This window comes from Blastococcus sp. TF02-8 (assembly GCF_003319175.1).
GTDB lineage: Bacteria > Actinomycetota > Actinomycetes > Mycobacteriales > Geodermatophilaceae > Blastococcus.
Genome location: NZ_QOHK01000002.1, coordinates 172684 through 228198 on the forward strand (window position 1 = coordinate 172684; position 55515 = coordinate 228198).

Genomic DNA, 55515 nt, shown 5'->3' on the forward strand with positions numbered 1-55515 from the left:
AGCGGCTCGCGGCACACGGCGCCCCCGATGCCCTCGCCGTCGCCACCTACGACGGCGTCCGCGGCCATCCGGTGCTGATCGGCCGCCAGCACTGGGCAGGTGTGGTCGAGACCCTCACCGGCGACGAGGGCGCCCGCCGCTACCTGGCCGCGCACGACGCGACCGAGGTCGACTGCACCGGCCTGGCCGATCCGGCCGACCTGGACGTGCCGCCGCCGGGGGTACCTTCGGCGCCGTGATCGCACAGGTCGTGGACACGCCGCTGTCCGTCGCCGAGCACGAGGACGCCGTCGCCGACAAGGCCGCGGGCGCCGTCGTCTCGTTCGCCGGCGTCGTCCGCGACCACGACGGCGGCCGGTCGGTCACCGAGCTGGAGTACGTCGGCCACCCCACCGCCGACGACGTGATCGCCGAGCTGGCCGCGGAGTTCGCCGCCCGTCCGGGCATCCACGCGGTCGCCGTCAGCCATCGCATCGGGCTGCTCGGCATCGGCGACGTCGCCCTGGCCTGCGCGGTCAGCGCCTCCCACCGCGGCGAGGCGTTCACCACCTGCGCCGACCTCGTCGACGAGGTGAAGAAGCGGCTGCCCATCTGGAAGCGGCAGGTCTTCACCGACGGCGAGGAAGAGTGGGTCGCCTGCCCCTGACCGGGTGCCTCAACCGGCGAACTCCCGCACGGGCAGGCCGCGCACGCCGGCGTCCACCCGGAACAGCGCGCCGGCCACCGGGTCCTCGCCCGGCTCCATGCCCTGCCGCGAGGTCGTGACGAACAGCTGGTCCAGGTCGGGGCCGCCGAACGTGCAGGCGGTGACCTGGGGGGTCGGCACCTCGACCACCGCGTCCAGCCGGCCGGCGGCGTCGTACCTGTGCACCACGCCGCTCCCGAAGAGGGCCACCCAGACGCCTCCCTCCGCGTCCACCGTCAGGCCGTCGGGGTTCTGCTCGTCGGACATCGTCACGAACGGACGGCGACCGGTCGGCCCGGCACCCGGATCGGAGTCGAAGACGTCCACCCGGTGCGTCGCCGTGTCGGCGTAGTACGCCGACGTCCCGTCGGAGCTCCACTCCAGGCCGTTGGACACGGTGAGCCCGCTGAACACCTCCCGGACGCTGCCGTCGGGGTCCAGCCGGTACATGGAGGCCGCGCCGGGCGCCTGGTCGTAGGCCATCGACCCGCACCAGAAGCGCCCCTGCGGGTCGCAGCCGCCCTCGTTCATCCGGATCCCCGGGTCGGTCCAGAGCGGGGGCAGGGTGCTGAGCGACCCGTCGGCGTCCTCGAGGGCGAAGCCCCGCTCCACCGCGACCACGGCTCCGCCGCCTCGTCGCGGGCGCAGGGCCGCCGCGACGTCGCCGACGTGGACGCGCCGCACGCTCCCGTCGTCGGACAGGGCGAGGACGTCGCCGGCGAGCATGTCGACGAAGCGCAGCCCGCCCCAGCCCGGCCACCAGACCGGACCCTCGCCGTGGTGGGCGACCCGCCCGGTCACCTGCTCCGCCCGCATGCGCCCTCCCGCTACCGCTCGGCGCCATCCTCCCGCAGGTTCCTCAGTCGGGGGGCGGGGGAGACGGCGGCTCCAGGCCGGTCGCCATCAGCGTGCTCAGCGTGCGGGCGGCCGCCTCCACGACCGACAGCTCGCGGGCGGCGCTGCGTGGCTTCGCCCGGAACGCGACCCCGCACAGGGTGCCGAAGAGCTCCAGGTCGGGCGTGACCAGCGGGATGCCGACGTAGGCGGCGACGGCGCCGACGGGCTGGTCGGCGTGCGCGGCGTAGGCGGGGACGGCGGCGGTGACCGTGGCCAGCCTCGGGCCGTTGCCCTCCACCATCTGCCGGCAGAGGCTGCGCTCCCACGGCACCTCGGCACCGGGACGGACGCCGCGCTGCGGCCAGGCACGGAGGACCACCTGCCGGTCACCGACGACCCGGGTCACCATCCACAGGTCCCACCCCACGTGCTCGTGGAGGAAGCGCAGCGCATCGTCCGCGGCGGATGTCCAGTCCCGCCACGGTGCGACGTCGGCGACGCGCGCCGGAACCATGCCGTCCATTATCGCCCTCGGTCGCGCGCTCGCACGGCGTCGTCACGGTCCCCGGCAACGCGTGTGACGTAGGCTTCCAGCGCTCCCGGCGAGGGGCTGGACCGCCGCGCCCGCGGACGGCAGGAAGGGGAGCCCGGCGGTGCCACTCCCCCTCGACCCCCTCCTCCAGGCGATGCCCGTCGGCTTCATGGCCATCGACCGTTCCTGGCGGATCACGCACGTCAACCCCTCGGGGGAGGCGGTCCTCGGCAAGGTGCGCGCGGACCTGGTCGGCGCCGACTTCTGGGAGACGTTCCCCGACAACCTCGACAACGAGTTCGGCCGCATCTACCGCGAGGTGATGGAGACCGGGCGGCCGCAGCGGGTCGAGGCGTTCTACCCCGAGCCGCTCAACGCGTGGTTCGAGGCGCACGCCGTGGCGGTGGAGACCGGTCTCGCCCTCTACTTCACCGACACCACCGCCCGCCGCACCGCCCAGAACCGGCTCGCGATGCTCGCGCGCGTCGGGGCCCAGATCACCGGGACCCTCGACGTCGCCGACGCCATCCGTCGCATCCCGAGACTGCTCACCCCGGAGCTGGGCGACGGATGCCTGCTCACGGTGATCGACGACAGCGGGCGACCGCGGGACGCCGGCAGCTGGCACGTGGACCCCGACCGGCGCGACCTGCTCGCCGGCTACGCCGAACGCCGGCTCGCCGCCCTGCCGGCGAAGGCTCCGGTGCTCCGCTCGCTGCTGGGCGAGACCGTCGTGTCCTCGGGCGAGGAGACCCTGGGGGCGCTCACCGACCCGGCGGCCCGCGAGATCTTCCGCCGGCTCGGGCCGCCGTCGGTCGCGACCATCCCGCTCCTCGGCAACGCGCGGGTGGTCGGTGCGCTCACCCTGCTCGCGCAGAGCGGGCGCATCCCGTCGGAGGAGGACCTCCTCACCGCCCGGGAGGTCGCCGACCGGGTGGGCCTCGCCCTGCACAACGCGTGGCTGTTCGACCAGCACAAGCAGCTGGCCGAGGGTCTGCAGCGCCGGCTGCTCAGCGCCCCGGTCGAGCCGGACGACGCCGAGGTCGTGGTCCGCTACACCCCGGCCGCCGAGGCGGCGCGGGTCGGCGGCGACTGGCACGACTCCTTCCGGCAGCCGTGCGGGGCGACGGTGCTGGTCATCGGCGACGTCGTCGGGCACGACACCGAGGCCGCCGCGGCCATGGGGCAGATCCGGTCGCTGCTGCGCGGCATCGCGGCCTACAGCGACGCCGGGCCGGCCGAGGTGCTGCGCGGCGTCGACGCCGCGATGACCCAGCTGGAGGTGGGCACCTACGCCACGGCGGCGGTGGCCCGCTTCGAGCGCTGCGAGGACGGCGGCACGCGGATGCGGTGGTCGAACGCCGGGCACCTGCCACCGCTCGTGGTGCAGCCCTCGGGCGAGGTGGTGCAGGCCGGGAGCTGGCAGGGCGAGCGGTTGCTCGGGTCCGGAACGGACGCCCCCCGGACTGAGTCGGTGCTGGACCTGGTCCCCGGGAGCACCGTGCTGCTGGTCACCGACGGGCTGATCGAGCGGCGGGACAGCGACCTGGACGCCGGCATGGCGCAGCTGACCGCCGCCGTCGCCGAGCTGGCGGCCCTGCCGCTGGCCGATCTCTGCGACGAGGTCATCGACCGGCTGGTGAGCGGGCGTCCGGAGGACGACGTCGCCGTCGTCGCGATCCGGCTGGCCGCGGGCTAGCTGGCGGCCGGGGCCTCGTCGCCCCCGGAGCGCCGCTCGCGCTCCTCCTCGGCCTCCGCCTCCAGCACGTGCGCCTCGCCGGCCACCGTGGCCGCGGCGTCGCCGTGGGACTCGCCGTAGAGCTCCTCGGCGCGACCCAGCAGCTCCTCGGCCTTGGCCTTGGCCTTCTCGAAGATGCTCATGCGCCCATCCTGGCCGCCCGCTCAGCCACCGGCAAAGGGCGGGAGCACGTCGACCACCGAACCCGGTGACAGCGGCGTCGCCCGGTCGCGGGTCGTGGTGCCGTCGATCAGGAACGAGCAGGCGGTCAGCACCCGTTCCAGCCGCTCGCCGTGGTCGGCCACGATCTGCCCGACCAGCTGGTCGAGGCTGGCCGCCTCCCGCGCCTCGGTGTCGACGCCGACGGCGGCGCGGGCGCCGGCGAAGTACCGCACGGTGACGCTCACCTCAGCCGCCGATCGCCGACATCGGGCGCGACGGCTGCAGGAAGCTCGGGTCGTCGATCCCGTGCCCGGGCAGCTTGCCGAGGGTGGCGATCCGCCAGCGGTCGGCCAGCTCCTGGTCGGTCGCGCCCTCCCGCATCGCGGTGCGCAGGTCGGACTCCTCGCGGGCGAACAGGCAGTTGCGGATCTGCCCGTCGGCGGTGAGCCGGGTGCGGTCGCAGGCGCCGCAGAAGGAGCGCGTCACGGACGCGATGACGCCGACCGTCGCCGGTCCGCCGTCGACCAGCCAGCGCTCGGCCGGTGCGGAACCGCGGGCCTCGGTGTCGGGCGTGAGCGTGTGCGCCGCCGAGAGCCGCGCCAGGATGTCCTCGGCGGTCACCATCTCGCCGCGGGTCCAGGCGTGGTGGGCGTCCAGCGGCATCTGCTCGATGAAGCGCAGCTGGTACCCGTGCTCCAGGCAGAAGTCGAGCAGCGGGACGGCGTCCTCCTCGTTCATGCCCCGCATGAGGACGGCGTTCACCTTGACCGGGGTGAGCCCGGCTCGCTGGGCGGCGGCCAGGCCGGCGAGGACGTCGTCGAGCCGGTCGCGGTGGGTGAGCTGCTGGAACCGGTCGCGGTCGAGGGTGTCGAGGCTGACGTTGATGCGGTCCAGCCCCGCCTCGGCGAGCGCGGGGGCGACGCGGGCGAGCCCGATCGCGTTGGTGGTCAGGCTGACCTCGGGCCGGGGGCGCAGCGCGGTCGTGGCGGCGACGATGCCCACCAGCCCGGGCCGGAGCAGCGGCTCGCCGCCGGTGAAGCGGACCTCGCGGATGCCCAGGTGCTCCACCCCGATGCGCACCAGCCGGGCGATCTCGTCGTCGGTCAGCACCTCGACCTTGGGCAGCCACTGCAGCCCCTCGGGTGGCATGCAGTACGTGCAGCGCAGGTTGCAGCGGTCGGTCAGCGAGACCCGGAGGTCGGTGGCGACCCGGCCGTAGCGGTCGACCAGCCCGCCGCTGCCCGGGGCGGGGGCCTCGGCGCGGCGCACCCGTGGGTCGGGGAGCGGGCTGCTGGTCACGGCCCGAATGTAGCCGCGTGGCGGCCGGGATGCGCCGGAGTCCGCCCGGGGGCCGCCGCTAGGCTCGGCAGGCCACCCGAGAGACCGGCGGACGAATCACCCGCACTCGCCCGTGGCCAGGAAGCGCGAGACGAATCCGTGTCACCCCGCACCCTCTTGGGTCCCTACCTCCGCCTGTTCGCCGTACCGGGCGCGGCGTCGTTCTCCCTGGCGGGCTGGATCGGCCGGTTCCCGGCGCCCATGCTCGGGCTCGGTGCGGTCCTCCTCGTGGAGGCGGAGACGGGCAGCTACGGGGTCGCCGGTGCGGTGTCCGGAACCCTGGCGCTCTCCTACGCGGTGGCCGGCCCGGTCTGGGCGCGGGTCATGGACCGGCGCGGGCAGGGGCCAGTCCTGCGGCTGGCACTCGTCGCGACGCTGGTGACCGGCATCGCGTTCGTGGCCGCCGTCGTCGCGGACGCCCCACGGTGGAGCTGGTTCCTGCTCGCCGCGGCCACGGGCGCCAGCGGCCCGAACATCGGTTCGATGGTGCGGGCGCGGTGGTCGGCGCTGCTCGACCCCGACGGCCGGCAGACGGCGTTCGCGTTCGAGGCGGTCGCCGACGAGGTCGTCTTCGTGCTCGGGCCGCCGCTGGTCACGCTGCTGGCGACGTTGATCGCCCCGCCGGTCGGCTTCCTCACCGGCATCGCCTTCGGCGTGGTCGGCGGGTTCTGGCTGGCCGCCCAGCACGCCACCGAGCCGCCGCTGCACGCGGCGGAGCCGGGTGCCCCGGCGCGGTGGCGGTCGGTGCTCACCCCGACGCTGCTGGTCGTCGTCGTCACCTACCTGGCGGTCGGCACGGTGTTCGGCGCCATCGACGTCGTCGTCGTCGGGTTCGCGGAGGAGGAGGGCGCCCAGGCACTGTCCGGGGCAGCGATCGCCGTCTTCGCCCTGGGCAGCCTGGTGGCGGGGCTGGTGTACGGCCTGGCGAAGCTGCCCGGAACGCTGGCGGCGCGCTTCGTCGGGACCGCCGTCTTCTTCGGTCTGGCCGCGCAGGCGCTGTGGGCCGTGGGCTCGCTGCCGGTGCTCATCGGCTGCGGCTTCCTGGCCGGGCTCGCCATCGCACCGGTGCTGGTCTCGGGCACCTCGCTGGTCGAGTCGCGGGTCGCGCCCGGGGTCCTCACCGAGTCGCTGGCCTGGACGATCACCGGCCTGACCCTCGGCGTCACCGCCGGGTCGGCCCTCTCCGGGGCCGCGGTGGACGCGTGGGGGGCGGAGGCCGCCTTCGCCGTCCCGGCCGGCGCGGCCGCGCTGGCCGCGGTGCTCGCGGTCGGCGGGTCCGCGCTCATCAGGGACCGGGCCGTCGGCCCGGAATTGGTTGAGGACCGCACCACCGGGTAGCCGGACGGAAGGTCGATCGCGCACGACCGATTCGTGCGGCCCGCGACCTCCCCCGAACGGAAGGATCAGCCCTGTGGCTTCAGCAGTGCCCTCCATCGACCTGAACAACGGCGTGCAGATCCCGCAGCTGGGCTTCGGCGTCTACCAGGTCCCGCCCGAGAAGACGGCCGATGCCGTGGCGACCGCGCTCGAGGTGGGCTACCGGCACATCGACACCGCGGAGATGTACGGCAACGAGAAGGGCGTCGGCGAGGCCGTCGCGCGCTCGGGCATCGACCGTGGCGAGATCTTCGTGACCAGCAAGCTGAACAACGGCTACCACCGCCGCGACGACGCGCTGCGCGCCTTCGACACGACCCTCGCCGACCTGGGCTTCGACTACCTCGACCTGTTCCTCATCCACTGGCCGCTGCCGGGGATCGACGTGGACTACGTCGAGACCTGGAAGGCGCTGGAGGAGGTCTACGCCTCCGGCCGGGTCAAGGCCATCGGCGTCTCCAACTTCCAGGCCCACCACCTGCGCCGGCTGTTCGAGGAGACCGAGATCAAGCCGGCGGTGAACCAGATCGAGGTGCACCCGTTCCTCGCCCAGGACGAGCTGCGCGCCTTCAACGCCGAGCACGAGATCGTGACCGAGGCGTGGTCGCCGATCGCCCAGGGGAAGGTGCTCGACGACCCGGCCATCGTCGCGATCGCCGAGCGGTTGGGCCGGACGCCCGCGCAGATCGTGCTGCGCTGGCACATCGAGCGGGGCGACGTCGTCTTCCCGAAGTCCTCCTCCCGCGAGCGGATGGCGGAGAACTTCGCGCTGTTCGACTTCGAGCTGGAGACCGGCGACCTGGCCACGCTCACCGGGCTCGACCGCGGGGAGCGGACCGGCCCCGACCCGGACACGTTCAACTACATCCCCGGCTGAGCCGCGCCCCGGCGCCGTCCTCCCTCACCGTTCTGGGTCCTCCCTCACCGTCGACCGTGAGGGAGGACCCATGACGATCAGGTCACCTGATCATCAGGGAGCTGACCGCGTGTCGGAACCGGAAGGTCTCGACGCATGGATACGGCGTATGCATACTCCGTATCCATGTCCATCCGACACGGTCTCCTGGCGCTCCTGGAGCGCGGTCCCCGCCACGGCTACCAGTTGCGCGCCGAGTTCGACGCCGCGACCGGGGAGACCTGGCCGCTGAACGTCGGGCAGGTCTACTCGACCCTCGACCGGCTCGAGCGCGACGGCCTCGTCCTCCAGGACGGCGACCCGGACGCCGACGGTCGCATCGCCTACCGGATCACCGACGTCGGTCAGGCGGAGCTGCGCGGCTGGTTCGGCACTCCGGTCAGCGCGAAGGCGGCCCCTCGCGACGAGCTGGCCATCAAGCTGGCCCTGGCGGTGACCACGCCCGGAGTCGACGTGCTGCGCGTGGTGCAGCTGCAGCGCACCGCCACGATGTCCGGGCTGCAGGAGCTGACCCGGCTGAAGTCCCGGGCCACCGACGCCGAGGCGGACCTCGCCTGGTCACTGGTCCTCGACTCGCTCCTGTTCCGCGCGGAGGCCGAGATCCGCTGGCTGGACCACTGCGAGGCGCGGGTCGCCCGCGCAGCCGCGCGCCGCCCGCAGAACAGCGTCGCCGCTCCCGCGACCGACCAGGCGTCCCGGCGATGAGCGCCCCGGTCCTCCTCCTGTCCGACGTCACTCGCGAGCACCGCCAGGGCGACACCGTCGTGCACGCCCTGCGCGGGATCGACCTCGCCGTGCACGCCGGCGAGCTCGTGGCGGTCATGGGCCCCTCGGGCTCGGGCAAGTCCACGCTGCTGCACATCGCGGGTGGCCTCGACACACCCACGTCCGGGCGCGTCCTCGTGGAGGACCGGGACCTGGCGACCCTCAGCGCCACGCAGGTCGCCGCGGTCCGGCGGCGCAGCGTCGGCTACGTCTTCCAGGACCTGAACCTGCTGCCCTCGCTCTCGGCGGTCGAGAACGTTGCCCTCCCGCTGGAGCTGGACGGCGTCCGTGGCGGCATGGCTCGGCGCGCGGCCCGGGCAGCCCTGGACGAGGTGGGCGTCGGCGCGCTGGCGGGCCGGTTCCCCGACGACATGTCCGGTGGCCAGCAGCAACGGGTGGCCATCGCCCGCGCGCTGGTCGGTCCGCGCCGGCTGCTGCTCGCCGACGAGCCGACCGGCGCCCTGGACTCGCAGACCGGCGAGGAGGTGCTGCGGGTGCTCCGTGCGCGCTGCGAGGCGGGCGCCGCTGGAGTGCTCGTCACCCACGAGGCCCGGCACGCCGCGTGGGCCGACCGCGTGGTGTTCCTGCGAGACGGCGTCGTCGTCGACCAGAGCGGGCCCGCGCTGGCGGCCGAGTCCCTGCTGCCCGCCGGCGGCGCGGGGTGAGCGGTGCGCTGCCCCGATGGCGACCGGCCCTGCGCATCGCCCGCCGCGACGCGCTGCGGCACAAGGGCCGCACCCTGCTGGTCGTCGCCATGGTGGGGCTGCCGGTGGCGGCGATCTCCGGCGGGGACACGCTCTACCGGACCGCCGACGTCACCGACGCCGAGGCGCTGTCGTCGGACATGGGGCAGGCCGACGTCCGGCTCTGGGGTGCCGGGCGCGAGCGGGTCTACCCCGACCCGGTCGACGGGGAGCTGTACGAGAGCCCGACGCAGGGGTTGTCGTCGCCGAGCACCGGCGAGTCGTGGTCCCTCCGCGAGGTCGAGGCGGCGCTGCCCGAGGGCTCCCGCGTGGTGCGGATCGAGGAGGGCCGGCTCGGCTACCGCAGCGACGCCGGCTACGCGGACGTCAGGGGCTTCGCCGAGGACTCCGAGGACCCGATGCTGGACGGGCGGTTCGAGGTGGTCGAGGGCCGGTTGCCGACCGGGGACGGCGAGGTGGCGATCAGCCGCGACGTCGGTCGGCGCGGGTACGAGGTGGGGGAGGACCTCGCCCTCACCCGCGACGAGGTACCGGCCCGGATCGTGGGGGTGGTCCAGTCCAAGCCGGTCGGGGCTCCCTTCCTCGTGCTCCCGCCGGGTGACGCCGACCTGCTCTACAACAACCGGGACCGGTTCCTCGCGACCGTGCCCGGGGGTTTGGACTGGCCGGCGGTGCAGGAGCTGAACGAGCAGGGGCTGATCGCGCTGTCGCGGGAGGTCGTCGTCGATCCCCCCGGGCAGGCGGAGTGGCTCCCGCCGGGGCACGAGCCCTGGGAGGAGGGCCTCGAGCCGGCCGTCGTGGCCGTGCTGGCCCTGGTCGTCGCGTCGCTGGTGCTGGAGGTGGTGCTGCTCGCCGGGCCGGCGTTCGCCGTCGGCGTGCGTCGGCAGCGCCGGGACCTCGCGCTCATCGCCGTGGCCGGGGGCTCCGCCGGCGACCTGCGCCGCGTGGTCCTGGGCAACGGGATCGTGCTCGGTGGTGGTGCGGCCGTGCTCGGTGCCGTGCTGGGCGTCGGCGCCGCAGCCGCCGCCGTCCCGCTGGTCGAGAGCCGGTCCGACATCGTGTTCGGCCCGTTCGACGTGCCGGTCGCGCACATCCTCGGCGTCGTCGCCGTCGGGGTCGTGGCCGGTCTGGCCGCCTCGTGGTTCCCCGCGCGCCAGGCCGCTCGCACCGACATCGTCGACGCCCTCGCCGGACGGCGCGGTCAGCTGCGTACCTCGTGGCGCTCGCCGGTCCTGGGGCTGGTGGTGGCGGGCGCCGGACTGGCGCTGGTCGTCCTGGGCGCCCGGGGCACGGAGCTCGCCGTCGCCGGCGGCGCGGTCCTGCTCATCCTGGGTGTGGTCGCGGCATCGCCCTGGCTGGTGGGGCTGCTCGCCCCGCTGGCCGAGAGACTGCCGACGGCGCCCCGCCTCGCGGTCCGGGACGCCACCCGCAACCGCAGCCGGACGGCGCCCGCACTCGCGGCGGTGGTCGCCACCGTCGCCGGGATGACCGCGATGGCGATCGGCAGCTCGAGCGACAGCGCCCGGTCCGAGCGCGACTACCTGCCGTCGGTCCCGATCGGGGCGGGCCAGGTGGGCGGCACCGGGGCCGGCATGACCGAGAGCGAGTGGAACTCCGTCGTCGCCCTGCTGGAGCGGGAGGTGCCGGATCGCCCGATGGCACGCCTCCGCGGCAATGCCTGGACCCCCACCGGGAACCAGGACGAGTTCGCCGTCCTCGCGGAGGGCTGCACCGGCGACGTCGTCAACTGCCGCTGGTACCCGGGGAACGTGCTGGCCCGGCACGGCGAGCTGGTGGTGGCCGACCCGGCCGACCTCCGGGTCCTGGGCGATGACCTGGTGCCGCCCGGTGTCGTGGAAGCGCTCGACTCCGGGCGGGCCGCCGTCCTCGGCGCCGGCGCGGTCGGCGACGCGGGGGCCGTGACCGTCGTCGGGCTGGAGTACGGCGCCGGAGGCGTTCCGGCGGTGGCGGGCACGGTGCAGTTGCCGGCGGTCGAGGTGGAGCTGCCGCGCCCGACCTCCGGGCCGGTGCAGGTGGCGGCCAGGCCGGTGGTCCCTCCCGCACTGGCCGGTGGCTTGCCACTCCCGGTCGAGACCACCTCCGTGGTGGTCGGCGGACCGGACACCCCGGTGACGACGGCGGAGGAGCGGCGCATCGACGAGGCCCTGTCGCTCGCCGGGCTGAGCGGGGAGGACGGCATCACGGTCGAGCGCGGATGGCAGGACGACCAGGCGCTGGCGCGACTGCTCCTGGTGCTGGTCGGCGGGGCGCTGGTGCTGATCGCCACGCTCACCGCCACCGGGCTGGCGCTCACCGATGCCCGGCCGGACTTCGCCACGCTGGCCGCGGTGGGGGCCGCGCCGCGCACCCGGAGGTTCGTGGCGATGAGCTCGGCCGCGGTCATCGGCGGGCTCGGCGCGGCCCTCGGCGTGCTGGTGGGCCTCGCGCCGGGGATCGCGGTCGCCTACCCGCTGACCGCCGAGGACTACGGCTCGGCCACCGGGGCGGCCGTGGTGATCCCGTGGGAGCTGCTCGGCGCGGTCGCGATCGCGGTGCCGCTGCTCGCCGTCGTCGTCACCGGGCTGTTCGTGCAGTCCCGGCTGCCGATGGTCCGCCGGATCGGCGCCTGAGGCGCGCCGGCGCCGTCCTCCCTCACCGTTCTGGGTCCTCCCTCACCGTCGACCGTGAGGGAGGACCCATGACGATCAGGTGACCTGATCATCAGGGGAGGCGTCAGTCGGTGGTCACGAAGTCGATGAGCTCCTCGACCCGGCCGATGAGCGTGGGCTCCAGGTCGGTCCAGGTGCGCACCCGCGCCAGGATGCGCTGCGCCCACACGTAGCCGGTGTCGTCCTCCCAGCCCAGCCGCTTGCAGACGCCGGTCTTCCAGTCCTCGCCCTTGGGCACGGTGGGCCAGGCCTTGATGCCGACGACCGAGGGCTTGACCGCCTGCCAGATGTCGATGAACGGGTGGCCGACGACCAGCGCGTGCTCGCCGGTGATCTGGTCGGCGATCCGCGACTCCTTGGACCCCTTCACCAGGTGGTCGACCAGCACGCCGAGGCGCCGTCCCGAGGCCGGCCGGAAGTCGCGCACGATCGCCGGCAGGTCGTCGACGCCGTGCAGCGGCTCCACGACGACGCCCTCGATGCGCAGGTCGTGCCCCCATACCTTCTCCACGAGCTCGGCGTCGTGCTTGCCCTCGACGTAGATGCGCCCCTCGCGCGCGACCCGGGCCCGGGCGTTGGCGACGTACGTGGAGCCCGAGGCGCTGCGCGTGGGTGCCGAGGCGACCGCGTGCTTGGGGCGCACCAGCACGACCGGCCGCCCGTCGACCCAGAAGCCGGGGCCCAGCGGGTAGCCGCGGACCTTGCCGAAGCGGTCCTCGAGGTGGACGACGTCCTTCTCGCACCGGACCACGGCCCCGACGAAGCCCGAGCTCGGGTCCTCGACGACGAGGTCCTTCTCGGCCTCGACCTGGGGCACCGGCTTCTTCACGGTGCGGGGGTGGACGAGGTTGTCGTACGGCGAACGGGGAGGCACCTGTCCATGCTGCGACGGGGGTCCGGCCTGGGAGAGGCGACGCGCCGAACGATGGACGGGACCGATCCGTGACGCGACTCGCCCGCGTCGAGCGGAACTACGGAACGTCACCGCATGTACGACGGTTTCCGCACCCAACGGGCGATCCGGTCGCGCACCATCCACTCCCCCGTGACCTGCACCGATGGCCGGATCGGAAGATCATCTCCGAGTGTGACGATGACCGTTACGACGAGTCACGGCATTCAGCGGGACATTCGCCCCCGACCGGTTCGTTTCGCGGCGATCTTCCCGGTCACCCAGACGTGTGACGGATTCATCCCAGCTCAGAATGGAGCGATACCGAATGATCGGCACCGACACCATCAGCCGCGTGATCGGCCAGGACGTCTACGACGAGGCCGGTGAGAAGATCGGCTCCGCGTCCGAGGTCTACCTGGACGACGAGACGGGCCAGCCGGAGTGGGTCACGGTGCGCACCGGCCTGTTCGGCACCAAGGAGTCCTTCGTCCCCATCCGTGACGCCGACCTGACCAACGACGGCGTCCGCGTACCGGTGAGCAAGGCCCGCGTGAAGGACGCCCCCAAGATCGACACCGACGGGCACCTCTCGCCGCAGGAGGAGCAGGAGCTCTACCGGTACTACGGCCTGGGCGGGACCACCGACACCACCCGCACGACCCAGACCGAGACCACCGGCATGGCCGGCATGCAGACCGGGACGACCGACACCACCAACACCCACGGCACCGTCGGGCACGACACCTCCGGCCCGACGACGGACAACGCCATGACCCGCTCGGAGGAGCAGCTGCACGTCGGCACCCGCTCCGAGGAGGTCGGCCGCGCCCGTCTGCGCAAGTACGTGGTCAGCGAGAACGTGACCGAGACCGTCCCGGTGACGCGTGAGGAGGTCCGCCTCGAGCGCGAGCCCATCACCGACGCCAACATCGGCAACGCGATGGACGGGCCGGCCATCTCCGAGGAGGAGCACGAGGTCACGCTGCACGCCGAGCGTCCCGTGGTCGAGAAGGAGGCCGTGCCGGTCGAGCGCATCCGCCTCGACAAGCAGACGGTCACCGAGGAGGCCCAGGTGAACGAGACCCTCCGCAAGGAAGAGGTCGAGATCGAGGGCGCCGCGGACGACGACCGGCGCATCTGACCGACCCCCGCTCACGCGGGGAGTGACGAACGGCGGCCCGTCGAGGACTTCCTCGACGGGCCGCCCGTCGTCGTCGCTGCTCTCAGTCCGCGAAGCAGGCCGTGAGCGCGCCGACCACGAGCGGGACGTCGAGCGCCGAGGCCAGCTCCCGGCAGGAGTGCATGGCCAGCATCGGAGCGCCGACGTCGACCGTCGTGATCCCCAGCCGGGTGGCCGTCAGCGGGCCGATCGTGCTCCCGCAGGGCAGGTCGGCGCGGGTGACGAAGGCCTGCAGCGGCACACCCGCCTCGTCGCAGCGCTCGCGGAACCAGCCGCCGCTGGTCGCGTCGGTGGCATAGGCCTGGTTGGCGTTCACCTTGAGCACGGGGCCGCCACCCAGGACCGGCCGGTGCGCCGGCTCGTGCCGCTCGGGCCGCGTCGGGTGGACGGCGTGCGCCATGTCGGCCGAGACCAGTACCGACCGGGCGAGCGCACGCGGCGCCGCCTGCGGGTCGCCCGGGTCGAGCGCGGTGACCAGCCGCCGGAGCACGTCCTCGAGGAAGCTGCCGCGCGCTCCGGACATCGAGCCGCTGCCCACCTCCTCGTGGTCGCTGGCCACGAACACCTGGGTGCGCTCGCCGGCCGGGGCGGCCAGGAGCGCGTGCAGGCCGGAGTGGCAGCAGCCCAGGTTGTCCAGGCGGGGCGCGGCGACCCAGGTGCCGTCGGCGCCGGTGCGGGCGGCGGGCTGGGTGTCGGCGAGGACCAGGTCGTGCCCGACGACGTCGCCCGCCGCGACATCCGCCGCGGCCGCGAGCGCCTCGACCAACCCCGGCTCGCTGCCCAGGTCGCGGTCCCACACCGGCACCAGGTGCTGCTGGGGGTCGAGGGTCAGCCCTTCGCGCACGCCCCGGTCGAGGTGGATCGCCAGCGAGGGGAGCCGCAGCGGCGCCCCGGGCAGCCGGACCAGCGCCGTCGCCCCGCCCCGCAGGGCCAGGCGGCCGGCGACGGTGAGCTCGCGGTCCAGCCAGGTGTGCCAGAGGCCACCGCCGTAGGGCTCGACGCCGACCAGCCGGTAGCCGGCCTGCCGGACGTCTCCGTTCGGGCGCACCTTGAACGTGGGGGAGTCGGTGTGCGCGCCGACGATCCGCAGCCCGGTCTCCGCGGGCGAACCCGCGCCCACCCGGAACGCGATCAGGCTGCCGTGCCGGACGACGAAGTGCTCGCCGCCGGGAGCCGGTGACCACGCGTCGGCCTCGGCGAGTTCGGTGAAGCCTGCGGCCGTGAGCCGGCGGGCCAGCTCGGCCACGGCGTGCGACGGCGAGGGGGAGGCATCGACGAAGGCCCGCAGGTCGTCGCCGAGGGCGAGCGCGTCGGTGTCGGCGGTCGGCATGCGCCCATCGTCTCCCGCGGGGGTCCCGGGCCGCCCGCCCGGGTGGGATGCTGCCCGGTGTGAGCGAGCCCACGGTCCCGGGGAGCCCCGCCGAGCTCGGCGCTGCGCTCGAGGCGACCGGATACCTCCCGGACGACGGGCTGGCCACGGCCGCGTACCTGGCGCTCGTCATGCACCGGCCGCTCTTCCTGGAGGGCGAGGCCGGGGTGGGCAAGACGGCGCTGGCGCACGCGCTGGCGCAGGTCACCGGCCGGCCGCTGCACCGGCTGCAGTGCTACGAGGGGCTCGAGGCCAGCCAGGCGCTCTACGACTGGGACTTCGGGCGCCAGCTGCTGCACCTGCGCGCCGCCGAGGCGGCGCACGCGAACGCCGACACCGCCGCGCTGGAGGCCTCGCTCTACGACCGCCGCTTCCTGCTCGCCCGTCCGCTGCTGCGGGCGCTCGAGGACTCGCCCAGCGTGCTGCTGATCGACGAGGTCGACCGGGCCGACGACGAGTTCGAGGCCTTCCTGCTGGAGATCCTGTCGGACTTCACCATCTCGATCCCGGAGCTGGGAACGGTGCGGGCGCGGACCCCGCCACTGGTCGTCCTCACGTCCAACCGCACCCGCGAGGTGCACGACGCGCTCAAGCGCCGCTGCCTCTACCACTGGCTGGAGCATCCCGACTTCGACCGCGAGGTCGCGATCCTGCGCCGTCGGCTGCCCGAGGTCACCGAGTCGCTGGCCCGCCAGGTCGCCCGGGCCACCGCGACGCTGCGCACCCTCGACCTGCTCAAGCCCCCCGGGATCGCGGAGGCGATGGACTGGGCCACGGCGCTGCACACCCTCGGTGCCCGCGACATGGATCCGGAGCTGGCCGCCCGCACGCTGGGCGCGGTGCTGAAGTACCGCGAGGACACCGAACGGGTGCAGGCGCTCGGTGCGGGGGTGCTGGCCGTTGACTGAGCGGGACGTGGTGGACACGGTGCTCGCCTTCGCGCGGACGCTGCGGCACGCGGGCGTCCCGGCCTCGCCGGACCGGGTGGAGGCCATGCTGGCGGCGGTGGCGCACCTGCGGGTCCTGGACGCCACGGACGTCTACTGGGCCGGGCGGCTGACGCTGTGCGGCGGGCCCGACGACCTCGACCGGTACGACGCCGCGTTCGCGGCGTTCTTCTCCGGCGAGCGGCCGCGGGTCGTGCGGACCACCGTGACGGTGCCCCCCCGCGTCGCCGCCTACGCCCCGCTGGACGCCGGCGAGGGGGAGGGCGACGACGGGGAGGCCCTCGACCTCGCCGCCCGCGCGAGCGCCGACGAGCTCCTCCGCCACCGCGACGTCGCCGCGCTCACCGCGGTCGAGCGGGAGCACCTGCGGCGGTTGTTCGCGCTGCTGGTGCCCGCCGCCCCGCTGCGCCCGGCCCGACGGCGCACCCCGGCCGCCCGCGGGGCCGTGCACCCGGCACGGACCGTGCGCCGGGCGCTGCGTGACGGCGGCGAGGTCAGCCGGCTGATGCGCCGTCGTACCCGCCGGCGGCCGCGGCGGGTGGTGCTGCTGGTCGACGTGTCCGGCTCGATGGCCCCCTACGCGGACGCGCTGCTGCGGTTCGCGCACGCCGCCGTGCGGGCACGGCCCGCCACGACGGAGGTCTTCACCGTGGGCACGCGGCTCACCCGGCTGACCCGGGAGCTGCGCCGGCGTGACGCCGAGCAGGCGTTGGCCGCCGGGGCGCGGGCGATCCCCGACTGGTCCGGGGGCACGCGACTCGGCGAGGTGCTCAAGGCGTTCCTCGACCGCTGGGGCCAGCGCGGCACCGCGCGGGGAGCCGTGGTCGTCGTGTGCAGCGACGGCTGGGAACGGGGCGACGCCGCGCTGCTCGGCGAGCAGATGGCCCGGCTGCGCCGGCTCGCGCACGCCGTCGTCTGGGTCAACCCGCACAAGGGACGCGTCGGCTACGAGCCGCTCGCCGGTGGCATGCGCGCGGCGCTGCCGTCGGTCGACCACTTCGTGGCCGGGCACAGCATGGCGGCCTTCGAGGAGTTGTCCCGGGTGATCGCCCATGCCTAGGGGGAGGAGCTGCGATGCGTGACGTCCTGGACGAGCTCGTGGGCTGGTGGCAGGCGGGGGAGACCGTCGGCATGGGCACGGTCGTCGGCACCTGGCGGTCCGCGCCGCGCCCGGCCGGTGCCGCGATGCTCGTCGGACCGGACGGCAGCGCAGTCGGCAGCGTCTCCGGCGGCTGCGTCGAGGGGGCGGTCTACGCGGAGGCCCAGGACGTCGTCGACACCGGCGTCCCGACGCTGGAGCGCTACGGGGTGAGCGACGACGACGCCTTCGCGGTGGGGCTGACCTGCGGCGGCATCCTGGATGTCTTCGTGGAGCCGGTCTCCCGGGAGTCGTTCCCCGAGCTCGGCGAGGTCGCCGCGTCGGTGGGCCGGCACGAGCCGGTCGCCGTCGTCACCGTCGTCGCCGGGCCGGCCGACCGGCTGGGCCGCCGCCTGGTCCTCTGGCCCGACCGGGCCTCCGGAACGCTGGGCTCCCAGCGGTTGGACGACGCCGTCACCGACGACGCCCGCGGGATGCTGGTCGCGGGCCGCACCGCCCTGCTGCACGTCGGCCACGACGGGGAGCGCCGCGGCGACGACCTGACGCTGTTCGTGAACTCCTTCGCCCCGCCGGCCCGCATGGTCGTCTTCGGCGCGATCGACTTCGCCGCCGCCGTGGCCCGCGTCGGCGCCTTCCTCGGCTACCGGGTCACCGTCTGCGACGCCCGCCCGGTCTTCGCGACGTCCAAGCGCTTCCCGGAGGCCCACGAGGTGGTCGTCGAGTGGCCGCACCGGTACCTGCGGGCCGAGCTGGACGCCGGCCGGATCGACGACCGCACGGTGCTGTGCGTGCTCACCCACGACCCGAAGTTCGACGTCCCCCTGCTGGAGGTCGCGCTGCGCGCGCCGGTGGCCTACGTCGGCGCGATGGGTTCGCGGCGGACGCACGACGAGCGGCTGGAGCGGCTGCGCGGGGCCGGGCTGAGCGAGGAGGAGATCGGGCGGCTCGCGTCGCCCATCGGGCTCGACCTCGGTGCGCGCACACCCGAGGAGACCGCCGTGTCCATCGCCGCGGAGATCATCGCCGGGCGATGGGGTGGCAGCGGGGAGCGGCTGGCCGGCACCGGCGGTCCGATCCACCGGACGGCGGAGCGCTGAACCGCTACGAGGTCGAGATCGTCGGGCTGCTCGCCTCGCCGGCGCACCGGTACGCCGGCCGACCCGGGGGAGAGGTGCCGGAGCAGGAGGCCGACCGGCGGCTGCGGCTGGAGGTCCGCGCCGGTCACGGCGTCGTCGGTGACCGCTACGCCGGTCGGGCCGCGCACCGGGACGCCCAGGTCACCGTGCTCGCGGCCGAGTCCGTCGAGTCGCTCGCCGCCGAGCTGGGCACCGGGCCGCTCGACCCGCTCCTCGCCCGCCGCACGGTGGTGCTGCGCGGGGCGGAGGTCGAGGCGCTGCGCGGGCAGGAGTTCGCCCTGGACTGCGGGGAGGGGGTGGTCCTGCTGCGCGGTGGCCGGCCGGCGAACCCCTGCGCCTGGATGGACGCGGTGCTGGCGCCCGGGGCGCACCGCGGGCTGCGCGGACGTGCGGGCATCCGCTGCGCCGCGCTCTCCGACGGCGTCCTCCGTCTCGGCCCTGCCGTCCTGACCAGCAGTGTTGCGCTCGACCCCGCGTCGGCGGGAGCGGTGCACCCGCTCACGGCGCACCGGAGGTGAGCACGGGGTCGATGTGACGGGTGCGAGCCGACACGCCACCCCGCTGGGCGACATGCGCGGTTGCCGGGAGAGGATCGGGCCGACCGGACCGCCACGTTCTGGTGGTCGGCACCACGACGGACGGAGATCCATGCGTATTCGACGACTCGCCCTGATCCCGGCGGCGGCTCTGCTGCTCGCCGGCTGCGGCGGCTCCGACGAGTCCGACAAGGGCGCGGCGAGCAGCTCGTCGAGCGAGAGCGGCAGCGAGCTGAGCCAGAAGAAGGCCTCGGAGGTGGTCGACGCCTCGTTCACCGCGCTCGAGAACGCCGGCGCCGTGCACGTCAGCGGCTCGGTCGAGGAGGGCGGCGTTGTCCAGGAGCTGGACATGCAGTTCCAGGGCGAGGACGCCAGCGGCTCGATCACCATGGGCGGCGTCGCCGTCCAGCTGGTGCTGGTCGGCGGCCAGGCCTACGTGCAGGCGCCGGCCGAGTTCTGGACCAGCTCCGGTGTGCCCGAGGAGTTCAGCGCCCAGCTCGACGGCCAGTGGGTCCTCATGCCCCCGGAGGCGGCCCAGGAGTTCGGCAGCCTGACCCTGTCCGGCCTGGTCGACACCCTGCGCTCCTCCGGTGGCGACTCGGTGCGCGGCAAGGTCACCTCCGACGAGGTGGACGGCGAGAAGGTCGTCGTCGTCACCCAGGCCGACGGCAGCTCGCTGACCGCCCTGGACGACGAGGAGAACCCGTACCCGGTGCGGATCGAGGACAAGGGCGACGAGCCGGCCACGGTCGAGTTCAGCGGCTTCGGGGAGACGACCCAGATCGTCGCCCCGCCGAACCCGCTGGACCTCAACACCCTCGGCGGCTGATCCCCGCGCGGCGGATCCGGCCGGGCTCCCGGGCCCGGCCGGATCCGCCGCACGCCTTCCGCACCGGCCCGTGACCGGGCAGACTCGGCGACGTCGTCCGCACGAGAGGAGCCCGGTGAGCGTCGGTCCTGCGCTGCCCGGCGCCGTGATCGGTCTCCAGCGCGAGCGCGAGGTGCTCACCGTCGCCCTGCGGACCAACCGGCACGTCGTCCTCGAAGGGCCGCCCGGTACGGGCAAGTCCACCCTCCTGCGTGCCGTCGCCGCCGAGACCGGGCACGACGTCGTCTTCGTCGAGGGCAACGCCGAGCTGACCCCCGCCCGGCTGGTCGGCTCCTACGACCCGGCCGCGGTGATGACCGAGGGGTACGTCGCCGGCAGCTTCGTCGACGGCCCGCTGCTCACCGCGATGCGCGGCTCGGGCCTGCTGTACCTCGAGGAGCTCAACCGCATCCCCGAGGAGACGCTGAACGTCCTCATCACCGTGCTGACCGAGGGGGAGATCGCCGTACCCCGGCTGGGCACCGTCACGGCGACGGCGGGGTTCCGGCTCATCGCGGCGATGAACCCCTTCGACGCGATCGGCACGGCCCGCGTGGGTCAGGCGATCGCCGACCGCATGTGCCGGGTGGTGCTCGGCTACCAGACCGAGGGCGCGGAGCGCGAGATCGTCGCCGCGGTCACCGGCGGGAGCCCGCGGCCGGTCGCCCTGGCGGTGACGCTGGTGCGGGCGACCCGCGAGCACCGCGACCTGCGCACCGGCTCGTCCGTGCGCGGCGCCATCGACCTCGTCCTGCTGCTCGACGGCCTGCTGCGGCTGCGCGGGGTGCGCGGGCTGGACGACCCGGGCGCGCGCGAGGCGGCGAGGGACGCGCTGCACGCCGCCCTGTCCGGTCGGGTCCGGGTGACCGAGGGCGTGGAGCGGACGCCGGAGAGCGTGCTCGACGAGCTGCTCGACGCCGCCTGGCCGCCCGAGGCCCTGCCCGACGAGCACGCCGCGACCGACGAGGCGGGGGCGCCTGCTCCGCAGCCCGCCGGGGACGGCCCGGGAAAAGCCGGGGGCCTGCCGCCTGAGGCGGCAGGCCCGGAGAGCGCCGGCGCCCGCCAGGGGCGGTCCGGGCGGCGGGGACCGCGGCAGACCGCGCGCCGCGAGCTGCAGCTGCGTCACCCGTCCTTCGACGAGGTGAGCCCGGAGGTGGGCGCGCTCGACGAGGAGGCGTTCGCGGCGCTCATGGGCGCCGACCCCGACGCGGCCGCGGCGCTGCTGGCCGACCTCGCCCTGGCCACCGACCGGGAGCTGCGCTCGGCGGCCCGCCGGCTGGCGGCCCGCGTGTTCGTGCAGGTGGGCCGGGTAGGGGCGGCGCGAGCCCGCGGGACCCGGCGGCTGGCGCCGGCCCGCGGCGCGGACGGGGACCTCGACCTGGAGCGGACGCTGGACCGCTGGAGCGGCCCCTGGCCACCGGCACCCGAGGACGTGGTGGCCCGGCGCTGGACCGGTTCGCGGCGGGCGGTGTGCCTGGTGGTGGACCGGTCGGGTTCGATGAGCGGGCTGGGCGTGGCGATCGCCGCGGTGGCCGCCGCGGGGGTCGTCCTGGCCGCCGGTGAGCGCCTGGAGACCAGCGTGCTCGCCTTCGCCGACCGGGTGGAGGTGCTCCAGCAGCACGGCCGGCACCGGTCGCCGGAGGACCTGGTCCTCGCGCTGGTGGGGCTGCGCGGTCACGGCCGCACGGACGTCGCGGCCGCGCTGCGGGCCGCGTCGGGCCAGCTGGGCAGCGCGGCGCACGCCGACGAGCGGATCGTCGTCCTGCTGTCGGACTGTCTCCCCACGGCGGGCGATCCCGCGCGGGAGGCGCTGGCCGGCATCGACCGGCTCGACGTGCTGTGCCCGCTGCCGGCGGGTGCGGAGGAGGGGGAGGCGCTCACCGCGTCCCGGGCCCTGGCCGCCGCCGGCGGTGGCACGATGGCCGCCGTTCGTTCCCTACGAGATCTGGGCCCGGCGCTGACCAGACTGCTCAGCTGAGCCGGTGCCCGACGAGGGCGGGGCCGGAGGCTCCCCCGAGGAGTGGCTGGATGGGCTCCACTCCCCGGGGGCCGGCTCGTGGCCGCGGCGTCGTCCGGCGGACGACGGTGTTCTAGCGGTCGGCGTCGGTGTAGACGATCATCCCGCGGATGTTCTTGCCGTCGCGCATGTCCTGGTAGCCCTGGTTCACGTCCTCCAGCTTGTAGCGGGTGGTCACCAGCTCGTCCAGCTTGAGCTGCCCCTCCTGGTAGAGGGAGAGCAGCTCGGGGATGGCGTTGCGCGGGGCGAGGCCGCCGAAGATCGCGCCCTGCAGGTCCTTCTGCAGCAGGGTGAGCTCGAAGAGGCTGAGCTTCACGTCGACGTTGGCGTAGTTGCCCATACCGGTGACGACGGCGCGTCCGCCCTTGCCGGTCACGCTCAGCGCCGCGGCGATGTCCTCGCCCTGGATGTCGCCGACGGTGATGATCGTCTTCTCCGCCATCCGGCCCCAGGTGAGCTCGTTGATGGCTGGCGCCGCCTCCTCCATGCTGGCGAAGGTGTGCGTGGCGCCGAGGTCCATGGCCCACTCGCGCTTGGCGGCGACCGGGTCGATGACCATGACGCGCTTCGCGCCGGCCGCGGCCGCGCCCTGGACGGCGTTCATGCCCACACCGCCGGCGCCCATGACGACCACGTTCTCGCCCGGGCGCACGTCGGCGACCTTGGTGGCCGAGCCCCAGCCGGTGGTGACGCCGCAGCCCACGAGCGCGGCGACCTCCAGCGGGATGTCGGGCTCGATGCGCACGACCGATGCCTGGTTGACGGTGATGTAGGGGGAGAAGGTGCCCAGCAGGCACATCGGGACGACGTCCTTGCCGCCGGCCTGGATCCGGTAGGTGCCGTCGCTGATGGCCTGGCCGGTGAGCAGGTTCGCGCCCAGGTCGCAGAGGTTCTGCATCCCGCGCGAACAGGGCGGGCACTGCCCGCAGGCGGGGATGAAGGCGGTGACGACGTGGTCGCCCTCCTTGAGCCCGGTCACGCCCGGACCGACCTTGGTGACGATCCCGGAGCCCTCGTGCCCGCCGATGACCGGGTAGGAGGCGACCGGCGTGCCGCCGGTGACCAGGTGCTCGTCGCTGTGGCACAGCCCGGAGGCGGCGAGCTGCACCTGGACCTCACCCGCGCGCGGGTCGCCCAGCTCGATCTCCTCGATCTTCCATTCCTCGCCCACGCCCCACAGGATCGCGCCCTTGGTCTTCACGCAGTTCCCTCTCCCTAGGCCCGCCATCGCGGGTGCAGGGCACGCCTCTGTGCCCTGCCTCACACACTGCTGAACGGTCGTCGGCCCGTCAAGATCCCTTCTCGGCTGGTGGCCGCGCGGGCGGCGTGGCGCAGACTGGGCGCGTGTCCTCCGGTCCCGTCGTGGTGGTCGGCGCCGGGCCGGTCGGGCTGACCGCGGCGCTGCTGCTGGCGCGGCGCGGGGTGCCGGTCGTCGTCCTGGAGCGGCACCGTGAGCCCTATCCGCTGCCGCGGGCGGTGCACCTGGACGACGAGGTGTTCCGGGTGCTGCAGGCAGCGGGCGTGGCCGACGCGCTGGCGCCACGGACCCGTCCGATGGCGGGACTGCGGCTCCTGGACGGTCGGCACCGCGTGCTGGCGGAGTTCCGCCGCGCACCGGACGCCGGCACCAACGGCTGGCCGCAGGGCTCCTTCGTGCACCAGCCCGACCTGGAGGCGGTGCTCGCCGACGCGGTCGCGGCCGACCCGCGGATCGAGCTGAACCGCGGAGTGGAGGTCTCCGGCCTGGACGAGGTGGGCGAGCACGTCACCGTCGTGGCGCGGGACCGGGTGACGGGGGAGGACCGGTCCGTCCGCGCGGTCGCCGTCCTCGGGTGCGACGGCGCCGGCAGCACCGTGCGGGGCCTGGTCGGCGCCCGGATGCGGGAACTGGGCCGCGCCGACCGCTGGCTGGTCCTCGACGTGCGCGCCGAGCGCGACCTCGGCCTCTGGCCCGGGGTCCACCAGGTGTGCGACCCGCACCGGGCCTCGACGTTCATGCCGGTGACCGGCGACCGGTACCGCTGGGAGTTCCGGTTGCTGCCCGGGGAGACGGCGGCCGACCTCACCGCGCCGGACCGCCTGGCGCAGCTCCAGGTGCCGGTCGAGGGCGTCGAGGTGCTGCGCACCGTCGAGTACACCTACCGCGCGCAGGTGGCCGACCGCTGGCGCTCCGGCCGGGTGCTGCTGGCCGGCGACGCCGCGCACCTCAGCCCGCCGTTCGTCGGCCAGGGGCTGGGCCTGGGGCTGCGGGACGTGCACCAGCTGGCCTGGAAGCTCGCCGCCGTCCTCGCGGGGGAGGCGGGCGAGGAGCTGCTGGACACCTACCAGGCCGAGCGCGAGCCGCACGCCCGCGCCCTGATCCGGGTGGCGCTGATGCTGGGCGCGCTGATGACCGGGGGCGGGCGCGGCGGCGCCGTCGTCCGCCGGGCCGTGCTGGCCGCGGTCCGCCGGATCCCGGCGGTCGCCCGGTTGGCGACCGACAGCCGGACGCCGCCGCTGCGCCGCGGGCGGCTGGTGGAGCGACGCGGGCGCGCGGGCCGACGGCTGGCCGGCACGCTGGTTCCGCAGCCGGAGGTGCTGGTCGACGGCGTCCGGTGCCGGCTGGACGATGTCCTGGGCGAGGGCGCAGCCGAGCTGACCGCCGACCTCTGTGTCCTCCGGGACGACGGGACCGACGTCCGGGTCGAGGACCCGAGCGGCACGCTGGCCGGCTGGCTGCGGAGCGCCACGGTGGCGATCCGGCCCGATCGGATGGTCCGGGCAGCCCGCTACGTGCGGGGCCGGCCGATGCCGAGGGCGTAGAGCGTGCCGAGGACTGCTCCGGGTGGACCTGCGACGTACAGCCACCACGGATGGATGCCGCCGACGGTGAGCTCCAGGATCCCCCAGACGACGAGGTTCACCAGGCTGATGCAGAGCCAGATGGTCGTCAGCACCTTCATCGCGGTGCCGGCGGCGTCGGCGCTGAACGCCCGCCTCGGTCCGGGTGGGGGCGGGAGCGCGGGGAGGTCGGCGGTGACCCGCTCGAGCTCACCGCGGGTGCGCGCGGCCCAGACCGCGCGCACCCGGTCGTCGAACTCGTGCAGGTCCAGCTGGCCGGCGTCGTGCGCGCGCTGCAGGCCGGCGGCCACCGCGGAGCGCTCGGCGTCGGAGACGCGGAGGTCGGCACGTGCCACCGGCTCGGTCACGGACCGGATCCTGCCACTCGGGAGGGGTCAGGAGTCCTCGCTGGCGCGCGCGACCGCGGTCTCGCCCAGGCGCTGCTCGAAGCCCGGGGGGATGACCAGGTCGTCGCGGCAGAGCTCGGCGACCGAGGGGCGGCCGAGGCCGACCATCGCCGAGCCGAGGCCGTCGCGCATCAGGTCCAGCACGTTCTCCACACCGGCCTGGCCGTTGGCCGCCAGGCCCCACAGGTAGGCACGGCCGATCATCACGGCCTTGGCGCCCAGGGCCAGGGCCTTCGCGACGTCGCCACCGCGGCGGATGCCGCCGTCGAGCAGCACCTCCACCTGGTCGCCGACCGCCTCGGCGATCGCCGGCAGGGCGCGGATCGAGGCCGGTGTGCCGTCAAGGTTGTTGCCGCCGTGGTTGGACACCGAGATCGCGCTGACCCCGGCGTCCACCGCGCGCCGGGCGTCGTCGACCCGCATGACGCCCTTGAGCATGAACGGGGCCTCCGGCCACAGCGAGCGCAGCCAGGCGACGTCCTCCCAGGTCGGCATGGGCGAGTTCATCCACTGGCCGTAGGCGCCGAAGAAGGTGGGTGCCGGGTCGCCGGGGGTGGGCACCATGTTCGGCACCGTGAGGTCCGGCAGCGTGCGGGTCTTCGCGAACTCCCACAGCCAGCGCGGCTTGAGGGCCACCTGCGGGGCGTAGCGGCGCACCGCCTCGAAGTCGATCTTCTCCGGGATGAACGGGCTGCCCCAGTCGCGGCCGTAGGCGAACGACCAGTCCAGCGTGGCGATCAGCCCCGCCGCGCCGGCGCGGCGGGCGCGCTCGACCTTGGCCGCCATCAGGTCGCGGTCGCCCACCCAGTACAGCTGGAAGAACGTCTTCGGGTTGGCGGCGATGACCTCCTCCATCGGCTTGCTGGCCATCGACGACAGGCCCATCGCCGTGCCCCGGTTCGCAGCGGCCCGGGCGACGGCCACCTCGCCGTCGGGGTGCACCGCCTGGACGCCGGTCGGGCTGATCAGCACCGGGAGCGAGATCTCCTGGCCCATGACGGTGACCGCCATGTTCCGCTCGTTCGCCAGGCCCGCGCTGTGCGGCGCGAAGCCGAGCTCGCCGAACGCGGCGGTGTTGTCCTCCACCGTGAGGCCCCGCTCGGAGCCGGCGAGCAGTGCGCCGTAGACGCCCTTGGGCAGGCGCTTCCTCGCCCGGCGCTGCGCCTCGGCCACGGTCTCGAACCACGCGTTCGCCACTGCCCGGTCTCCCGTCGTCCGCCTCGCCGTCCGGCGTGGCACTCAGTGCCACAGTAGCGGCGGGCGGGAGACGCACGCCACACCCGGGCGGCTCTCAGTCGCCCAGGCTGGGGAACCCGGTGGCCAGTTCGTCGAAGGCCCGGTGCAGCTGGACGCCCAGGTCGGCGCGGTCGTCGGCGAGCCAGGCGGCGAAGGCCGTGGTGGCCGCCGCGCGGGTGCTCGCGGCGACCAGCCGGGGCAGGAGGCCGGAGGGGTCCTCGCCGGTGCTGCGTGCAACGTGCTCGGCCACGACCCGGTCGATCTCGGCGTACCGCAGCTGGGAGTGCGCCTGCAGCGCGGGCTCGGTGAGGATCAGCCGCATGCGCTGCCGCAGCACAGGCAGGTCGGCCGGCCCGTAGTCGTTGACGTCGGCGTAGGCGGTGCAGACGGTGCCGAGCACCGGCGCGCCCGGGACGGCGGACCGGAGCAGTGCGTCCAGCCGGGCCACGTGCGCGGCGAAGTCGCCCCACACGGCGTCGGCCTTGGTCGGGTAGTACCGGAAGAAGGTGCGCCGGCTGATCCCGGCGGCGTCGGCGACCTCGTCGGCGGTCACCGCGTCGAAGCCGCGCGAGGTGAACAGCTCCAGCGCGGCGCGCTCGACCCGGGCGCGCGGCGCCTGCGTGGCGGCGTTCGCGGAGGTCACGCGCACATCCTGCCGTCCCGTGGCGGCTGCGGGATGCTTTCGGCGTACGACGGGTCGCTTGCCCGCTGGCACTGGGTGCCACTAGGTTCGGCCCGACCGATCAGTGACCTCGCTCACCAGGAGTGCAGATGCCCGAGCAGACCGCCGCCGTGGATCCCGCCGTCGAGGCCGCCCCCGCCGAGGAGGCCCTGGTCGAGGAGTCGCTGGTCGAGGAGGTCTCGATCGACGGCATGTGCGGCGTCTACTGATCCGCCCGGCCCGATGACCGCTCCGGCAGCGCCGCAGGCGGCCGCCCCGTTCGACCCGGCGCTGCCCTGGCAGAAGTCCCGGTCGGTGGCCCTGCGGCCGGAGCCGTTCGGCGCGCTGGTCTACCACTTCGGTAACCGGAAGCTCTCCTTCCTGAAGTCGAAGCTGCTGGTGGGCGTCGTGACGGCGCTGGCCGAGCACCCCTCCGTCGACGCGACCCTGGTCGCCTGCGGCGTGCCCGAGGCCCAGCGCCCCGCCTACGTCAAGGCGCTCGCCGACCTCGCCCGCAGCCAGATGATCACCCCCCGGGAGTCCGCGTGACCGCCGTCCTGCCCGCGAAGCACGAGCGCCCGACCGGCGGCCGGCTGATCGACCAGTTCGAGTACGGCCTGGACGCCCCGATCTGCCTGACCTGGGAGCTCACCTACGCCTGCAACCTGGCGTGCGTGCACTGCCTGTCCTCCTCGGGCCGGCGCGATCCGCGCGAGCTCTCCACCGCCGAGGCCGAGCGGGTGATCGACGAGCTGCAGCGGATGCAGGTCTTCTACGTCAACGTCGGCGGCGGCGAGCCGACCGTGCGGCCGGACTTCTGGCACCTGCTCGACTACGCCATCGGCCACGACGTCGGCGTCAAGTTCTCCACCAACGGCGTGAAGCTGGACAAGGCGCGGGCCGCGCAGCTGGCCGCCACCGACTACGTCGACGTCCAGATCTCCTTGGGCGGCGCCACCGCGGAGGTGAACGACCGGGTCCGCGGTGCCGGCTCCTTCGCCACCGCCACCCGCGCGCTGGAGAACCTCGCCGATGCGGGGATGAAGGACTTCAAGGTCTCCGTCGTCGTCACCCGCGAGAACGTCTCGCAGCTCGACGACTTCAAGGCGCTCACCGACCGGTACGGCGCCCAGCTGCGGATCACCCGCTTCCGCCCCTCGGGCCGCGGCGCCGACGTGTGGGACCAGCTGCACCCGACCCAGACCCAGCAGCGGGAGCTCTACGCGTGGCTGCTGGCCAACGGGGAGAAGGTCCTCACGGGCGACTCGTTCTTCCACCTCTCGGCGCTGGGCGAGTCGCTGCCCGGGCTGAACCTGTGCGGTGCCGGACGCGTGGTCTGCCTGATCGACCCGGTCGGCGACGTCTACGCCTGCCCGTTCGCCATCCACGAGAACTTCCTCGCCGGCAACGTTCGCGACGAGGGCGGGTTCCAGCGGGTCTGGCGGTCCAGCGAGCTGTTCGCCGACCTGCGCAGCCCGCAGACCGGCGGCGCCTGCACCAAGTGCGCGCACTTCGACGCCTGCCGCGGTGGCTGCATGGCGGCCAAGTTCTTCACCGGCCTCCCGCTGGACGGCCCCGACCCCGAGTGCGTCCAGGGCTACGGCGAGACGGCGCTGGCCGCCCGCGACCTCGAGGTCGTCACGCCGCGGAGCCACATCGACCACTCGCACACGGGTCCGGTCCGTGGCCAGCCCACGTTGCTCGGCATCCCGTCGATCCCCAGCAAGATCTGCGACGAGTCCCCGCTGGCCGGAGTCGAGCTGCGCTGACTCCGGCCGGGCGGACTAGAGCTCGACCTTCTCGTTCTCCCCGGCGTCGATGCGCTCGCCGGTCGCCTTGGCCTTCACGAAGCTGAACGCCGTGGCCAGCCGCCCGCCAGGGCTGTCCCAGTACTCCGCCGAGTCGCCGTCGACCTTGATCAGCACGACCTCCGGGTCCTCGGGCCCGTTGGGGAACCAGGCCTCGACGCCGCTGTTCCACAGCTCCTTCTTCTTGGCCACGTCGTCCACCACGAGGGCGTGGCCGGTGAGGGAGACCCAGGTGCCGCCCGAGCCGATACCGACGTTGACCTGGGGCTGGGTCGCGATGTGCGCCACCGGGTGGGAGCTGCGCTCGGCGTAGAACCACAGGTCGCCGTCGAACTCGACCTCCTGCAGGGTCATCGGCCGGCTGGTCAGCTTGCCGCCGGGGGCGATCGTGGTGAGGAAGCCGAAGCGCTCGCCCTTGATCAGCTCGGCGACCTTGCGGGTGTCGTCAGTGGTCATGACGGCCCAGTGCCCCTGGTCGGCTCCTCCGACACCCCTGCGGTGCGGGGAGCGGTCGACCGGGCGCGCAGTCCGTCGACCAGCAGGTCGAGACCGAACTCGAAGGCCGCCGTGTCGCGGGCCCCGAGCCGCTCGTCGATGGCGGCGAGCAGCAGGGGCTGGTCGGCGAGCACCTCCGCGCGGAAGGCGTTGATCGCCGCGTCGTCGGGATCGGGCAGGGGCTGGGTCCGCGCCCGGTCGGCCTCGGCCTGCCACTCTGTCGCACTGCCGATCACGTAGGCGCCGAGCGCGAACAGCGCCTGCTGGGCGTCGCCGGCGTTGAAGCCGGCCCCCACGAGCACCTCGAGCACCCGCTCGATGTCGGGGAAGCTCTCCGGGCTGGGGCGGTTGCCGGCGAGCACCCGGGGGGCGTCACGGGTGGCGATCAGCGCGTGGAACATCCGGCGGGCGTCGTCCCGCAGCCACTCCCACCACTGCTGGCCGGCCGCCGGGCCGGTGTGCGCGCGGGCGCGGTGCAGCAGCTCCTCGGCCATCAGGTCCATGAGCTGCCGCTTGTTCTCGACGTGCCAGTAGAGGGTCGGGCCGGCGACGCCGAGCGCCTTGGCGATCCGGCGGAAGGACACGGCCTCCAGGCCGCCCTCGGCGAGGAGGGCCAGGGCGGCGTCGACGACGGCGGCGCGCGAGACCGGCGCGCGGGTGGGGGCCTCCTCCGGAAACACGCTTGACACCCTAACGGTGTTAGAGGAGCCTCGGCGCCGTGTCTAACACCGTTAGAGAACCGGCGATCCAGGTCGCCGGGCTCACCAAGACTTACGGCTCCGGCGATTCCCTGGTCGAGGCGGTCCGGGGCATCGACCTCCGCGTGGAGGCCGGTCAGACCTACGGCTTCCTCGGCCCCAACGGCGCGGGCAAGTCCACGACGATCGAGATGCTCTGCACCATCCGGAACCCGACCGCCGGCTCCGCGCGGGTGGCCGGGTTCGACGTCGTCCGTGAGCGGGACCAGGTGCGCCGGCGGATCGGGCTGGTCTTCCAGCAGCAGACGCTGGACCTGCAGCTCACCGCCGAGCAGAACCTGCGGTTCCACGCCGACCTCTACGGCCTCTCCCGCGCGGAGGGCGAACGGCGCATCGACGAGGTGCTGCACATGGTCGAGCTCGCCGACCGGCGGTCCGACGTCGTCACCAAGTTCTCCGGCGGCATGAAGCGCCGGCTGGAGATCGCCCGCGGGCTCGTGCACTCCCCGCAGGTGCTGTTCCTCGACGAGCCCACCATCGGCCTGGACCCGCAGACGCGGGCGGCCATCTGGGACTACCTGCACGACCTCCGGGAGCGCACCGGCATCACCGTCTTCGTCACCACGCACTACATGGACGAGGCCGAGCACTGCGACCGGATCGCGATCATGGACCACGGGGAGATCGCCGTCGAGGACACCCCGGAGGCGCTCAAGTCCAGCATCGGCACCGACCGGATCGCGCTGCGCACCGACGACGACGAGCTGGCCATCACCCGCATCCGCGAGCGGCTCGGCGTCGAGGCCGGCATGCACGACGGGCAGGTCACGCTGGCCGTCGCCGGCGGCGCCGACGTCGTCCCCCGGCTGTTCTCCGAGCTGGACGTGCACATCCGGTCGGTCACGGTGACCCGACCGAGCCTGGACGACGTCTTCCTGACCTACACGGGCCGCACCATCCGCGATTCCGAAGGGCCCCAGGGCTCGACGTTCCCCTTCGCCGGGAGGCGCTGACATGACCACCACCCGCGACGACGCCGCGCCGATCGACCTGCTCCCCGAGGTCCGCAGCGACCTGACCCACCAGCTGCGGGCCACCTGGGTGGTGACCCGGCGGGAGCTCCTGCGCTTCAAGCAGGACAAGGCCCGCATGGTCACGATGCTCCTGCAGCCGCTGCTGTTCATCTTCGTGATGGGCACCGGGCTCGGCAGCATCGTCGACACCGGCGGGGGCACCGACTTCCGGACGTTCCTCTATCCCGGGGTGCTCGCGACGTCGGTGCTGTTCACCGCCGCGTTCGCCGGCATCTCGCTGGTCTGGGACCGGGAGTTCGGCTTCCTGCGCGAGATGATGGTGGCGCCGATCTCCCGCGCCTCCATCATCTGGGGCAAGTGCCTGGGCGGGGCGGTCGTCGCCACCGGGCAGAGCCTGGTGCTGCTGGCCCTGATCGGGACGGTCGGCCTGCCCTACTCGCCCGCGCTGCTGCTGGAGCTCGTCGGCTGCCTGTTCCTCGGCGCGCTGCTGCTGACCGCGCTGGGCGTGCTGCTGTCGACCCGGATCAGGACCATCCAGGCGGCCATGCCGGTCAGCCAGCTGCTGATCATGCCCATGATGTTCCTGTCCGGGTCGCTGTTCCCGGTCTCCGGGCTGCCCCACTGGCTGGCGGTGCTCACCCGGCTGAACCCGCTCACCTACGTCGTCCAGCCGATGCGGCACGTCTCGCTCGACCGGCTCGCCCTGACCGCGGACGAGCGCGAGCGCCTGCTCCCGGTGCTCACCTGGTTCGGCTGGGAGGTGCCGACCGGGGTGCAGCTGCTGACCGTCGCCGTGATCACGCTGGGGCTGATCACCCTCGCCGCACGGGTGTTCCGCACGGCCGAGTGAGTCAGGCGGCGTCGAGGTAGCGCCAGGCGCCGCCGTCGCGGACGAACCGGCTGACCTCGTGCTGCTCACCGCCGACGCCGCCGTGCACGTAGCGCGCGACGAACTCCACGGTGCCCTCGGCGGCGAGCAGGCCGCCCGCGCCGGTCGCGAGGATCTCCAGCCCGGTCCAGCGGATCGCCGGGTCGAGCTCCAGCGCGCGCGGGCGGGTCCGCGGGTGCCAGGTGGCGAGCAGGTAGGCCGGGTCGCCGACGACGAAGGCGCTGTACCGGGAGCGCATGAGCTGCTCGGCGGTCACCGCCGCCGTCTCCCCGGAGTGCAGCCGCCCGCAGCACTCGCCGTAGGGCAGGCCGGACCCGCAAGGGCAGGGGCGAGGGGGCATGCCCGGAGTCTCCTCGGTGGGTGGTCCTGCGTCGGGGAGGGCCGGCGCCCCCGCCTGGTACTGCGGCCCGTCGCCCTAGGGTGCGGCGGTGACCACCCTCGCCGGGACGACCTGGCCGGAGCTCCCCGACCGGCCGCTGCTCGTCGTCCCGCTGGGGTCGGTGGAGCAGCACGGCCCGCACCTGCCGCTGGCCACCGACATCCGCACGGCGGAGACGGTGGCGCGGGCGGCGGTGGACGGGCTCGACGGCGCGCTCCTCGGGCCGGCTGTCGCGTACGGCGCCAGCGGGGAGCACGAGGGCTTCCCCGGCACCGTGTCGATCGGCACGGAGGCGCTGACGACGCTGCTGGTCGAGCTGGGTCGCTCCGCCGGACTGTGGGCCGGCCGGCTGCTCGTGGTCAACGGTCACGGGGGCAACCTCGACGCGCTGCGGGCGGCGGTGCCGCTGCTGCGCGCCGAGGGGCGCGACGCCGCGTGGTGGCCGTGCGCCGTCCCGGGTGGTGACGCGCACGCCGGCCGCACCGAGACGTCACTGATGTTGCACGTGGAACCTGGTGTGGTCCGGGAGGTCCGGGCCGAGGCGGGGGCGACGGCGCCGCTCCGGGAGCTGCTGCCCCGGATGCGCGCCGGTGGCGTGCGCGCGGTCAGCCCGAACGGCGTGCTCGGGGATCCGGCCGGCGCGTCGGCGGCGGAGGGGGAGGCGCTGGTGGCGGACCTCGCCGGGCGACTGCTCGCTGCGGCAGCCCGGTGGCGGGTGGACCCCGCCGGGCGGCTCCTGGAGTGAGCGGCCGGCGGGGTCCCCGCGCGTCGGACCGGTGCCTCAGGCGAGCGCGTCGGCGAAGAGCGGGACGGCGTTGTCCAGCGCGAAGCGGATGCCGAGGGCCGAGCCGCTGGAGAAGGCGTTGACCAGCGTGGTGTCCTCCAGGACGACGGCCCGCCCCTCGCGCACCGAGCCCAGCGCCTGCCACAGCGGGTTGCCGGTGAACTGCGATGCCTCGACGAAGATCGGGAAGGCGACGGTCAGCTCGGCGTCCAGCAGCGGCACCTGCTCCTCGCCGACCGGGATGAAGAAGTTGTCGGTCGCCAGGTCCTGGATCGCGGCCTTGTTCTCGAAGCCCAGCTGCTCCATGAAGTCGACCCGGGCGTCACCGCGGACGTAGGCGCCGAAGCCCGCCGAGGTGAACGCACCCACGGCCACCTCCGTGCCCTCGAACTCGGGGTGCGCCGCGGCGGCGTCGGCGAAGGCCTGGTCGACCTCGGCGGCGACCTCGTCGGCGCGGTCGGACTCGCCCAGCACCTGACCCACGAGCTCGAGCTGCTGCTGCCAGGTGGTCTGGTACGGGCCCACGCCCTCCGGCTGGCCGATGGTGGGGGCGATCTTCTGCAGCGCCTCGTAGCGGTCCTGCTCCCCGCTGGAGCGGGTGTCCAGGATGAGGTCGGGCTCCAGCGCGGCGATCGCCTCGAGGCTCGGCTCGAGCGTGTCGATGATCTCCGGGGCCTCGTCGTAGCGGCCCTCGGCCCACGGGCCGACGCCCTCGCCGCCGAAGCCCAGCCAGTCGCTGGCGCCCACGGGCTGGACACCCAGGGCCAGGGCGGTCTCGGCATCGGACCAGCCGAGGGCGACGACGCGCTGCGGACGCTCGTCGACGGTGACGTCGCCGAAGGCGGTGCTCACCGTGACCGGGAACTCCGCGGAGGAGTTCGACGACGGGCGGTCGCCGGCGGCGTCCTCGTCGGCGCCGCAGCCGGTGAGGACGAGGGCGGCGATGGCGAGTGCGGCGGCGCCGCGCAGGACGGGACGGACGGGCATGGCGATGTTCTCCTCGGTCGTGCTCAGGTTAGGCATACCTAAGCACGAGCCCGTCGACGAGTGGATGGTGGGCCGCCCTCGTTAGGGTCGGAGCCGTTCCGCGGGCGGTCGGTCGCGCGGCTCGGAGTCGAGGAGTGGGAGCGATGGACGGCGCCGCGGCGCAGGAGGGCTGGCTGGTCGTGATCGACCTCCAGCACGTCTTCGGCGACGAGGACTCGCCCTGGACCGCGCCGCGGTTCGAGGAGATCCGGCCCCGCATCCGCCGCCTGGTCGAGGCCTTCGGTGACCGCGTGGTGTGGACCCGGTTCGTGGCCCCGGCCCAGCCGGTGGGCGCGTGGAAGGAGTACTACGCGCAGTACGACTTCGCGCTGCAGCCGCCCGACGCCCGGATCTACCGGCTCGCCGAGGACCCGGGCGACCACCCGGTGGTCGACGCGACGACCTTCGGCAAGTGGGGGCCGGACCTGGTCGAGGTGGTCGGCGAGGGCCCGCTGACGGTCGTCGGCGTCGCGACCGACTGCTGCGTCCTGTCCACGGTGCTGCCCGCTGCCGACGCGGGCGTGGCGGTGCGCGTGGTGACCGATGCGTGCGCCGGGGCCGGCGACGAGGACCACGAGCGGGCGCTGCAGGTCATGGGCGGCTACCAGCCCCTGGTGTCGTTCGCGACCACCGACGAGGTCCTGGCCGGCGCGTGACCGGGCCGGTGCCCGTCCCGCCCCGTCGGCGGCTGCCCGACGGGTTCACCGTCCGGCTCGATCCCCGCACCCGGCGCCGGGACGGCGGCGCCACGCTGCTCGGCGGCTCGCCCCTGCGGCTGCTCCGCCTGACCCCCCGCGCCGCCGCGCTGCTGGCCGGGGACCGGCTCGAGGTGCGGGACCCGACCGGCGCCGCGCTGGCGGCCCGGCTGCTCGACGCCGGGGTCGCCCATCCGGCGCTCGCCCCCTCGGCCGTCGGTGACGTGACCGTGGTGATCCCGGTCCGCGACCGGCCGGCCGAGCTGGCCCGGCTGCTCGGCGCGCTGCGCGCGGATCCGCGGACCGCAACCCTGCCGGTGGTCGTGGTGGACGACGGCTCGGACGTCCCCGTGGCCGCGCCCGCCGGGGTGCGCGTGCTCCGCCACCCGGCCCCGCGCGGGCCGGCGGCGGCACGGAACACCGGCCTGGCGGCCGCCGGCACCGAGCTGGTGGCCTTCCTCGACTCCGACTGCTGCCCGCTGCCCGGGTGGCTGGACCGGTTGCTGCCGCACCTCGCGGACCCGGGGCTGGCTGCCGTGGCGCCGCGGATCGTGCCCCTGCCCGGGGCTGCGCGCGGCTGGATCTCCCCGTACGAGGACCTCGCCGCAGCGCTCGACATGGGCACCCACCCGGCGGCGGTGCGGCCGCTCTCGTCGGTCTCGTACGTGCCGAGCGCCGCGCTCCTGGTCCGCCGCGCAGCCGTGGGCGACGGCTTCGACCCCGCGATGCGGGTCGCGGAGGACGTCGACCTGGTGTGGCGGCTGTCCGGCGCGGGCTGGCGGGTCCGGTACGAGCCGGCCGCGGAGGTGGCGCACGAGCACCCGGCCGGTCTGCGGGACTGGCTGCGCCGCCGCGCGTTCTACGGCACGGGCGCGGCGCTGCTCGCCGCCCGGCACGGCAGCGCGGTCGCCCCGGTGGTGCTGGCGCCGGAGGCGGCGCTGACCTGGGCTCTGGCCGTCGGGGGCGGGCGCGCGGGGCGCGTGGCGGCTGCCGGCCTGGGAGGCCTCACGGCGCTGCGGCTGGCCCGGCGGCTCCGGCGCCCCGGCGAGCCCCTCCCCGTGGCGCTGGCCACGGTCCTGACCGCGCGCGGGCTGGCCGCCTCCGGGCAGGCCCTGGCCCGCGCGGCGACCCGGCACCACTGGCCGGCGGCGGTCGGGGCCGCCCTGCTCTCCGGCCGTGCCCGGAGGACGGTCCTCGCGGCGGCGCTCGCCGACGGGGTGCTGGCCTGGTGGCCGCACCGGGCGCGGCTGGGCCCGGTCCGGTGGACGGCCGCCCGGCGGCTGGACGACCTGGCCTACGGCACCGGGCTCTGGGCGGGCGCGCTGCGGGCGAGGGATCCGCGGGCGCTGCTGCCGGCCCGGCCGCCGCGGACCTGGCACGCCGTCCGGGAATGCCGACCGGCGCGCACGGCTTCGCCTCCAGCGTGACCGATGGACCGCCCGCACCGCCGCAGCCCCTCCCGACCGGACGGCTGGTGGCCGCCGTCGTCGCGCTGGCGCTGGGCGGCTTCGCGATCGGCACCACCGAGTTCGTGACGATGGGCCTGCTCCCCGACATCGCCGAGGGCGTCGACATCGACATCCCCACGGCCGGGCACGTCATCTCCCTGTACGCACTCGGCGTCGTCGTCGGGGCGCCGGTCATCGCCGCCCTGGGCACCCGGCTGCCGCGGCGCGGCCTGCTGATCGGCCTGATGGTGGCCTTCATCGTGGGCAACGCCCTCACCGCGCTGGCGCCCGCGTACGGCTCCCTCCTCGTCGCCCGGTTCGTGGCCGGGCTGCCGCACGGTGCCTACTTCGGCGTCGCCTCCCTCGTCGCCGCCTCGCTGGTCGCGCCGCACCTGCGTGGCCGTGCGGTGAGCTCGGTGATGCTGGGGCTCGCCATCGCCAACGTCGCCGGCGTGCCGGCCGCGACGTGGCTCGGGCAGCAGTTCGGCTGGCGCAGCGCCTACTGGGCCGTGGTGGTCATCGCCGCGCTGACCATCGCGGCGGTCGCCGCCGTCGTCCCCGGCGCCCCGGGTAACCGCGAGGCGACCGTCCGGTCGGAGCTCGGCGCGCTGCGCCGCCCGCAGGTCCTGCTCACGCTGGTGGTGGGCGTCGTCGGCTTCGGTGGGATGTTCGCCGTCTACAGCTACATCGCCCCGCTGGTCACCGACGTGACCGGGATGTCGCGCGGGTCGATCCCGTGGGTGCTGTTCGCGTTCGGCGCCGGTGGCGTGGTGGGGACGGCGCTGGGTGGGCGGCTGGCCGACCTCGCCCTGTTCCGGTCGCTGGTGGGCACGATGGTGACCACCGGCGTGCTCCTGGCGCTGGTCCCGCTCGCCGCCCGGACGCCGGTCACGGTCGTGACGCTCATCTTCTCGGTGGGCGCGGCGGCCTCGGCGCTCGTCGTCTGCCTGCAGATGCGGCTCATGCAGGTCGCCGGTGAGGCGCAGATGCTGGGCGCGGCGCTCAACCACTCGGCGCTCAACGCGGCGAACGCCCTGGGTGCCTGGCTCGGCGGCGTGGTGATCGCCGCGGGACTCGGCTACACCGCCCCGGGCATGGTGGGTGCCGGGCTCGCCGCCCTCGGCCTGGTCGCCCTCACCGCGTCCGCGGTGCTGCGCCGGCGCACCCTGCGGGCCCGCGCCGAGGACCGGTCCACGGAGCGGGAGGAGGCCGCGCAGGTGAGCGTGGCCTAAGTCACTCTCCTGGGTGCAGACTCCGGTCGAGGCCCGCGGCGACGGCCGCGGAGGCCCTCGACCCCTGCAACGAGGCGGAGGACCGATGACACCCATCACCGTGCGCGTGGACGGCGCGGCCTACACCGACGACGTCGAACCCCGGACCCTGCTGGTGCACTACCTGCGCGAACAGCTCGGCAAGGTCGGCACGGTGGTCGGGTGCGACACCAGCAACTGCGGCGCCTGCACCGTGCACCTCGACGGCGAGGCCGTGAAGAGCTGCACCGTGCTGGCCGTCCAGGCCGACGGCTGCGAGGTGACGACGATCGAGGGCGTCGCCCGCGGCGCCGTTCTGCACCCGGTGCAGAAGGCGTTCCACGAGATGCACGGCCTGCAGTGCGGCTACTGCACGCCCGGGATGATCATGGCGTCGATCGATCTGCTGAAGGACAACCCGGACCCTAGCGAGGACGAGGTGCGGGAGGGCATCGAGGGCAACCTCTGCCGCTGCACCGGCTACCAGAACATCGTCCGGGCCGTGCAGCACGCCGCCGCGGAGATGCGCGGTGACACCTCCGCCTCGAACGGTCACTCCGGCAACGGGCACGTCCGGCCTGCCGTCGTGGACACCGCGGCCGCTCCGCACGTGGCGGTGCAGGCATGACCGCCGTCGAGGAGCGCGCCGAGGCCGCCGCGCCCGAGGTCGGCAAGGCCCGCCGCCGCAAGGAGGACGCCCGGCTCATCACCGGCAGGACGCAGTGGACCGACAACCTGGTCCTGCCGGGGATGCTGCACCTGGCCGTCGTCCGGAGCCCGGTCGCGCACGCCCGGATCGCCTCGGTCGACGTCACCGCGGCCCGCGAGGCGCCGAACGTCGTCGCCGTCTTCACCGGCGCGGACCTCGCCGAGGAGCAGGGTTCGCTGCCGTGCGCCTGGCCGGTGACGCCGGACATGGTCAACCCCGGCCACCCCTCGGTCGCCGTCGACCGGGTCAACCACGTGGGCGAGGCGGTCGCGGTGGTCGTGGCCCGCAGCCGGGTCGCCGCCCAGGACGCCCTCGAGCTGGTCGACGTCGACTACGAGCCGCTCCCCGTGGTGCTCGACATGGAGGCCGCGCTCGCCGACGGCGCCGCCAGGGTGCACGACCACATCGACTCCAACCGCAGCTTCCACTTCGTCTTCGACGCGGGCGAGATGGGCACCGGCAGCGCCACCGACCAGGCGTTCGACGACGCCGAGGTCGTGGTCAGCCGCCGGTTCGTGCAGCAGCGGCTGATCCCGGCGTTCATGGAGCCGCGCGCCGTCGTCGTCCAGCCGCAGGGCGACAACTACACGATGTGGTCCTCCACCCAGGTGCCGCACATCCTGCGGCTGATGCTGGCGATGGTCACCGGCACGCCCGAGCACAAGCTGAGGGTCATCGCGCCGGACGTGGGCGGTGGCTTCGGGGGGAAGCTGCAGGTCACGCCGGAGGAGGTGCTCACCTTCCTGGTGGCCCGCCGGCTGGGCAAGCCGGTGAAGTGGGCCGAGAACCGCAGCGAGTCGCTGATGAGCGCCCACCACGGCCGCGACCAGATCCAGTACATCGACATCGCCAGCGACCGGCAGGGCAACGTGAAGGGCCTGCGCTGCCGGATCCTCGCCGACATGGGCGCCTACCTGCGCCTGGTCACCCCGGGCGTGCCGATCCTGGGCGCGTTCATGTTCCTGGGCATCTACAAGTTCCCGGCCTACCGGTTCGAGTGCGACGGCGTCTTCACCAACAAGACGCCGACCGACGCCTACCGCGGCGCCGGGCGGCCCGAGGCCACCTTCGCGGTCGAGCGGATCATGGACGAGCTCGCCGTCGAGCTCGGCATGGACCCGCTGGAGCTGCGGCGCAAGAACTGGATCAACGCCGACGAGTTCCCGTTCACCACCGCGGCCGGCCTGGAGTACGACAGCGGCGACTACGACGCCGCCACGCGCGAGGCCCTGCAGCTCATCGGCTACGACGAGCTGCGCGAGGAGCAGCGCCGGCGCCGGGAGTCCGGCGACCCCGTGCAGCTGGGCATCGGGTTCTCCACCTTCACCGAGATGTGCGGCCTGGCGCCCTCGCGGGTGCTCGGGTCGCTCTCCTACGGGGCCGGCGGCTGGGAGCACGCGGCAATCCGGATGCTGCCCACCGGCAAGGTCGAGGTCGTCACGGGCGCCTCGGCGCACGGGCAGGGCCACGAGACGGCGTGGAGCCAGCTGGTCGCCGACCGGCTCGGCGTCCCGTTCGAGGACATCGAGGTGCTGCACGGGGACACCTCGGTCGCCCCGCGCGGGCTGGACACCTACGGGTCGCGGTCGCTGGTGGTCGGTGGCGTGGCGGTGGTGAACGCCGCGGAGAAGGTGGTGGCCAAGGCTCGCCGGGTCGCGGCGCACCTGCTGGAGGCCAGCGAGGAGGACCTGGAGTTCAGCGGCGGCTCGTTCGGCGTGCGGGGCACCCCGGGCACCGGCATCTCCATCCAGGAGATCGCCCTGGCCACCTTCGCGGCGCACAACTTCCCGGAGGGCATGGAGCCCTCGATCGACGCCGAGGCAACCTTCGACCCGGAGAACTTCTCCTTCCCGCACGGGACCCACATCTGCGCGATGGAGGTCGACACCGAGACCGGGTTCGTGAAGATCCGCAAGTACGCCTGCGTCGACGACGTCGGCACGATCGTGAACCCGCTGATCGTCGAGGGTCAGGTGCACGGCGGGCTGGCCCAGGGCATCGCGCAGGCCCTCTACGAGGAGGCCGTCTACGACGAGGACGGCAACCTCACCACCGGCACCTTCGTCGACTACCTGGTGCCCTCGGCCGCCGACCTGCCGCACTTCGACACGGGCAACACCGTGCACGCCGCACCCGGCAACCCGATCGGCGCGAAGGGGGTGGGCGAGGCGGGCTGCATCGCCTCGACCCCGGCGGTGGTCAACGCCGCGCTGGACGCCGTCCGGCACCTGGGCGTGACCGACATCCGCATGCCGCTGACACCCGAACGCGTCTGGCGGCCGATCCACCAGGGAGGGGACGGCGGGGATCGCGCTCCCGCCGGCTCCAACGCCTACGGCGGCGCGCAGACCGAGACGACGACCGGAGTCTCCACGGAGGCCTCGGCGCTGGGAGGCGACCGATGATCCCCGCTCCTTTCGCCTACGCGCGGCCGACCACGGTCGAGGAGGCGCTCCAGGCGATCGCCGACGGCGGTGAGGACGTGAAGGTCCTCGCCGGTGGGCAGTCGCTCATCCCGGTCATGCGGCTGCGGCTGGCCGCACCCGGCACGGTCGTCGACCTCGGCAAGGTCGACGGCTTGCGCGGCGTGCGGGACGACGGCGACGCGATCGTCATCGGGGCGATGACGACGCACTCCGACGTGCTCGCCGACCCGCTGATCGCCGAGCACGCGCCGCTGATCGCGGAGGCGACCGGCACCGTCGCCGACCGGCAGGTGCGCCACCGGGGGACGTTCGGCGGGGCGCTGGTGCACGCCGACCCGGCGGGGGACCTGCCGGCGGTGGCGCTGGCGCTGGACGCGCAGTTCGTGATCGCCGGGCCGTCGGGTCGGCGGACCGTGCCGGCGAGCGAGTTCTTCGTCGACTACCTGACGACGGCGGTCGAGGAGGGCGAGCTGCTCGTCGAGGTGCGGGTCCCGAAGCTCACGGGCCAGTGGGGCATGCGCTACGAGAAGTTCAACCGCGTGGCGCAGGCGTGGTCGATCGTGGCGGTCGCAGCGGCGGTCCGGCGGGAGGACGGGCACATCGCCGAGGCCCGGATCGGGCTCACCAACATGGGCCCGACGCCGCTGCGGGCGCGTGCGGTGGAGGAGGCGCTGGCCGGCGCCGAGGCGACGGCGGAGGCGGTGGGTGCGGCGGCCGCGCGCGCGGCGGAGGGCACCGACCCGAGCAGCGACCTGAACGCGCAGGCCGACTACCGGCAACACCTGGTCACGGTACTGACGCGCCGGGCGGTGAGCACCGCCGCCGGGTTGTAGTTTCCTTCTACCCGCCGGCCCGTACCCGTTCGTCACGGCCGACCCGCTCCTCCGGGAGCGGGTCGGCCGAGCACTCCAGGAGGTCAGCCCGTGCAGCTGGAGAACTCGTTCACCGTCCCGGTCCCCGTCGACGAGGCCTGGCGGGTGCTGCTCGACATCGAGCGGATCGCTCCCTGCATGCCGGGTGCCGCGCTGGACTCCGTCACCGGCGACGACTTCACCGGGCGGGTGAAGGTGAAGCTCGGGCCGATCAACCTGACCTACCAGGGCAAGGCGTCGTTCGTGGAGAAGGACGAGGCGGCGCACCGGGCCGTCATCGACGCCCGGGGCAAGGACCAGCGGGGCAACGGCACCGCCGCCGCGACCGTGACCGCCGTGCTCAAGGCGGAGGGTGCGGTCACCCGGGTCGACGTGCTCACCGACCTGAACATCACCGGGCGCCCCGCGCAGTTCGGCCGGGGGGTGATGACCGACGTCGGCAACAAGCTGCTCGGCCAGTTCGCCGACAAGCTCGCCGCCCAGCTGGGTGAGGGCGACGCCCAGGGCAGCGCCGACCGGGAGTCCGCGGCGCAGAAGGCCGTGGCGACCGCGTCGGGCGCGGTCGAGGAGATCGCCGCCTCCGCCGAGCAGGCCGCGGGCAACGGCGCGGTGAAGAAGGCGGCCGCCGCGACGAAGAAGGCCGCCGCCGCCACCACCGACAAGGCGTCGGCCGGTGCGGCGGCGAAGCCCGCGACGAAGGCGCCGGCGAAGAAGGCGGCTGCCGCAGCTGCGACCCCGACCGCTGCCCGGGACACCGCGCCCTCGGCCAAGGCGCCCAGCACGCCGCCCAAGGGCCCGACCGCGCCGCCCGGCCGCCCGGCCACCGGCGCTCCGCTGCGCAGCGTGCCCTCGGGCGCGCCCACGCAGAGCACCCGTCCGGCACCGAGCGAGCCGCAGCCGATCGACCTGCTCGAGGTCGCCGGCGGCGCGGCGCTCTCGCGGTACGCGGCGCCGGTGGCCGGAGCGGCCGCGGTGGTGCTGGTGGTGGCGCTCCTCGTGCGCCGCCGGCGTCGCCGCTGACGAATCCCCGGCTCAGGGCTGCGAGCGACACCGGAAACTGTCGGACCCCCTCCGTAGCCTCGTACACGTGTTCGAGGGTGGTGGATTCGGCGTCGGCGTGACGGTCGACGTCCTCGCCCTGCCCTCCTGGCCGGCCGAGGTGCTGCCCGCCGGCGTGCGGTCGCGCCCCACCCGGCTCGGCGAGCTGATGCCGGTCGCCGCGCGCACGGGGAGCGAGATCGCCGTCGAGCTGCAGCGCATCCAGGCGCTCGAGGCGCGGCTGGCCGCCTACCGCACCGAGCTGGTGGCCGAGCTGGCCGGCCGGCGTCCCGACTCCGACGACCGGCAGGTCGGTGAGCCCGGCGCTGCGTCGCCCGGCTGGCTGCCGGGGCCGGGGCAGGAGTCGGCACCCGGGGTCAGCGAGTTCTTCGCCGACGAGCTGGCGCACGTGCTGCACTGCTCGCGGACGGCGGCCTCCACGCTGGCCGACCAGTCGCTCGTGCTGCTGGGGTTCCTGCCGGCGACCTGGGCCGCCCTCGCCGACGGCGCGCTCGACTGGCCCCGCGCGCGTGCCGTGGCAGTCGAGCTGGGGCCCGTGGTCCGCGACGTCGCGCCGCAGGTGCTCGCCGCGATCGAGTCGGCGGTCCTGCCTCGGGCGGGAGAGCTCTCGGTCTCCGGTCTCCGCGCCGCGGTGCGTGCCGAACTGCTACGGCGCGACGAGGCGGCGGCCGAGCGGCGCCGCCGGAGCGCCCGGCGCCGGCCGGGATCACGCTGAGGCCCTGCCCCGACGGCATGGCCGAGCTGCGCGTCTTCCTGCCCCGGCCGCTGGCTGACGCGGTGCAGGACGCGATCGACCGCTACGCGCGGCTGGCCCACGCCGACGACCCCTCCCGCTCCATCGGTGAGCTGTCCGTGGGTGTGTTCGCCGACCTCGTGCTCCGCCCGTGGGACACCAGCCGACCGGCCGTCACAGCCCAGGTCACCGTGCTCTGGCCCCTGCCCGGCGAGGACGGCGATGCCCCGCCGGCGGAGGTCGACGGTCACCCGATCACCCGGGCTCAGCTGCGTGAACTCCTCGAGGAACTGGACGCGCTGTGCCCGGGCGGTCTTCGGGCGCCGGCCGGTGGATCGCTGCACCTCGCCCTCGTCGATCCGCGCACGGGTGCGCTGCGGGCGACGCTCACGCGGGGCGAGCTGGAGCGCCTCGTCCGGCGGGGCTGCCGGGTGCACCCGGCGACCGACTGCGGGTGCTCCATCGCAGGGCGACCGCCGGTGACGGACCGGTACCACCCCTCGGCGGCGCAGCGGCGGTTCCCCACCGTGCGGGACCGAACATGCCGCCACCCCGGCTGCGGCAACCGCGCCGGGTGGGCCGACCTCGACCACGTCGTCGCGCACGCCGAGGGTGGGGAGACCAGCTGCGAGAACCTCTGCTGCCTGTGCCGCCGGCACCACCGGCTGAAGACCTTCGCGCCCGGCTGGCGGTTCGAGATGACGCCGGACGGCGCACTCTCCGTGACCTCCCCGAGCGGAACGACCCGGACGACCCGACCGCCGGGCTACTGGGCGGCGATGGGATATCCGGCGCCACCGATCGGAGCCGAACTGGAGGCCCAGCTCGCCGCCGGGCCGGGGGAGGATCCGCCCTTCTGAGCTGGGAACCGCTGCCGATCAGCGCAGGGTTGATCAGCGCAGGGTTGATCGGCGCAGGGTTGATCGGCTCAGCGGGGCAGCACCTCGGTGAGCCAGGACATCGCCGCGGCCGCGACCAGGTGCGGGTTCTTCTTCAGCGAGTGGTCACCCGGCACGGCGTACACCGACGCCCCGGGCTGCCCCTGCAGCGCCGCGGCCACGTGCTCGGGCCGGCCCATCGCGTCCGTCTCGCCCTGCACCACGACCAGCGGCACCCCGACCCCGACCAGCTCGGCGGCGCGGCTCTTCTCCGGCCTGCCCGGCGGGTGCAGCGGGAAGGCCAGCGACAGCACACCGGCCGCCCCCTGATCGGCCGCGGTCCGGCACGCCACGCGGGCCCCGGCGCTCCGGCCGCCCAGCACCAGCCGCCCGGGCAGCCGGTCCAGCACCCGCAGCCGGTCGAGCACCGCGTGCCACGCCTCGTCCAGCCGCGGCGGCGCGGGGGCGATCCGCTTCCCCGCCACCCGCCACGGCTGGTCCACCCGGTGCACGAGCCACCCGGCGCCGGCGGCCTCGGCGGCGAGCAGCGCCAGGTCCGGCGACACCGATCCGCCGCCTGCGCCGTGCCCGAGCACCAGCGTGCCCTGCTCCCCGGAGCCCGCCGAGTGCACCCGGGCGGGCCCGTGCGGGGTGTCGATCGACGTCGTCGCGTCGGTCATGCGGGCAGCGCCAGCAGTGCGTCCACCGCGCCGGCGAGGTCGTCGGCCCGGACGTGCGGCGCCTCGTAGACGTGCGGGTACACGCGCTCGCTGCGCGGGAACCACACCCCGGTCAGCCCGGCCCGCTGCGCGCCCAGCACGTCCCAGCCGTGCGCGGCCACCAGCGCCAGCCGGTCCGGGGCCACCCCACAGGAGCCGGCCGCCCACAGGTACGCCTCGCGAGCCGGCTTCCAGGCGCGGATGACCTCGCTGGACAGCGTCGCCGCCACCAGGGGAGTGATGCCCCCGCGCTCCAGGCCTGCCTCGGCGACCCCCGGTGAGCCGTGCGACAGCGTTACCACCCGAACCCCGGCCGACACCAGCCGGCGCAGCGCCGGCTCGACGTCCGGATGCGGCGCCAGCTCGCCGAACGCCTCCAGCACCGAGGCGCGTGCCTGCTCGTCCAGACCGCTCTCCTGGGCCAGCGCCGCGTCGAACGCATCGCGGAAGGGCACCCAGTCGCCCACGACAGAGGCGGCGAACCCGGTGAGCAGCGTGCGCGCGAAAACCGCGGACAGCAGCGACGCCGCCTCGCCCGCCTCCACCAGCGCCGCGCGCACCGGAGCCAGGTCCAGCACCGTCTCGTTGACGTCGAAGGCGACGACGTCGGGCCGGCGGCGCGTCATGCCGCCTGGTCGCGCTCGTCCGGCGGCAGGTCCGACCCGGCGGTCGACGGGCGGTCCAGCCTGCCGCTGAGCTTCCGGTACACGAACCAGACGAACACGAGCACCGCTGCCGCCACGACGACGTAGTCCAGGTAGTGCAGGTTCTTCTCGATGAAGTCGCCGGCCGCGACCCCGATGCTGATCAGCACGCTGTTCCAGATGAGGCTCCCGCCCGCGGTGAAGAGCAGGAACTGGCCCAGGGGCATCCGCACGACGCCGGCCGGCACCGAGATGAAGCTGCGCACGATCGGCACCATGCGGCCGAAGAAGACCGCCGAGCGGCCGTGCTTCTCGAACCAGGCGAAGGTCTTGTCGACGTCCTCGGTCTCCACCAGGGGGAGCCGGTCCAGGAAGGCGTGCGAACGCCGGGGGCCCAGGCCTCGGCCCACGTAGTAGAAGAACAGCGCGCCCAGGACCGAGCCGAGGGTGGCGAAGAGGATGACCGGCACGATCGACATCCGGCCCGCGTTGATCAGCACCCCGGCGAGCCCGAGCACGGCCTCGCTGGGGATCGGCGGCACCACCGTCTCGGCCAGGATGCTCAGTCCGACGCCCACCGCCCCGAGCCGATCCACCAGGTCCAGCAGGAACCCGGTGATCCCACCCTCGTCGGAGGCGGCAGCGGCGAGGATGTCCATGCCGCCCACGGTATCGGCGCTCCTGGTGCGCTGCCGCGACGTGTGCCGCGGACCCGGCTACCGTCGGCAGACATGCGCCAGCGCTTCACCGCCCGGGCCGCCGTCGTGGGGGACCGCGCCGGGACCGTCGTCGCCGATGCCGTCGTCGACGTCGACGACGGCCGGATCACCTGGATCGGCCCGGCCGGCGAGGCACCGGACGCCGGGAACGCGGAGGTGGTCGCGCTCCCCGGCGTCCTCACCCCCGGCCTGGTGAACGCCCACTCGCACGCGGCGATGGTGCTTTTCCGGGGGCAGGGCGAAGGGCTGCCGCTGGACCGCTGGCTGCAGGAGGTCATGTGGCCGCGCGAGGCGCGGCTCACCCCCGAGGACGTCGAGGTCGCGATGACCGCTGCCTCGGCGGAGATGCTGGGCAACGGCATCACCACCAGCGTCGAGATGTACTTCCACCCCGAGCGGATCGCCGCCGCCGTCGGTGCCACCGGCGCTCGCGCCGTCATCGCCACCCCACTGCTCCCGCTGCCCGGCATGCCGCCCATGGAGGAGCAGCTGCGGGCCGCCGTCGCGCTCGCCGCCACGGCCCCCGACGACGGCACCGTGGAGTACGGCCTCGGCCCGCACGCGGCCTACACGGTGCCCCTGCCGCTGCTCGCCGACGCCGCCCGCGCGGCGCGGGAGCACGGCCTGCTGCTGCACCTGCACGTCGCCGAGACCGCCACCGAGGGCGACGAGCTGTTCGCCGCGCACGGGCTGAGCGTCCCGGCGCTGCTGGCCTCCTACGACGTCCTGGGCGGGCGGGTGCTGGCCGCGCACTGCGTGCACCTGGACGACGCCGACCAGGAGCTCTGGCAGGAGTACGACGTCGCCGTCTCCCACTGCCCGGCGAGCAACGCCAAGCTCGCCAGCGGCGTCGCCCCGGTGCGCCCGATGCTCGACCGGGGCATCCGGGTGGGCCTGGGCACCGACGGCCCGGCGTCCAACGACTCCCTCGACCTGTTCGCCGACCTGCGCCTGGCCGCGGGCATGGCCCGGCTGCGCGAGCGGTCGGCCACCGCGCTCACCGCCGCCGAGGCGATCTGGCTGGCCACCGGGGCGTCCGCGGACGCGATCGGCCGCCCCGATCTCGGGCAGCTGGAGGCCGGCCGACGGGCGGACCTGGTGCACGTCGACACCCGGGACCTGGTGTTCGAGCCGGTCGGCGACCTCGGCGACGTCCTGGCGCACCTGGTCTGGTCCGGTGCCGGCCGGCACGTGCGCGACGTGTGGGTGGGTGGCCGGCAGGTCGTCCGCGACGGCGCCTCGGTGCACGTCGACGTCGAGGCGCTGCGTATCGACGTCGCCGAGCGCGCCGCCCGCCTGGCCGCGGGCTAGGCCCGCAGACTGATCGTCTCGCCGCGGTAGGCGGGTCGAACGGTGCCGGGCAGGCGCCGGCGGGCCACCTCGGCCACGAAGTCGCCCAGCGGCGAGGCGAAGCGGTCGTAGTCGTCGTAGTGCACCGGCACGGTGACCGGCGGCTTCAGCAGCTCCACCAGGTCCGCGCCCTGCCGCCCGTCCATCGTGACGGTCAGGCCGAGCGCCTTGGTGCCGCCCAGGTGGGGGATCACGACGTCCAGCGGGCCGCAGCGCTCCAGCACCTCGCCGAGGAACGGCCGGAACAGCGTGTCGCCGCTGATGTAGCCGCGCCAGCTCACCTCGCCGCCGCGCACCAGCTCCAGCACGCTGCCCATCACCGGGGGCAGCACCCTCGCCAGCAGTCCCGGCCCGTGCACGCCCGGCACCGAGGTGATCCGCAGCTCGTCGTCCCCGGCGGAGAGCACGTGCCGCTGCCACGGCTTCAGGTCCGACGTCGCCTGGAAGCCCTTGCGGCCCAGCGCCTCGGCCGCGGCCTGCGTGGTGACCACCGGCGTCGCCTTGTCCAGGTTGTCGGTGGCGATGTCGTCCCAGTGGTCGCCGTGCAGGTGCGAGAGCAGGATCGCGTCCAGGGCGGGGAGCTGGGTGGGCTGCAGCGCCGGGTCGGTCAGCCGCTTGGTCCACAGCCCCTTGCCGAGGTAGGCGCGCTGACCGCGGTGCAGGAAGCTCGGATCGGTGAGCAGGGTGAACGCCCCGACCCGCAGCAGCATCGTGGCGTTGCCGCCGAAGGTCATCGTCACGTCGTCCACGGGGTCGGCCATGTGCACGCGCGTACCCGCGTGTCGCGCTGGTAGACAAGGTCTCGTGCCATCCCCCCGCGCCATCGACGAGGCGTTCCTCGCGCTGCCGCTGTCCGCGCTGACCGACGCCGCGCTCACCCGCGCCGTCGACCTCGGCTGCGAGCACGCCGACATCCGCGTCGAGCGCATCCGCACCCAGACGATCAGCCTGCGCGACGCCCGCCCCGAGGCCTTCACCGACGGCGAGGACCTCGGCCTCGCCGTCCGCGTGGTGCACGAGGGCACCTGGGGATTCGCCGCCGGCGTCGTCCTCACCGCGGCCGAGGCCGTGCGCCTCGCCGAGGAGGCGGTCGCCGTCGCCCAGGTCGCCGCCGCGCTGAACCGCGACGGCGTGGAGCTGGCGCCCGAGCCGGTGTACGCCGACGCCGAGTACGTCTCCGCCTACGACGTCGACCCGTTCACGGTCCCCGATGCCGAGAAGACCGCGCTGCTCACCGAGCTGTCCGAGCAGCTGCTCGCCGCCGACGGAGTCGAGCACGTGCAGGCCACCTGCATGCTCGTGAAGGAGCAGAAGTACTACGCCGACACCGCCGGCACCCGCACCCGCCAGCAGCGGGTGCGCATCCACCCCGACCTCACCGCACTGACCGTCGACCGCGCCACGGGCTCCTTCGAGAGCATGCGCACCCTCGCGCCGCCGGCCGGCCGCGGCTGGGAGTACCTGACCGGCACCGGCTGGGACTGGCGCGCGGAACTGGCCGAGATCCCCGAGCTGCTGCGGGAGAAGACCAAGGCGCCGTCGGTGCAGTCGGGCCGGTACGACCTCGTCGTGGACCCCTCCAACCTGTGGCTGACCATCCACGAGTCCATCGGTCACGCCACCGAACTGGACCGGGCGCTCGGCTACGAGGCCGCCTACGCCGGCACCTCGTTCGCGACGCCGGACAAGCTCGGCACCCTGCGGTACGGCTCGTCGATCATGAACGTCACCGGCGACCGCACCGCCCTGCACGGCCTCTCCACCGTCGGCTGGGACGACGAGGGCGTCGCCGGCCAGCAGTGGGACATCGTGAAGGACGGCGTGCTGGTCGGCTACCAGGTCGACCGCAACATGGCCCGCCTGCAGGGCATGGATCGCTCCAACGGCTGCGCGTTCGCCGATTCGCCCGGTCACGTGCCGGTGCAGCGGATGGCCAACGTCTCGCTGCAGCCCGCGCCGGACGGCCCGTCGACCGAGGACGTCATCGCCGGCGTCGAGCGGGGGATCTACGTCGTCGGCGACAAGAGCTGGTCGATCGACATGCAGCGCTACAACTTCCAGTTCACCGGCCAGCGGTTCTACCGGATCGAGGGCGGCAAGCTGGCCGGCCAGCTGCGCGACGTCGCCTACCAGGCCACCACCACGGACTTCTGGGGCTCGATGCGCGTCGTCGGCGGCCCGCAGACCTACGTGCTGGGGGGCGCGTTCAACTGCGGCAAGGCCCAGCCCGGCCAGACGGCGGCGGTCAGCCACGGGTGCCCGACGGCGCTGTTCGAGAACGTGAACATCCTCAACACCGTCGAGGAGGCCGGGCGATGAGCCACCAGCGCGCGCAGGACCTGGTCGAGCAGGCGCTGGCCGCGTCCACCGCCGACGGACAGGTCACCTTCGTCGTCGAGGGGTCCGAGGCCAACCTGCGGTGGGCGGGCAACAGCCTCACCACCAACGGCGCGATGCGCTCGCGCCAGGTCGTCGTTGTCTCCTTCGTCGACGGCGGCACCGGCGTGGCGGCCGGCACGGTGACCCGCAGCGGGACGCCGGACATCGCCGAGCTGGTCGCCGCCAGCGAGCAGTCCGCCCGCGACGCCGGTCCGGCCGAGGACGCGATGCCGCTGATCGGCGAGACGCCGCCCGGCGCCGGCGACTGGGACGCCGACCCCGCGGAGACCTCGATCGGCGTGTTCGCCGACTTCGCCCCGGCGCTGGGGCAGGCGTTCGGGGAGGCCGCCGACCGCGGCGAGCTGCTGTACGGCTTCGCCGAGCACGGCATGAGCACCACCTACCTGGGCAGCACCACGGGCCTGCGGCTGCGGCACGACCAGCCCACGGGCCGGGTCGAGCTCAACGGCAAGTCGCCGGACTTCAGCCGCTCCGTCTGGGCCGGCACGAGCACCCGGGACTTCCGCGACGTCTCGGTGGCCGAGCTCGCCGCCGACGTGCAGCGGAAGATGGCCTGGTCGCAGCGACGGATCGACCTTCCGGCCGGGCGGTACGAGACGCTGCTGCCGCCCTCGGCCGTGAGCGACCTGATGATCTACCTGTACTGGACGATGGAGGCCCGCGACGCCGACGAGGGCCGCAACGTCTTCGCCAAGCCCGGTGGCGGCAACCGGATCGGCGACCGCCTCGCCGAGCTGCCGCTGACCCTGCGCAGCGACCCGCAGTACCCCGGCCTGGAGGCGGCCCCGTTCCAGGTGGTCGGCTCCTCCTCGGGTGCGGCGTCCGTGTTCGACAACGGTATGGCGACGCCCGCGGTGAACTGGATCGAGAACGGTGTGCTGGCCAACCTGGTGCGTCCGCGCGCCTGGGCGCTCAGGACCACCGCCCCGGCCACCGCGGCGGTGGACAACCTGGTCCTCGAGGATGCCTCCGCAACGGCCACGCAGGAGGAGATGCTCGCCGCCACCGAGCGCGGGCTGCTGCTGACCACGCTCTGGTACATCCGCGAGGTCGACCCGCAGACGCTGCTGCTCACCGGGCTCACGCGCGACGGCGTCTTCCTCGTGGAGAACGGGGAGGTGGCCGGCGCGGTGAACAACTTCCGGTTCAACGAGTCGCCGGTGGACCTCCTCGGCCGGGCGGTGCAGGCCTCGCGCACCGAGCGGACGCTGCCGCGGGAGTGGAACGACTGGTTCACCCGCACGGCGATGCCGGCCCTCCGGGTCCCCGACTTCAACATGAGCAGCGTCAGCCCCGCGAGCTGAGCCGGATCGCGCTCCGCGACCCGCACACTGCGGATCGTGACCGTCTCGTGTCCTGACCGGGTCAGCGGCCCGGGCCTCTCCGGCGTGTACAGGACATGACACCCGAGCAGTCCTTCGCCGAGTTCTACGCGGCGTGGAAGGACCCATGCCTGCGAGCGGTCGTGGCCGCCGGCAGCGACCGCGCCGTCGCAGAGGAGGCCGTCGCCGAGGCCTTCGCGCGGGCCTGGGCGAGCTGGCCGAAGGTCAGCCGCCACCCCGCCCCGTCGGCATGGGTCGTCCGCACCGCGCTCAACCACCGCGTCTCCCGCTGGCGGCGGACCCGCCGCGAGGTGGCACTGACCACCGACGTGGCCGACGGCGTCGTCGCGCTGCACACGCCGCACGCGGAACGGGACGACCTGGTCCGCGCCGTCGCCGCGCTGCCGCAGCGGCAGCGCCAGGTCGTGGCCCTGCGGATCTTCCTCGACCTCGACACCCAGCGGACGGCCGAGGCGCTGGACCTCTCGCCCGGCACCGTGACCACCCACCTGCACCGCGCGCTCACTGCACTGCGTGCCGCTCTCTCCACCGATCTGGAGGCCTGCTCATGAGCACCGACCTGCGTGCCGACGTCACCGCCGCCTATGCCGACGTCACCCTCTCCGACCCGCTCGAGCAGGTCGTCCGCCGTGGCCGGCGCATCCGTCGGGCCCGCCGCGCCCGCCGGGTGGCCCCGGCGCTGGTGGCCGCCGCGGCCGTCGTCGTCGGCGTCTCGGTCGTGCACGACGACGGCGGGGTGCCCGCCGCGGGTGCGGTCGTGCTCGTCGACTACTCGGTGCCGGCCTTCCCGCTCTCCTTCGACCGTCTGCCCGCGGGGCTGGTGGGGCCGCACGCCTCGCTCGACCCGTCGTTCGACGAGGTCGGCCCCGGGACGGCGCACGCCGGCTGGGGCGATCCCGGCGACCCGGACTCCGGCGTCGGCATCACCGTCGGGACCGAGCTGAGCACCGACGGCTCGGACGAGATCGGCGAGGTCGAGATCGGCGGGGAGGACGCCACCGTCTACCGGACCGACGTCACCGGCGGACCGGCGGAGATCTCCGTGGTGTGGGAGCGCGCCGACGACCAGTGGGTGCGGGTGACCGGCTCCGGGCGCTTCGGCTCGGAGAAGTCGGTGGTCGAGCTCGCCCGCCGGGTGACCGATCGCGGCTTCGCGGTGCCCCTGCAGGTGGCCGTCGCGCCGCGTGGCTGGGTGGTGGTCGCCTACAAGGACGACCGGGTCCTGACCCTCGCCGACCCGGCGGGCGCTCCGGCGACCGACGCGACGGCGCGCACGCTCACCGTGCACCTGCCGCCGCAGCCCAGCGCTCCCGCCGACCTGCCCTCCGACGTCGGCGCGACCGACGGCCGCATGGACGCCGTGACCGTCCAGGGGCAGTCCGCGTACCTGCTGCCGACGGCGGAGGCGTGGTTCCTGCAGGCGTCGCTGCCCGACGGCACCGTGTTCACCCTCCAGGCGCCGCTGGACCTGACGCCCCGGCAGGTGGTGGCCGTCGCCGACGGCGTCGCCCGCCGCTGAGAACCCCCAGGGGGCGCGGGGTCGGTTCGCACGGACCGGCCCCGTGCCACGCCCGGGTGGGGGCGTTCCGTCACAGGTGGCGACAAGTCGATCTCGGGACGCTGGCGGAAACTGACGGCGACGACGCGTACGCATCGGCTTACGCTCGGTGTCGGAAGAAGAACGACCGGAGCGCTTTACCCCAGACCTGGTTCTGCCGAAACCTCCGGTAGCTCGAAAATTCCGTACATCGCAACGCGGGGCCCCTCTTCCCAGGGGCCGTCGAGGGGAGGACTCCGTGAGCAGGAGTCGCAAGCCGTCCGTCTTCCAGGTGGGCAAGGTCCGCGACGACGGGCACACCGTCGTCATCTCCGGCTGGGGCCTGGGCCTCTGCGCCGCCGGCTGTGCCTGCCACCGTCACCCGTCCGCCGGTCACCTCGCCATCGCCGAGGACCAGGCCGGTGGGTCCATCGGCCTGGTCAGCTTCCGCGAGGGTGGCTGCGACTGCTGCGAGCCGTGGACCTCCGAGGAGCTCTCGGCGATCCTGCGGGACTTCCAGGCTCTCGCCGGCCTCGAGGCGCAGGAGCCCCTCGCCGGCTGATCGACGGACCCTCTCGCCCCCGACCCTCGCTGCGCTCGGGTCGGGTCCCTGCGGGAGGCTGGTCCCAGCACGTCGCCACGCTCGGGCCGGGACCCTGCGACGGAGCCGTTCCATCGCCTCGCCGGCGGGGTAGGCGCGATCCCATGTTGGGACGCGCTGCCCTGCGGGGTGCACTCGCCGGTCTGGTCGGCGTCGCTGTGATGACCGTCGGCGAGAAGGCCGAGCAGGTCGTCACCGGTCGCCCGGACAGCTACGTGCCGGCGCGCACCCTCACGGCACTCACCACCGGCCGCCGGCTCCCGGGCTCGGCCCGGCCGCCGGTGCGCAACCACCTCATGCACTGGGGCACCGGCGCCGCCGTCGGTGCCCTTCGTGGCGTCTGGGCTGCCTCCGGCCTGCGCGGCTGGCGCGCCTCGGCCTGGCACACGTCCGTCCGTCTGGCCACCGACCAGACCCTGGAGAACGCCACCGGCGTCGGCGCGCCCCCGTGGACCTGGTCCCGGCGCGACCGGGTCGTCGACGTCGGTCACAAGGCCGTCTACTCGTTCGTCACCGGCGCCGTGGCCGACCGCCTCGTGCCGCTGGCCGTCGACCGCCGGGCGGACGGCACGGCCCGGGGGCCGCGCCGCAGCTGACCCCGTTCCGTGCGGGGTGCCGGTCGTCTCGTGGGACCCGTGTGACGGGAGAGATCACCGCAGGGCTTGCGTTGGGCGCGCCGACCACTACATGTCGACACGGTCTCCCTACCGTCCGTGCTGACGCGCATAGTTGCGGCCCCTTCCCCGGGCCCGGCGCGGGTGATCGGAGGCCACACGGTGCAGTCGCTGCGTACGACCACGCGTCGCCGCTCGCGCGTCGTCATGGCGCTCGGAGCAGCGCTCGTCGCCGGCGCGGCCGGTGTGCTCGCGCCCACCCCGGCCGGTGCCGCCCCCGGCTCCGCCGCCGAGGCGACCCGGCTGCTGCAGGAGACGGCTCAGCGGCTGACCGTGATCGACGAGCAGGTGCACGAGGGCGAGCTCACCGTCGCCCGTCTCCAGGCCGAGGCCGCCACCGCCGCCGCAGCCGCACAGGCCGCCCGCGATGCCCTCGCCGTGCACGAGCCGCAGATCCGCGCCATCGCCCAGAGCAGCTTCCGCAAACAGGAGTCGCGGGTCGCGGCCTTCCTGACCAGCGACTCCGCCGACGACCTCGTGCAGCAGATGACCACGCTGGACGTGATCGCCGCCCACACCAACAGCCTCGTCGCCGAGGTCGCCGCCGCCCGGTCGGCCGCCGAGCAGGCCCAGGCCGCCGCCGACCAGGCGACCGCCACCGCGCAGGCGAGCCTCGCCGAGCTGGAGAAGCAGAAGGCGGAGGTGGAGCGGCAGGCCGAGCAGTACCAGTCGGACTTCGCCCGGCTCTCCGCCGCCGAGCAGGACCGGCTCTCCACCCTCGTCGCCGGCCCGAAGCTGGCCGCGCCGTCGGCGTCGTCCCTCCCGGTCGCCCCCAACGGCGCCGCGGCCACCGCGATCCAGGTGGCGCTGTCCAAGGTCGGCTCGCCCTACCGCGCCGGCGCCTCCGGCCCGAACGCCTTCGACTGCTCCGGCCTGACCTCCTACGCCTATGCCGCAGCCGGGGTCACCCTCCCGCGCAGCAGCCGGGCCCAGTCGACCATCGGCCGGCAGGTCTCCCGCAGCGAGCTCCAGCCGGGCGACCTGGTCTTCTACTACACGCCCATCAGCCACGTGGCGCTGTACATCGGCGACGGCATGATCGTGCACGCCCGCACCTACGGGACGCCGCTGTCGGTCACCACGGTCGACCAGAACGGCTTCCGCTTCGGGGTGCGCCTCACCGGCTGAGCCGGCCCGCCCGCTCGGTCAGCTCCTGCACGGCCGCGGCGATCCGCCTCGCCCGGGTGGCGGGGGTCGCTGCGGTCTGCACGCGCCACAGCACGGAGTAGCGCTCACCGCTGGTGAGTGCCTCGAACGCCGTCCGTGCCACGGGGGCCGCGTCGAGGGCGGCCGCGAGATCCTCCGGCACGGTGATCGTCGCCGGCCCGGCGTAGGCACGGTCCCAGCGACCGTCGGCCTTGGCGGCCTCGACGGCAGCCCGGCCCGCCGGTCGCATCCGGCCCTCCTCGATCAGCCGGGTGGCGGTCTGCACGTTCTTCAGCGACCACACG

General features: G+C 74.5%; 59 protein-coding genes (2 of these 59 cut by a window edge). 39 read left to right on the forward strand and 20 right to left on the reverse strand.

The features are described from left to right. On the forward strand, window positions 1-239 hold the end of the coding sequence (locus tag DQ237_RS04870) for an NTP transferase domain-containing protein (RefSeq protein WP_240619417.1). It extends 340 nt beyond the left edge of the window; the window shows 239 of its 579 coding nt (coding positions 341-579); the start codon falls outside the window, past its left edge; it ends in the stop codon at window positions 237-239. Next, on the forward strand, window positions 236-646 hold the full coding sequence (locus tag DQ237_RS04875) for a molybdenum cofactor biosynthesis protein MoaE (RefSeq protein ID WP_113797753.1): 411 nt from the start codon (window positions 236-238) through the stop codon (window positions 644-646). The genes DQ237_RS04870 and DQ237_RS04875 overlap by 4 nt, the downstream gene beginning before the upstream one ends. Before the next feature lie 9 nt (window positions 647-655). Here DQ237_RS04875 and DQ237_RS04880 read toward each other — a convergent pair whose 3' ends face one another. Next, window positions 656-1501, reverse strand: coding sequence for an SMP-30/gluconolactonase/LRE family protein (locus DQ237_RS04880; RefSeq protein ID WP_113797755.1), 846 nt, complete (start codon window positions 1499-1501; stop codon window positions 656-658). A 43-nt stretch (window positions 1502-1544) separates the two neighbouring features. Next, a complete protein-coding gene (locus tag DQ237_RS04885; RefSeq protein ID WP_113798510.1) occupies window positions 1545-2036 on the reverse strand; it encodes a histidine kinase in 492 nt (163 codons plus the stop codon). A 139-nt stretch (window positions 2037-2175) separates the two neighbouring features. On the opposite strand from DQ237_RS04885, the gene DQ237_RS04890 reads away from it, so the two are divergent. Continuing rightward, window positions 2176-3753 carry a SpoIIE family protein phosphatase gene (locus tag DQ237_RS04890; protein ID WP_240619418.1) on the forward strand — a complete coding sequence of 526 codons (1578 nt, stop codon included), beginning with the start codon at window positions 2176-2178 and terminating at the stop codon, window positions 3751-3753. Here the strand turns inward: DQ237_RS04890 and DQ237_RS04895 are convergent. The 3 genes from DQ237_RS04895 to moaA are packed head-to-tail and all read right to left on the reverse strand — an operon-like array spanning window position 3750 to window position 5253. Beyond that, window positions 3750-3935 carry a hypothetical protein gene (locus DQ237_RS04895; RefSeq protein WP_113797757.1) on the reverse strand — a complete coding sequence of 62 codons (186 nt, stop codon included), beginning with the start codon at window positions 3933-3935 and terminating at the stop codon, window positions 3750-3752. The two genes, DQ237_RS04890 and DQ237_RS04895, sit on opposite strands and share 4 nt — an antisense overlap. A gap of 21 nt (window positions 3936-3956) precedes the next feature. Next, window positions 3957-4199 carry a MoaD/ThiS family protein gene (locus DQ237_RS04900; protein WP_113797759.1) on the reverse strand — a complete coding sequence of 81 codons (243 nt, stop codon included), beginning with the start codon at window positions 4197-4199 and terminating at the stop codon, window positions 3957-3959. A 1-nt stretch (window position 4200) separates the two neighbouring features. Further along, window positions 4201-5253, reverse strand: coding sequence for a GTP 3',8-cyclase MoaA (moaA, locus tag DQ237_RS04905; RefSeq protein ID WP_166509501.1), 1053 nt, complete (start codon window positions 5251-5253; stop codon window positions 4201-4203). A 156-nt stretch (window positions 5254-5409) separates the two neighbouring features. On the opposite strand from moaA, the gene DQ237_RS04910 reads away from it, so the two are divergent. From DQ237_RS04910 to DQ237_RS04930, 5 genes are all read left to right on the forward strand, one after another. Then, on the forward strand, window positions 5410-6630 hold the full coding sequence (locus DQ237_RS04910) for an MFS transporter (RefSeq protein WP_240619419.1): 1221 nt from the start codon (window positions 5410-5412) through the stop codon (window positions 6628-6630). A gap of 73 nt (window positions 6631-6703) precedes the next feature. Further along, window positions 6704-7546 (forward strand): aldo/keto reductase, encoded by an 843-nt coding sequence (locus DQ237_RS04915; RefSeq protein ID WP_113797765.1) that lies wholly within the window; start codon window positions 6704-6706, stop codon window positions 7544-7546. Window positions 7547-7711: 165 nt separating this feature from the next. After that, the gene (locus tag DQ237_RS04920) at window positions 7712-8290 is read left to right on the forward strand and encodes a PadR family transcriptional regulator (RefSeq protein WP_113797767.1); all 579 of its coding nucleotides are present in this window, start codon (window positions 7712-7714) and stop codon (window positions 8288-8290) included. Next, entirely contained in the window at window positions 8287-9015 is a 729-nt protein-coding gene (locus DQ237_RS04925) for an ABC transporter ATP-binding protein (protein WP_113797769.1), read from the forward strand. The genes DQ237_RS04920 and DQ237_RS04925 overlap by 4 nt, the downstream gene beginning before the upstream one ends. After that, the gene (locus DQ237_RS04930; protein WP_113797771.1) at window positions 9012-11684 is read left to right on the forward strand and encodes an ABC transporter permease; all 2673 of its coding nucleotides are present in this window, start codon (window positions 9012-9014) and stop codon (window positions 11682-11684) included. The genes DQ237_RS04925 and DQ237_RS04930 overlap by 4 nt, the downstream gene beginning before the upstream one ends. 103 nt (window positions 11685-11787) lie before the next feature. On the opposite strand, the gene DQ237_RS04935 is transcribed toward DQ237_RS04930, so the two are convergent. Beyond that, window positions 11788-12597: a DUF3097 domain-containing protein gene (locus DQ237_RS04935; protein WP_113797773.1), complete on the reverse strand. Its 810-nt coding sequence runs from the start codon at window positions 12595-12597 to the stop codon at window positions 11788-11790. A gap of 346 nt (window positions 12598-12943) precedes the next feature. Between DQ237_RS04935 and DQ237_RS04940 the strand changes: the two genes are divergently transcribed. Further along, window positions 12944-13759 carry a DUF2382 domain-containing protein gene (locus tag DQ237_RS04940; RefSeq protein ID WP_113797775.1) on the forward strand — a complete coding sequence of 272 codons (816 nt, stop codon included), beginning with the start codon at window positions 12944-12946 and terminating at the stop codon, window positions 13757-13759. An 82-nt stretch (window positions 13760-13841) separates the two neighbouring features. Here DQ237_RS04940 and DQ237_RS04945 read toward each other — a convergent pair whose 3' ends face one another. Next, the gene (locus tag DQ237_RS04945) at window positions 13842-15128 is read right to left on the reverse strand and encodes a M18 family aminopeptidase (protein ID WP_113797777.1); all 1287 of its coding nucleotides are present in this window, start codon (window positions 15126-15128) and stop codon (window positions 13842-13844) included. 59 nt (window positions 15129-15187) lie between these two features. Here DQ237_RS04945 and DQ237_RS04950 point away from each other — a divergent pair, with 59 nt between their 5' ends. The 6 genes from DQ237_RS04950 to DQ237_RS04975 all read left to right on the forward strand — a co-directional run bounded on the left by DQ237_RS04950 (window position 15188) and on the right by DQ237_RS04975 (window position 21731). Next, entirely contained in the window at window positions 15188-16075 is an 888-nt protein-coding gene (locus DQ237_RS04950) for a MoxR family ATPase (protein WP_240619420.1), read from the forward strand. Then, complete coding sequence (locus DQ237_RS04955; RefSeq protein WP_240619421.1) at window positions 16068-17174, forward strand: VWA domain-containing protein; 1107 nt, start codon at window positions 16068-16070, stop codon at window positions 17172-17174. The genes DQ237_RS04950 and DQ237_RS04955 overlap by 8 nt, the downstream gene beginning before the upstream one ends. Window positions 17175-17188: 14 nt before the next feature. Next, the gene (locus DQ237_RS04960) at window positions 17189-18310 is read left to right on the forward strand and encodes an XdhC family protein (protein WP_113797780.1); all 1122 of its coding nucleotides are present in this window, start codon (window positions 17189-17191) and stop codon (window positions 18308-18310) included. Then, complete coding sequence (locus tag DQ237_RS04965) at window positions 18244-18867, forward strand: MOSC domain-containing protein (protein WP_240619422.1); 624 nt, start codon at window positions 18244-18246, stop codon at window positions 18865-18867. Before DQ237_RS04960 ends, DQ237_RS04965 begins: the two co-directional genes overlap by 67 nt. Before the next feature lie 130 nt (window positions 18868-18997). Next, a complete protein-coding gene (locus DQ237_RS04970) occupies window positions 18998-19714 on the forward strand; it encodes a hypothetical protein (protein WP_113797782.1) in 717 nt (238 codons plus the stop codon). 115 nt (window positions 19715-19829) lie between these two features. Further along, a complete protein-coding gene (locus DQ237_RS04975) occupies window positions 19830-21731 on the forward strand; it encodes an AAA family ATPase (protein ID WP_113797784.1) in 1902 nt (633 codons plus the stop codon). A 112-nt stretch (window positions 21732-21843) separates the two neighbouring features. Here the strand turns inward: DQ237_RS04975 and DQ237_RS04980 are convergent, their stop codons facing one another. Further along, a complete protein-coding gene (locus DQ237_RS04980) occupies window positions 21844-22971 on the reverse strand; it encodes an NDMA-dependent alcohol dehydrogenase (RefSeq protein ID WP_113797786.1) in 1128 nt (375 codons plus the stop codon). A gap of 143 nt (window positions 22972-23114) precedes the next feature. Here DQ237_RS04980 and DQ237_RS04985 point away from each other — a divergent pair, with 143 nt between their 5' ends. Next, window positions 23115-24572, forward strand: a complete 1458-nt coding sequence (locus DQ237_RS04985; RefSeq protein ID WP_113797788.1) for a bifunctional 3-(3-hydroxy-phenyl)propionate/3-hydroxycinnamic acid hydroxylase — start codon at window positions 23115-23117, stop codon at window positions 24570-24572. Here the strand turns inward: DQ237_RS04985 and DQ237_RS04990 are convergent. From DQ237_RS04990 to mftR, 3 genes are all read right to left on the reverse strand, one after another. Continuing rightward, window positions 24539-24958 (reverse strand): DUF1707 domain-containing protein, encoded by a 420-nt coding sequence (locus DQ237_RS04990; protein ID WP_205730078.1) that lies wholly within the window; start codon window positions 24956-24958, stop codon window positions 24539-24541. The genes DQ237_RS04985 and DQ237_RS04990 overlap by 34 nt on opposite strands. A gap of 27 nt (window positions 24959-24985) precedes the next feature. Beyond that, window positions 24986-26194 (reverse strand): pre-mycofactocin synthase MftD, encoded by a 1209-nt coding sequence (gene mftD, locus DQ237_RS04995; RefSeq protein WP_113797790.1) that lies wholly within the window; start codon window positions 26192-26194, stop codon window positions 24986-24988. A 94-nt stretch (window positions 26195-26288) separates the two neighbouring features. Then, window positions 26289-26876: a mycofactocin system transcriptional regulator gene (gene mftR, locus DQ237_RS05000; RefSeq protein ID WP_304557677.1), complete on the reverse strand. Its 588-nt coding sequence runs from the start codon at window positions 26874-26876 to the stop codon at window positions 26289-26291. A 128-nt stretch (window positions 26877-27004) separates the two neighbouring features. On the opposite strand from mftR, the gene mftA reads away from it, so the two are divergent. From mftA to mftC, 3 genes are read left to right on the forward strand one after another with little or no spacing between them, the layout of a single operon-like run. After that, a complete protein-coding gene (gene mftA / locus DQ237_RS05005; RefSeq protein ID WP_113797794.1) occupies window positions 27005-27124 on the forward strand; it encodes a mycofactocin precursor MftA in 120 nt (39 codons plus the stop codon). Between the two features lie 13 nt (window positions 27125-27137). Next, complete coding sequence (gene mftB / locus DQ237_RS05010; protein ID WP_113797796.1) at window positions 27138-27443, forward strand: mycofactocin biosynthesis chaperone MftB; 306 nt, start codon at window positions 27138-27140, stop codon at window positions 27441-27443. After that, window positions 27440-28663: a mycofactocin radical SAM maturase gene (gene mftC, locus DQ237_RS05015; protein ID WP_113797798.1), complete on the forward strand. Its 1224-nt coding sequence runs from the start codon at window positions 27440-27442 to the stop codon at window positions 28661-28663. The genes mftB and mftC overlap by 4 nt, the downstream gene beginning before the upstream one ends. Window positions 28664-28678: 15 nt before the next feature. On the opposite strand, the gene DQ237_RS05020 is transcribed toward mftC, so the two are convergent. Further along, window positions 28679-29158, reverse strand: a complete 480-nt coding sequence (locus DQ237_RS05020; protein WP_113797800.1) for a pyridoxamine 5'-phosphate oxidase family protein — start codon at window positions 29156-29158, stop codon at window positions 28679-28681. After that, a complete protein-coding gene (locus DQ237_RS05025; RefSeq protein WP_166509502.1) occupies window positions 29155-29877 on the reverse strand; it encodes a TetR/AcrR family transcriptional regulator C-terminal domain-containing protein in 723 nt (240 codons plus the stop codon). The genes DQ237_RS05020 and DQ237_RS05025 overlap by 4 nt, the downstream gene beginning before the upstream one ends. Window positions 29878-29915: 38 nt before the next feature. Here DQ237_RS05025 and DQ237_RS05030 point away from each other — a divergent pair, with 38 nt between their 5' ends. Together DQ237_RS05030 and DQ237_RS05035 are read left to right on the forward strand one after the other, a co-directional pair. Further along, the gene (locus DQ237_RS05030; RefSeq protein WP_113797804.1) at window positions 29916-30908 is read left to right on the forward strand and encodes an ATP-binding cassette domain-containing protein; all 993 of its coding nucleotides are present in this window, start codon (window positions 29916-29918) and stop codon (window positions 30906-30908) included. Between the two features lies 1 nt (window position 30909). Further along, window positions 30910-31779 (forward strand): ABC transporter permease, encoded by an 870-nt coding sequence (locus DQ237_RS05035; RefSeq protein WP_166509503.1) that lies wholly within the window; start codon window positions 30910-30912, stop codon window positions 31777-31779. A 1-nt stretch (window position 31780) separates the two neighbouring features. Here the strand turns inward: DQ237_RS05035 and DQ237_RS05040 are convergent, their stop codons facing one another. Beyond that, complete coding sequence (locus DQ237_RS05040; protein WP_113797806.1) at window positions 31781-32158, reverse strand: YchJ family protein; 378 nt, start codon at window positions 32156-32158, stop codon at window positions 31781-31783. Between the two features lie 88 nt (window positions 32159-32246). Here DQ237_RS05040 and mftE point away from each other — a divergent pair, with 88 nt between their 5' ends. After that, window positions 32247-32942, forward strand: a complete 696-nt coding sequence (gene mftE / locus DQ237_RS05045; protein ID WP_113797808.1) for a mycofactocin biosynthesis peptidyl-dipeptidase MftE — start codon at window positions 32247-32249, stop codon at window positions 32940-32942. Between the two features lie 36 nt (window positions 32943-32978). On the opposite strand, the gene DQ237_RS05050 is transcribed toward mftE, so the two are convergent. Next, complete coding sequence (locus DQ237_RS05050) at window positions 32979-33968, reverse strand: iron-siderophore ABC transporter substrate-binding protein (RefSeq protein ID WP_113797810.1); 990 nt, start codon at window positions 33966-33968, stop codon at window positions 32979-32981. 143 nt (window positions 33969-34111) lie between these two features. On the opposite strand from DQ237_RS05050, the gene DQ237_RS05055 reads away from it, so the two are divergent. The 9 genes from DQ237_RS05055 (at window position 34112) to DQ237_RS05095 (ending at window position 44059) form a co-directional block, all read left to right on the forward strand. Continuing rightward, entirely contained in the window at window positions 34112-34663 is a 552-nt protein-coding gene (locus DQ237_RS05055) for a cysteine hydrolase family protein (RefSeq protein ID WP_113797812.1), read from the forward strand. Beyond that, the gene (mftF, locus tag DQ237_RS05060) at window positions 34660-36129 is read left to right on the forward strand and encodes a mycofactocin biosynthesis glycosyltransferase MftF (protein ID WP_205730079.1); all 1470 of its coding nucleotides are present in this window, start codon (window positions 34660-34662) and stop codon (window positions 36127-36129) included. Before DQ237_RS05055 ends, mftF begins: the two co-directional genes overlap by 4 nt. Beyond that, window positions 36126-37382: an MFS transporter gene (locus DQ237_RS05065; protein WP_240619423.1), complete on the forward strand. Its 1257-nt coding sequence runs from the start codon at window positions 36126-36128 to the stop codon at window positions 37380-37382. The genes mftF and DQ237_RS05065 overlap by 4 nt, the downstream gene beginning before the upstream one ends. A gap of 85 nt (window positions 37383-37467) precedes the next feature. Beyond that, on the forward strand, window positions 37468-38028 hold the full coding sequence (locus tag DQ237_RS05070) for a (2Fe-2S)-binding protein (protein ID WP_113797816.1): 561 nt from the start codon (window positions 37468-37470) through the stop codon (window positions 38026-38028). Beyond that, window positions 38025-40514, forward strand: a complete 2490-nt coding sequence (locus DQ237_RS05075; protein ID WP_113797817.1) for a xanthine dehydrogenase family protein molybdopterin-binding subunit — start codon at window positions 38025-38027, stop codon at window positions 40512-40514. The genes DQ237_RS05070 and DQ237_RS05075 overlap by 4 nt, the downstream gene beginning before the upstream one ends. Beyond that, window positions 40511-41368 (forward strand): xanthine dehydrogenase family protein subunit M, encoded by an 858-nt coding sequence (locus DQ237_RS05080; protein WP_113797819.1) that lies wholly within the window; start codon window positions 40511-40513, stop codon window positions 41366-41368. Before DQ237_RS05075 ends, DQ237_RS05080 begins: the two co-directional genes overlap by 4 nt. Window positions 41369-41458: 90 nt before the next feature. Continuing rightward, entirely contained in the window at window positions 41459-42427 is a 969-nt protein-coding gene (locus DQ237_RS05085; protein ID WP_113797821.1) for an SRPBCC family protein, read from the forward strand. A 67-nt stretch (window positions 42428-42494) separates the two neighbouring features. Then, entirely contained in the window at window positions 42495-43181 is a 687-nt protein-coding gene (locus tag DQ237_RS05090) for a DUF222 domain-containing protein (RefSeq protein ID WP_113797823.1), read from the forward strand. Window positions 43182-43198: 17 nt separating this feature from the next. Further along, window positions 43199-44059 carry an HNH endonuclease signature motif containing protein gene (locus DQ237_RS05095; protein ID WP_113797825.1) on the forward strand — a complete coding sequence of 287 codons (861 nt, stop codon included), beginning with the start codon at window positions 43199-43201 and terminating at the stop codon, window positions 44057-44059. A 68-nt stretch (window positions 44060-44127) separates the two neighbouring features. Here DQ237_RS05095 and DQ237_RS05100 read toward each other — a convergent pair whose 3' ends face one another. From DQ237_RS05100 to DQ237_RS05110, 3 genes are read right to left on the reverse strand one after another with little or no spacing between them, the layout of a single operon-like run. Continuing rightward, the gene (locus tag DQ237_RS05100; protein WP_113797827.1) at window positions 44128-44757 is read right to left on the reverse strand and encodes an alpha/beta family hydrolase; all 630 of its coding nucleotides are present in this window, start codon (window positions 44755-44757) and stop codon (window positions 44128-44130) included. Next, entirely contained in the window at window positions 44754-45422 is a 669-nt protein-coding gene (locus tag DQ237_RS05105) for an HAD-IA family hydrolase (RefSeq protein ID WP_113797829.1), read from the reverse strand. Before DQ237_RS05105 ends, DQ237_RS05100 begins: the two co-directional genes overlap by 4 nt. Further along, complete coding sequence (locus DQ237_RS05110) at window positions 45419-46099, reverse strand: DedA family protein (protein ID WP_113798522.1); 681 nt, start codon at window positions 46097-46099, stop codon at window positions 45419-45421. Before DQ237_RS05110 ends, DQ237_RS05105 begins: the two co-directional genes overlap by 4 nt. Before the next feature lie 72 nt (window positions 46100-46171). On the opposite strand from DQ237_RS05110, the gene DQ237_RS05115 reads away from it, so the two are divergent. Then, the gene (locus tag DQ237_RS05115) at window positions 46172-47470 is read left to right on the forward strand and encodes an amidohydrolase family protein (protein WP_113797831.1); all 1299 of its coding nucleotides are present in this window, start codon (window positions 46172-46174) and stop codon (window positions 47468-47470) included. Here DQ237_RS05115 and DQ237_RS05120 read toward each other — a convergent pair. Then, complete coding sequence (locus DQ237_RS05120; RefSeq protein WP_113798524.1) at window positions 47467-48270, reverse strand: MBL fold metallo-hydrolase; 804 nt, start codon at window positions 48268-48270, stop codon at window positions 47467-47469. The genes DQ237_RS05115 and DQ237_RS05120 overlap by 4 nt on opposite strands. Before the next feature lie 43 nt (window positions 48271-48313). Between DQ237_RS05120 and DQ237_RS05125 the strand changes: the two genes are divergently transcribed. From DQ237_RS05125 to DQ237_RS05155, 7 genes are all read left to right on the forward strand, one after another. Continuing rightward, window positions 48314-49828: a TldD/PmbA family protein gene (locus DQ237_RS05125; protein WP_113797833.1), complete on the forward strand. Its 1515-nt coding sequence runs from the start codon at window positions 48314-48316 to the stop codon at window positions 49826-49828. Continuing rightward, window positions 49825-51213: a metallopeptidase TldD-related protein gene (locus DQ237_RS05130; RefSeq protein WP_113797835.1), complete on the forward strand. Its 1389-nt coding sequence runs from the start codon at window positions 49825-49827 to the stop codon at window positions 51211-51213. The genes DQ237_RS05125 and DQ237_RS05130 overlap by 4 nt, the downstream gene beginning before the upstream one ends. Window positions 51214-51308: 95 nt before the next feature. After that, window positions 51309-51803: a sigma-70 family RNA polymerase sigma factor gene (locus DQ237_RS05135; RefSeq protein WP_113797836.1), complete on the forward strand. Its 495-nt coding sequence runs from the start codon at window positions 51309-51311 to the stop codon at window positions 51801-51803. Then, complete coding sequence (locus DQ237_RS05140; protein WP_113797838.1) at window positions 51800-52771, forward strand: hypothetical protein; 972 nt, start codon at window positions 51800-51802, stop codon at window positions 52769-52771. Before DQ237_RS05135 ends, DQ237_RS05140 begins: the two co-directional genes overlap by 4 nt. 277 nt (window positions 52772-53048) lie before the next feature. Continuing rightward, the gene (locus DQ237_RS05145) at window positions 53049-53351 is read left to right on the forward strand and encodes a hypothetical protein (protein WP_113797840.1); all 303 of its coding nucleotides are present in this window, start codon (window positions 53049-53051) and stop codon (window positions 53349-53351) included. Window positions 53352-53494: 143 nt separating this feature from the next. Further along, window positions 53495-53986, forward strand: coding sequence for a hypothetical protein (locus DQ237_RS05150; protein ID WP_113797842.1), 492 nt, complete (start codon window positions 53495-53497; stop codon window positions 53984-53986). Window positions 53987-54166: 180 nt separating this feature from the next. After that, window positions 54167-55192 (forward strand): C40 family peptidase, encoded by a 1026-nt coding sequence (locus DQ237_RS05155; protein ID WP_113797844.1) that lies wholly within the window; start codon window positions 54167-54169, stop codon window positions 55190-55192. On the opposite strand, the gene DQ237_RS05160 is transcribed toward DQ237_RS05155, so the two are convergent. After that, window positions 55182-55515: the 3' portion of a YdeI family protein gene (locus tag DQ237_RS05160; protein ID WP_240619424.1), read on the reverse strand. The gene runs 251 nt beyond the window's last position; the window shows 334 of its 585 coding nt (coding positions 252-585); the start codon falls outside the window, past its right edge; the stop codon is at window positions 55182-55184. The genes DQ237_RS05155 and DQ237_RS05160 overlap by 11 nt on opposite strands.

Bases quoted from the DNA above. Each gene is read 5' to 3' on its own strand.
- DQ237_RS04880 (WP_113797755.1), bottom strand. From the start codon at position 1,501: ATGCGGGCGGAGCAGGTGACCGGGCGGGTCGCCCACCACGGCGAGGGT.
- DQ237_RS04885 (WP_113798510.1), bottom strand. From the start codon at position 2,036: ATGGTTCCGGCGCGCGTCGCCGACGTCGCACCGTGGCGGGACTGGACA.
- DQ237_RS04895 (WP_113797757.1), bottom strand. From the start codon at position 3,935: ATGAGCATCTTCGAGAAGGCCAAGGCCAAGGCCGAGGAGCTGCTGGGT.
- DQ237_RS04920 (WP_113797767.1), top strand. From the start codon at position 7,712: ATGTCCATCCGACACGGTCTCCTGGCGCTCCTGGAGCGCGGTCCCCGC.
- DQ237_RS04925 (WP_113797769.1), top strand. From the start codon at position 8,287: ATGAGCGCCCCGGTCCTCCTCCTGTCCGACGTCACTCGCGAGCACCGC.
- DQ237_RS04940 (WP_113797775.1), top strand. From the start codon at position 12,944: ATGATCGGCACCGACACCATCAGCCGCGTGATCGGCCAGGACGTCTAC.
- DQ237_RS04945 (WP_113797777.1), bottom strand. From the start codon at position 15,128: ATGCCGACCGCCGACACCGACGCGCTCGCCCTCGGCGACGACCTGCGG.
- DQ237_RS04960 (WP_113797780.1), top strand. From the start codon at position 17,189: ATGCGTGACGTCCTGGACGAGCTCGTGGGCTGGTGGCAGGCGGGGGAG.
- DQ237_RS04965 (WP_240619422.1), top strand. From the start codon at position 18,244: ATGGGGTGGCAGCGGGGAGCGGCTGGCCGGCACCGGCGGTCCGATCCA.
- DQ237_RS04970 (WP_113797782.1), top strand. From the start codon at position 18,998: ATGCGTATTCGACGACTCGCCCTGATCCCGGCGGCGGCTCTGCTGCTC.
- mftA (WP_113797794.1), top strand. From the start codon at position 27,005: ATGCCCGAGCAGACCGCCGCCGTGGATCCCGCCGTCGAGGCCGCCCCC.
- mftB (WP_113797796.1), top strand. From the start codon at position 27,138: ATGACCGCTCCGGCAGCGCCGCAGGCGGCCGCCCCGTTCGACCCGGCG.
- DQ237_RS05020 (WP_113797800.1), bottom strand. From the start codon at position 29,158: ATGACCACTGACGACACCCGCAAGGTCGCCGAGCTGATCAAGGGCGAG.
- DQ237_RS05035 (WP_166509503.1), top strand. From the start codon at position 30,910: ATGACCACCACCCGCGACGACGCCGCGCCGATCGACCTGCTCCCCGAG.
- DQ237_RS05040 (WP_113797806.1), bottom strand. From the start codon at position 32,158: ATGCCCCCTCGCCCCTGCCCTTGCGGGTCCGGCCTGCCCTACGGCGAG.
- DQ237_RS05050 (WP_113797810.1), bottom strand. From the start codon at position 33,968: ATGCCCGTCCGTCCCGTCCTGCGCGGCGCCGCCGCACTCGCCATCGCC.
- DQ237_RS05055 (WP_113797812.1), top strand. From the start codon at position 34,112: ATGGACGGCGCCGCGGCGCAGGAGGGCTGGCTGGTCGTGATCGACCTC.
- DQ237_RS05070 (WP_113797816.1), top strand. From the start codon at position 37,468: ATGACACCCATCACCGTGCGCGTGGACGGCGCGGCCTACACCGACGAC.
- DQ237_RS05075 (WP_113797817.1), top strand. From the start codon at position 38,025: ATGACCGCCGTCGAGGAGCGCGCCGAGGCCGCCGCGCCCGAGGTCGGC.
- DQ237_RS05080 (WP_113797819.1), top strand. From the start codon at position 40,511: ATGATCCCCGCTCCTTTCGCCTACGCGCGGCCGACCACGGTCGAGGAG.
- DQ237_RS05095 (WP_113797825.1), top strand. From the start codon at position 43,199: ATGGCCGAGCTGCGCGTCTTCCTGCCCCGGCCGCTGGCTGACGCGGTG.
- DQ237_RS05100 (WP_113797827.1), bottom strand. From the start codon at position 44,757: ATGACCGACGCGACGACGTCGATCGACACCCCGCACGGGCCCGCCCGG.
- DQ237_RS05105 (WP_113797829.1), bottom strand. From the start codon at position 45,422: ATGACGCGCCGCCGGCCCGACGTCGTCGCCTTCGACGTCAACGAGACG.
- DQ237_RS05110 (WP_113798522.1), bottom strand. From the start codon at position 46,099: ATGGACATCCTCGCCGCTGCCGCCTCCGACGAGGGTGGGATCACCGGG.
- DQ237_RS05115 (WP_113797831.1), top strand. From the start codon at position 46,172: ATGCGCCAGCGCTTCACCGCCCGGGCCGCCGTCGTGGGGGACCGCGCC.
- DQ237_RS05120 (WP_113798524.1), bottom strand. From the start codon at position 48,270: ATGGCCGACCCCGTGGACGACGTGACGATGACCTTCGGCGGCAACGCC.
- DQ237_RS05130 (WP_113797835.1), top strand. From the start codon at position 49,825: ATGAGCCACCAGCGCGCGCAGGACCTGGTCGAGCAGGCGCTGGCCGCG.
- DQ237_RS05135 (WP_113797836.1), top strand. From the start codon at position 51,309: ATGACACCCGAGCAGTCCTTCGCCGAGTTCTACGCGGCGTGGAAGGAC.
- DQ237_RS05140 (WP_113797838.1), top strand. From the start codon at position 51,800: ATGAGCACCGACCTGCGTGCCGACGTCACCGCCGCCTATGCCGACGTC.
- DQ237_RS05150 (WP_113797842.1), top strand. From the start codon at position 53,495: ATGTTGGGACGCGCTGCCCTGCGGGGTGCACTCGCCGGTCTGGTCGGC.